The organism is Caulobacter sp. Root655, assembly GCF_001427665.1.
Classification (GTDB): domain Bacteria; phylum Pseudomonadota; class Alphaproteobacteria; order Caulobacterales; family Caulobacteraceae; genus Caulobacter.
Window position 1 is genome coordinate 562693 of sequence record NZ_LMHC01000023.1, and the last position, 56297, is coordinate 618989.

Below are 56297 nucleotides of genomic sequence, written 5' to 3' on the forward strand. Positions count from 1 at the left end.
CCCCATAGGGGGCGGAGCCGAGTCCCTTACTTCGGCTTCCGCGCCGCCTGGACCTCGATCTCGACCAGCATGCCCGGGGCCACCAGCGACGACACCTGGCTGGTGATGCGCGAGGGCTTGTTGGGCTGGGTCGCGGTGCCGAAGAAGGTCTTGTAGGCCTCCATCATGCCGGGGAAATCCATCTTGCCGCCCTTGGCCGGGTCGCCGACCAGCAGGACGCGCATCATCACCACGTCGCCCATGGTCGCGCCCTGGCTCTTCAGCGCTTCCTCGATGCGGCCCAGCACGCCCATCGTCTGGGTCTTGGTGTCGCCGAAGGTGGCGGTCAGGGCCGGATCGCCCTTGTCGACGACCATCGGCGGGGTCATGCCGCTGACATAGATGGTGTCGTAGCCGGCCGGCACGGTCACCACGCTGGCGATCGGCGAGGTGGGCGCGCCGCCACGGACGATCTCGGCGGCGTTTGCAGCGCCGGCTCCAATGGCCAGCATGCTGGTCAGGGCGGCGGCGGCGAGGATCAGGCGCTTCATGGGTCGTCTCCTTGAGGGCTTTTTCTAGTGAGCCTGCAGGTTGCGAGGCTTCTTGGCGGCATTGATCTTGGCGCGAGCGGCGACGACGTCGGCGGTGGTCACCGGCTTGCCCTTGTTGCCCCAGGACGTGCGGACATAGGTCAGCAGCGAGGCCAGGTCGGCGTCGTTGAGGTCGTCCTTGAAGGCCGGCATGCCCGCCCGACCGGCCAGGACGGTGGTCAGCATCGGCGCGGGATCACCCTGCACGAAGGGGTCGCCGGCCAGGGCCGGAAAAGCGCCCTTCACACCCTTGCCGCTGGTCTGGTGGCAAGCGGAGCAATTGTCATTGAACAGCGACTGCGGCGTCGCGGCCTGAACCGACACGGCGAAGGCGGACGCGGCCAACAGGCCGCAGGCGAAGACGATCGAACGGCTCATGGAATCTCCCGAAACACTTCTTCCCCAGGCATAGCCCAGCCTCACGCGGTGCGCACCCGGGCGTGGATCTTGCCGATCTGCTGCCAGGCCGACTCGATGGCCCCGGCCTGCCAGCCGCCCAGATAGCTGAGGTGCTCGCCGGCCAGGTAGACCCGGCCGTCGGGCTCGCACAACACCGGATAGGCCTCCTTGCGCCCCTGCTCGCCCCACTCGGCCCAGCCGCCCAGATTGAACTCGGCCAGGTGCCAGCAGAACGAGAAGGCGGTCTCGAAGTTCTCGGCGTATTCCGGGAACACCTTCTGGCCGGCGGCGACGGCGAAGGCCGCGCGGTCGGCCGGGGTCTTGGCGCTGATCTTGGCCGCCTCGCCACCGAACGCATAGAAGCCCAGCAGCACGCCCTTCTGGCTCTGCCAGCCGGTGGACGGCAGGGTGATGGTGTTGATGCCGGGCATGTCGTTGTAGATGTGGCCGCCGTAGATGTGGTGGTTCTCTTCCCAGAACCGGGTCTTCATCTGCAGGCCGATTTTGTTGACCGGCGCATAGGCCACGCCCGACATCGCCGCCTTGAATGGCTTGGAGAAGTCGGCGTCGATGCCCTTCAGCACGCTGAGCGGGATGGTGCAGACGCAGTAGTCGGCGGTGATGGTGTCCTGCTCGCCGAACTTGTCGGTGTAGGTGACGGTCACGCCCTTGGGGCTCTGCTTGATCTTCTGGACCACGCAGGAATAGCGGATCAGGCTGCCGACGCGCTTCTCGAAGCCCTTGGCGATCTGATCCATGCCGCCGATCGGCTGCAGCATCGTGCGCTGCTGCTCGTAGCCGCTGACCGAGGTCAGCACATGCCAGGCGCCCGAGTGCAGCACGTCGGTCAGGCTGTAGGGGACCGAGGGCTTGCCCGGCCCCGGATCGACCCCCGCCCCCGGATGCACCGCGAAGCCGCGGCCTTCGGTGCCGGTATAGGTCAGGTCGGTGGCCGAAAGCCGGCCCTCGTTGATCATGTAGGCCACGAACAGGTCGCGGTCCTCCGCCGTCAGGGGCGCGTCCAGCTGGCCCTTCGAGGCCGCCTTGGCGATCATCTCGGCGGCGTAGCCGCGGGCGTCGGCGGCGATCTCGCCCTTGCGGATCGGCTTGCCCTTCAGCGGGCCCGAGCCCTTCTCGAAATAGACGTAGGCCGCGTCGTTGTCGTTGACGAAGCTCTCCAACAGCACGCCGAACTGCTTGGTGTAGTGCAGGGTCGAACGGTGGTGATACGGGATCCGCCACGGGCCGTGGTTGATGTAGAGGCCCTCGTCGAAGTCGCAGGTCTGGGCGTTGCCGTTGAGGTCGGTGTGCTGGAAGCCTTTGCGCGCCGTCTGGCAGCGACCGCCGGCGAAGGACCGGGCCTCGATGACCTGCACCTCGTAACCGGCCTTGGTCAGCTCGTAGGCCGCCGTCATGCCGGCCAAGCCCGCGCCCAGCACCACGATCTTGGTCCCCTTGCCGCCACCTTCGAGGGTGGGGGGCGCGGCCATCGCCGAGGAGAAGCCGAAGCCCAGGGCGTCCATGCCCGCCATCGCCAAGGACACGCCGCCGAAAGCCGCCAGGCCTTCGAAAAACCGCCGCCGCGTCAGTACGCCACCCGACGCCGCCGCCGATTGATCACTCATACGACCCCCGAATTATCCGCCGCGATAGCCGCCCATGAACCAAGCGTCCGCGTGCTGATATGTCAGGCCACGGCAGGGGTGGAACAATGCGAAAAACTCGCCAGCCTTATGAGAAGTCCCGGTATGCCGTACCCATGGGCGCCCATGATGCCGCTTGTATGAAGAGCAGGCGAGGTGAAATTTTACGGCGGAAAAGTGCGTTCCCGACGGCGGAAAATGAAATTGACGAAAAACGCAAAAGAGCCGGGCGCGAGGCCCGGCTCTTTCTCAGGCGAAGTCCTTCCGACAGGGATCAGAAGGCGACGGTCACCCGGCCGTAGTAGTAGCCGCCGTTGATGCCGAACGGCGAGTAGGTGGGGTATTGGGCCACGCAACCGCCGCCGGAAGCGACGCAGGCGCTCTGGAAGGCGGCGGACAGCTTGTCCGGATACTCGTTGAACAGATTGTTGGCGCCGATCGTCGCGGTGACGCCAGCCGGCAGCTTGTAGGAGACCTCCAGGTCGGTGATCGCCGCCGTACCGATCTTGGTGTTGAGCAGCGGGCCGGTGCCGGGATCCGACAGCGACGAGGATTCGCCGTGGAAGGTCTCGGTCAGGTTCACGGTCAGTTGGCCGTAGCTGTAGAGCGCGTTCAGGCCGACCTTGAACTTGGGCGAGGCCTTTTCGAGCAGCGAGGCGGCGTTGCCGGCGAACAGCACCTGGCCGTTCGGGAACGGCACGCTGGGCGTCGACAGCGAGGCCGGCGGCGCCTTCACCTTGGTGATCTTGGTGGTGTTGTAGTTGCCGCTCAGGGTCCAGTCGACGCGGCCGTAGGCGCCCAGGTCGGTCGGGTACGAGACCACGACGTCCACGCCCTGGGTGCGGGTGTCCAGCCCGTTGGAGAAGATGTTGATCCCCGTGCTGGTCACCGTCGGGTCCAGGCTGTTGCCGTTGGCGATGATCGCGGCCGTGACCTGCGGCGAGGTCACCACTCCGTTGCGCAGGCCGTAGACCGAGCTGGAGCCGAAGATCCGGTCGCGCAGTTCAATGCGGTAGGCGTCGATCGTCGCGGTCATCTTCGGAATCGGATGCAGCACGGCGCCGATGCTGTAGTTGCGCGACTTTTCCGGCTTCAGCTTGCCGATGCCCAGAAGGGCGGCCGCCGCCGAGTTCGGCGCCAGTTGGACGAAGGCCGAGGTCGGCGAGACGTTGGTGGCCGAATAGTAGGATTCGGCCAGGGTCGGGGCGCGGAAGCCGGTGCTGGCCGTGCCGCGGATGGCGATCATCTCGTTGAAGTCGTAGCGGCTGGTCAGCTTGAAGACGGTGGTGTCGCCAAAGTCGCTGAAGTGCTCGAAGCGCGCCGCGGCGTCGATCTTCCAGGCGATGACCGGCGAGACCGCCAGGTCGGTATAGGCCGCCCAGTTGGTGCGGCTGTGGCCGCCGGCGTCGGTCTTGGAGAAGCCCGGATAGGACTGCGAGCCTTCCTTGTAGGTCGAGGCGGCGTCGCCCTGGCCGATGGCATAGGTGTCACGCCGCTGTTCGAAGCCGAAGGCCACGTCCAGCGGGGTGGCGAGGCCAACCTCGAAGTCCCTGCGCAGGTCGAGGTTGTTGGTCCACTGGGTGGTCAGCCAGCTGCCGGCGTGGAACGAGGTCGGGGTGAAGCCCTTGGTCGTCAGGGTGGAGGTGTCGGCATAGAGGCTGGCGTTGGCCGAGTCCTCGACGCGAACCTCGATGGAGTCCTTGCCGTAGGTGGCGCTGAGGTCGACGTCCCAGCCCAGCACCGCGCCCGAGACGCCCAGAGTCATGGCGTAGTCGTCCTCGATGATCCGCTCGCGGGGGCTGAAGCCCAGCGGGAAGGGCCGGTCGGCCGCGCCCTGCTTGCCCTGGACGCGGCTGTACCGGCGGTAGTTCTCGTAAGCCGAGGCGTCCTTGTGGCCGTAGGTGCCGAACGAATAGACCTCGAAGTCGGCCGGCAGCGTGATGGCGGCGTTGTAGCCCAGATTGCTGAGCCGGTACTCGGCGTCGCCCGAGATCAGGTTGAGGTTCGGGTAGCCCGGGATCTGGCTTTCAACGGCGTTGTTGGCCGCCGAATAGCTGGGGCTGGCCGGGTTGTAGATGCGCTGGTCGGGCAGGCCGCGGTTGCTGAAGCCGTGGTACTTGGTCTCGGCGGTCAGGTTCAGGTAGCTGTTCTCGGTCGGCGCCATGCCGAGGTTGACCGAAAGGCCGGCGGTCTTGCCGCCGCCATCGAAATATTCACCGCCGGTGGCCGAGATCGTGCCGCCCGAGGCGCCCTTCTTGAGAATGACGTTGATGACGCCGGCGATGGCGTCGGTGCCGTACTGGGCGGCCGCGCCGTCGGTCAGCACTTCGATCCGACCGATCGAAGCCATGGGGATGAAGTTGAGGTCGGCCGCGGCCGCGCCTTGATAGGAACCCGAAAGGACGGCCAGGTTGCCGGTGGTGTGACGGCGCTTGCCGTTGATCAGCACCAGGGCGTGGTTGGGGCTGAGGCCCCGCAGGCGGGCCGAAAGGGTCAGGTTGGCGGCGTCGCCGCCGAAGGCCTGGGCGTTGAACGACGGCACCAGATTGGCCAGGCCCAGACGCAGGTCGGTCTGGCCGGTGCGCTGGAGCGTCGTGGAATCGACCACCTGCACGGGCGCGGGGCTGTCGATGACCTTCAGGCCGGTCTGACGGGTGCCGGTGACGATCACCGCTTCCAGTTCGGCGGCCTCGGTCGGTTCGGGAACGTCGGCGGCGAATGCATTCGCGCTGCACGCCAAAGCGATGCTGACGGTTGAAATCCCTGCAAGCAGAACATTCCGTGAGCGATTATTCATTTAGTATCCCCTCGTAGCGCTTCAACGCGCGATTGTTCTCTCCTCCATGGCGTTTCCCGGTAAGCGTGTTCTTGTTATTACACTAGAATACAGACGCAACTCACGGCCACAGCCGCGCACGAACAGTTCGTCAGCCCTGAAATTTCTGCAACCGCTTCGATCGCCGTGAGATCGCAAGGTGGTGATTGGAGCCCCAGGCGCCCCTTTGCACGGCGCCTGCCCGCATTTTTGGGCAGAATGCTGATCACCGACGCGGCGCCGAAACGCCTCGATCCCTCCCGGGTGGGTCCCAAAAATTTGGCCGACCGTCCCAGGGACGACCGGCCAAATGTCTTCGAGGGCAAGAATCCCGGCTGCGGGATTCGACCTAGTTCGCCGGGGCGGCGCCCGCCGGCTGGGTCATGGCCGTGGCCGCCAGCAGCATCCACGAGGTGTGGGGGATCCACTGCTCGATCCACCGCCAGTTCTGCTCGTCCGGACCGGCGGCGAAGGCGATTCCCCGGCCGGAGTCGCTGTCGGGGGCGCCGGTGATCCCGTTGGAGATCCCGCCCACCACCATGTCGCCGGCGCTGTCGGCGTGCGGCGGGTTCTTGGCCCCGAACCCGTAGAGCAGGCTCAGGTCGTAGGGATTGCGCCCCAGGGTCCAGTCGATATTGGCCTGGGCGAAGGTCGCCAGGTCCGGGGCGACGCCGAAGGTCCCGCCGGCTCGCGGATCGGTCGCCCGGCCGCCGATCACCGCGGCGTAGGACAGCGAGGCCAGCCGCGCGCTTTCGCCCTGCCACCAGTAGCCGGTCTCGTTGACGTGCGGCATGAAGAAGCCCTCCTGCCGCCCGCCGACCGGCTTGCCGGCCTTGGACATACGGAAGGTCTGGCGCGGATAGTCGTAGGGGTTGGCGACCTTGGCGTTGAGGGCCAGTTGCGCGGCCAGGCTCTTGGCGATCACCGCCCTGGCCGAAGCGGCGCGGGCGGCGTCGGGCTCGATGTCCAGGTACTCGCCCAGGGCCAGCACAGGGAAGCCGGCGTCGGCCCCGTGGTAGAACGGCCGGTCGCCGTCGTCGCTGCGGAACCAACCCTCGGGCGTCAGGCGGCCCTCCAGGGCCTTGGCGCGCCGGCGGGCGGCGTCCAGATAGGTCGGCCTCCCGGTCGAACGGAAAAGCTCGGTGGCGGCCAGCAGCAGCGTGTAGTCGTCGATGATGTTCTCGTGGCCGTCGTCGACATAGCGACGGTTGTTGGCCTGGAGGTGCGCGAAGGCCCGCTCCGCATCGGCTTCGTACTGCTCGTCCGAGAACACGCCCTTAACGCCGCTGGCCTTGGACAGCCGCGCGGCGCGGGCCAGGGCCGCCACCGCCACCGCCCCGCCTTCGCGGGCGGCGGCCTGGTAGTCCTTGGTGTAGACGCCCTCGACCCCGACATAGCCGGTGACCACCCGCTCGGCGCCGGGCGTCGCCCAGCGGTCGAAGACGGTCATGTAGAAGTAGCCCTCGGGCGACAGCAGCCGGTGCAGGTAGTCGGCGCCCCACAGAGCCTCCTCGATCAGCTGCTGTTCCAGCCCGGCCTTGCGGAACCGCTCGGGGGCCATGTCGTGAGCCTTGGCCAGCGACCAGGCGGTGAACGAGGTCTGCTGGGGATTGAAGAAGTTGGCGTAGGACAGGTGCGACAGGTACTTGCCGTTGTCGCCGCCGGCGTCCTTCCATCCGCCCCAAACGTCGACGACGCGCTTCGTGCCGTAGACGCGGATCTGGTGGTCGGCCGGTTTGGTGTGGCGGCTGAGCTTGAAATATCTTACCAGCGCTGAAGCCGTGGTGACGAACAGCGCGTCGTCGATGACCTTGACGGGCGCCGAGGTCGCCGTGTCACCGCCGATGGCGACCTTCAGCTGATAGGTCCCCTCCGTCTCCACCCCCGAGAAATCGGCCTGGTAATATTGCTTGCCCGCGCCCCATTCGCCGAAGGCCGGCAGCGGCGTCAGGGCGCCGGTCAGGCCGGGCGCGCCGTCCTTGAGCACCGTGAAGGCGCCCGGGGCGCCATCCTTCAAGGCGAGAGCCGGGCCTGAATATTCGACCACCGCCACCTTGGGTCCGTCGCGCTCCAGGGCGACCTGGTTGAGATGGACCTTGAGCTCATCGGCGACAGCGCCACCGGCCAGGGCCGAGCCCGCCATCAGCGCGCCCATCCAGGCCACGAACCGTTTCTTCTTGGCGAGCATAACGCCTCCCCCAAATCCAGAATGACTATTGAACGACGAAGCTTCGACCGGCCCGCTTGCCGTCGGCCGAGCGCGCCCGCACCTCGACCGGGCCAGAAACGGGCGCGTCCGGGACGTAGGGCCGCCAGGCTCCGCCCTCGACGCGGTACTCGATCGGCAGGCCCGGAAACTCGACATTGGCGCGCAGCTTGTCGCCCTCGACCACCGCCCCGACGGTCGGCACGCGATAGGCGACGCCCGCCGCGTCCAGCCGGGCCAGCTCGCGCCCGCCCAGCAGGTTGGCGAAGGCGTTCCAGTCGGCGTCGCGCCGGGCCCGCTGCGCCGCGTCGAAGGCGCCGGTGGCGCGGCTGTAGCCGGCGCCGGGCGCATAGGGCTCTTCCCAGTCGGCGACATGCCAGGCGCGTTCGGCCAAGGCCAGCAGGCGTGGATACAGCATGTAGTCGACCTGGGCGTCGGAGCGGATGGTCTCGCTCCACAGCTGGCCTTGCAGGCCGGCGAATCGGACGCCGGGCTTCAGCGGATGCTCGTCCTTCGAGGCCTGGTCCTTGCCGTGCAGGTCGGTCCACAGCTCGGCGTGGGCCGGCAGGTTCTCGGGCATGAAGTCGAACACCTTGCGCGTGCCGGTGGCGCGCGAGGGCCAGTCGTAGCCGCGCTCCTTGGGATCGGCCGCGTAGGGGCTGTCGAAGTACAGGACCTCGGGGGTCGAGATCACCACCTCCCAGCCCTGGTTGGCCTGGAGGTGTGCGCTGGCCGGCCCCTCCCCGCCCAGCGCGCCCCAGTTGTTGGAGTGCACCTGGCCGGGCATGCGCTCGGCCTTGGCGTGGCTCATGCCGTCGCTCCAGCCTGCCGGGACAACGCCCCTGGCCGCCAGCATGGCCGAGACCCGCTCGATGAAATGACCGCCCAGCTCGGCCGGCGCGATCCCGGTCTTCTTCTCATAGGCCGCGCAGGCCGGTGAGGCGGTCCAGGCGCCAGGCGTCTCGTCGGCGCCGATGTGGTAGCGGGTCAGGGGCTGGCCGGCGGCGGCGTGCAGCCGGGCCATCTCGTCCACCACCTTGCCGAGGAAGGCGTAGCTGCTGTCGAGACAGACATTGATGGTGTTGTCGCTGTAGTGCTGGATGCTGCTGTAGACGCTTTTGTTGGCCGCCTCGCTGAGCAGGTAGCGGCCGGCCTCGGCTTCCGGACGGCCGGTGGCGCGCAGGCGGGCGGCGCGGGCCTCCATCGCCTTGATCGCCGCCCGCGAATGGCCGGGCATGTCGAAGGACGGGATCACCTGGATGTGGCGCGCCTGGGCCGCCCGGACGATCTGGATGTAGTCGGCCCGCGAATAGAAGCCGTTGACCGGCGCGCTCGGATCGGGACCCGAGCCCAGTTGCGGGATCAGGCAGGTCCGTTCGGCCAGGTCGTGGCAGCGGCGCGAACCGACCTGCGTCAGCTCCGGCAACCCCGTGATCTCGACCCGCCAGCCCTCGTCGTCGGCCAGGTGCAGGTGCAGGCGGTTGAGCTTGTAGGCCGCCATCTGGTCGAGGATGGCCAGGACCTCGGCCTTGGAATGGAAGTTGCGGGCCACGTCGACGTGCAGGCCACGGAAGGCGAAGCGCGGCGCGTCGTCGATCGTCAGCGCGGGGACCGAGCGGCGGGCGTCGAGCAGGGCGGTCAGCGAGGCCAGGCCGTTGGCCGCGCCCTCGGCGTCGGACGCCGTCACCTGGATCGCCTGGGCTGTCGTCGTCAGGTGGTAGGCGCCGGGCGACGGCGTCTTGGCGGGCGTCACCGTGATCTTCAGCGGCGCGCCGCCCTTCGCCTGACCCACCCCGGCCTTGGCCAGGCGCGACAGGGCGGCCGCGAGTTCCGTGCGTTGCACGCCGGCGAGCGACACGGCCACGCCGCGTGAGAGGTCCAGACTCGCGCCGTTCGGATCGAGCCTGGTGCTCAACGGGGTCGGCAGGATCGCGCCGCGCGGGATCGGCCGCACGCTGGCCCCGGCGGCGGCGTTGACCTGATAGAGGCGCGGAGCGGTGGCCCATACCGTGACGTCGGCCGCCGCGCCGCCGGCCAGGCGGGCCTCGTCGGTGAACGGCGCGACGAAGGCCAGGCTCTCCAGGCCCGTCTCCGGGTCGATCACCGGCCGGGTGCTGGCGATGGTCCGCGCGGCCAGGCCGTCGGCCGCCACATAGTAGTTGGGCATCGGATAGAGCTCGGACAGCTGATGACCGTCCAGGCGCAGGGCGATGCGGATCGGCTGGCCCGGAGCGAAGCCGGCGAAGGCCGCCGTCGGCGTCAGGCGATAGAGGTCGCCGTTGATGTGGATGAGCGCGAAGAGGTCGCCGCCGGCGTTCTGGATCTTGTCGACGCTGCTGAAATACAGCGACCAGCCAGCCGCCGGGGCCTCGGGCGCCGACAGGGTCAGCTCGGCCAGCATGCAGGATGGGTTGGGCGCGCAGGCCGTGGCGGCGGGCCGGTTGTCGAGCACCTTGTAGCCGACCTTCAGGGTCGCGGCGAACCGGTCGAGTTGCGCCTGGGTCGGCTGGGCCAGGGTCCCGCCCGCGCCCAACAGCATCGCCAAGGCCGCGCTCGCGCCTAGCCAGGTCCGCGTCTGTCGTTTCCTCACGTCGGGCCCTTTCGTCGGTGGCTCCGGCAGATTCTGGAAAAGGTGGGAGGACGGCCCACAAGAACGCCGTCCTCCCGGTTCTGACGATTAAGGGAGGAACGTCAGAAGGTGTAGCCCAGGCGCACGCCCCAGGTGCGCGGCGGGTCGTAGGAACCGCGGATCGCGCCGCGATTGAAGCCGCCGTAGTTCTTGGTGTCCTTGTTGGTCAGGTTCTCGCCGAACAGCTCGACAGAGTACCGGTCCTCGGGGGCCTTGATCTTCAGGCTGGCGTTGATCTTGGCGAAGGCGTGCTGCGAGTTGTCGAAGTGCTTCAGGTCCAGGTTCTGGACGTCCATCCACATGCGGTCCTGCCAGTGGACCTGGACATAGGGCAGCAAGGCGTAGCCGTTCTTCAGCCCGATGGTGTGCTCGTAGGTCACCGACATCGAGTACTTCGGAGCGAAGGGCAGCTGGTTGCCGACGATGGTGTCCTGGCCGGGCGCGCCGCAGTGGGCCACGCCCAGGATCTCGCGCTCGGCGCAGGCGAAGCCGTCGGAGAAGGTTCCGCCGTTCTTGATCTTGGTGTCCAGCCAGGCGCCGTAGCCCGACAGGCGGCCGTTGGCCCAGGGGATGATGTCGAACTCGACCTCGAGGCCCTGGATCCGGGCGCTGTTGAGGTTGTCGGTGGTCCAGGCCAGCACCGGGTCGCCGAAGTGGGGGCTGATCGGGTTGGTGTCGACGCCGACCACCTTCTCGCCGGTGTTCTGCATGTCGGTATAGTCGCTGTAGAAACCGGTGATCGACAGGCGGGCGCGGCCTTCCAGCAGCGTGGCCTTGTAGCCCAGTTCGTAGGTCTTCACCGTCTCGGGATCATAGGTGAGAAGGTTCATGCAACCGTTGTTGCAGAAGTCGAACATCTCATACATGCCGCCCATCTTGTAGCCGGTGGCGACCGAGGCGAACCACATGGTGTTGTCGTCCGGATAGTACTGAGCGCCCAGGCGATAGGTGCCTTGCTTCCACTTCATGGCCACGTTGTTGGGCTCACCGCCCGGCATGACCGTGCCCAGGGGCGCGTCGCCGCCCATGTCGAAGTTCAGGTCCGGCGCCTGATGGCCGCGGATGCTGTCGGGCGTGTGATGACCATTGTACCAGGCGCTGGAGCCCTCCCAGAAGGCGTAGGTCATCCCGCCCTGGTCGGTCTTCCTGTCCCAGCTGTAGCGATAGCCGGCCGTCAGGTTCAACTTCTCGAGCACGCGATAGTCGAACTGGCCGAACAGGGCCTTGGATTCCGTGGTGCGCTTGTTCTGGTCGAACACCCAGGTGTCGGGCAGGCCGTCCGGCTGAAAGCCCAGCACCGGATCGTACGACGCCGCCGTGCTCTGGTCCGACCAGCTTTTGTTGGCCAGCATCTCGATATCATAACGGATCTTCTTGTTTTCCTTGAGGTAGTACGCGCCAAGCACGTACTGGAACTTGGAAGGACCGGTCGACTTCAGCTGCACCTCGTGGGTGGTGGTGCGATAGCGGCTGCCCTTGGTGGCCCAGCTCTCGTCCCAGATCGGGTAGTAGCCGGTCAGCACGGCTTCGGGCGAATGCAGCGACGGATCGCCGATCGACGCCCAGGCCGAGGGCGGATGGGCGCCGCCGTCGATGTCGGCCACCTGGTCGCGCCTCTGGTCCTGGTACGCGGTGCGGTACTCCAGCATCGCCTTGTCGGTCAGCGCGTAGCCGACCTTCAGCTGGTAGTCGTCGACCGTCATGTCCCGCTTGCCGGGCACGTTGATCTTGGCGTAGCGCAGCGGATGGTCGCAGGCCGCCGGAGTTCCGGCCGCCTGCTGGCAGTCGACATAGTCGATGTCGCCCGCGCCCTGGTCCGAGAACCGCGAGACCGTGCCGGTCAGCTCCAGCTTCTCGATCGGCCGCCAGCGGCTGATCAGGCGCACGGCCCATTGATCGGCGTTGTTGTAGTAGTCCTTGGGCTTGACCAGGTGGTTGCGGCGCTGGTCGACGTCGGGAATCCCGTCCTTGTGGATGCCGTAGGCTGGCTCCTCCAGGTCGGTGAAGTCCTGCACCTGGGTGATGTAGCCGTCGTGCTTCTCGACCATGAAGGCCGCGCGCACGGCGAACTTGTCGCTGATCCCCCAGTTGACGCTGCCGCGCAGCTGCTTGGCGTTGTAGTTGCCAAGCTCGCCCTCGACCTTGCCGAAGACGTCGTTGAACACCGGCTTGGCGGGGATGATGTTGATCGCGCCGGCTGGCGAGTTCATGCCGAACAGCGTGCCCTGCGGCCCGCGCAGCACCTCGACACGCTCGACGTCGAACATCAGCGCCAGAGCGCCCTGCGAGCGGGGGGAATAGAAGCCGTCCTGGTGGATGGCGACCGCGCCCTCGCCCACCTCGGTGAAGTCGGTCGAGGTGACGCCGCGAATGGTGGCGGCCGTGCCGCTGTCCTGGCCGGTGCTCAGTTGCACGTTGGGCATGGTGGCCGACAGGTCGCGGGCCGATTTGATCCCCTGGCGGTCCAGGCTGTCCTGGGTGAAGGCCGAGATCGCCAGCGGCGTCTGCATCAGCTTGGTTTCACGCTTCGAAGCGGTGACCACCAGCTCTTCCAGCACCCCGACGTCGGAGGCGGCGGCGGCCTGTTGGGCCATGGCGACGGCGGGCAGAGCCGCGGCGGCCAGGGCCGAGCTCATCAGCAAAGCGGTGCGTCGACCGATGTGGCGACGACGTGCGACTTGAGTCACGGAACTCCCCCTTCTTCTTGTTTTTACAAGCACTTGAACCTCGACGGATCTTCCGTCCGGCTCACCCTTCAAGCGCTCGCAGCCAATCTTTCGTCCGGGATCGACGCGACGCGCCGCCCTTCGACCCTGGAACGATAGGCGCCGGATTTGGGGGGTGTCAATATATACTTCTATTGGATGTTTTTATTATAACGCGCTGATCGAAGCGGTGGCGCCCGAGGATAAAACGCGATCAGAGGGTGTTAGCGCGACCACTTGGGCGGCCACCCAGGAACGTCTCGACCTCCAGCCGGCCCTGGCGTTCCTGCAGCAGCACGTCGAAGCTGGGCGACAGCATCTCGTGGATCGGCAGCACCGCCGCCCCGAGGATCGAGCTGTCCTCCTGGCGCTCGGACAGGGTAATGCGCACGCCTCCGTCCCCTGCCCCGCCGCGCACCGAATGGCGCAGCGGCATGGCCAGGGCCACCAGCCTTTCGACCAGGGCCCGCGGGGCCGAACCGCCGATGACGATGGTCGAGGGGTCGAGCATGTTCTCGATGATGCAGATGGCGTTGCGCAGGTGGCCGGCGGCCTGCCGGCACCAATCCATCAGCCGCTCGTCCTCGGCGGCCAGCAGCGCGAGGATCTGGGCGTTGGTCAGCTCGACGTCGGGGTCGCCGCTGACGAACTCAGACAGCGAGTGCAGCGAGACGTAGCGCTCCAGGCAGCCATGGTTGCCGCAGTAGCAGGCCTTGCCGTGCGGCACGATCGGGATGTGGCCGATCTCGGTGGCGTTGCCGTTGGCGCCCTTGTAGGCGGCCTTGTCCGTGACCAGCGCCCCGCCCAGGCCGACGCCGAAATGCAGGTAGAAGAAGCCCGTCAGGCCCTGCGCCACGCCGAACAGCGACTCGCCCAGCGCCCCGGCCGCGCTGTCGATGTTGTAGAACACGTGCAGGCCAGTGGCCTTTTGCAGGTCCTCGAGGATCGACAGGTCGGTCCAGCCCTCGAAGGCGGTGGGCCCGGTGAAGCTGAGGCCGGGCACGTCGAACGGCCCCGGCAGGGCCACGCCCACGCCCCAGATGCGCTTGGCGTCGGCCGAGCAGGCCTGCAGTTCACGCACCAGCTGGACCATGGTCGCCAGGGTGGCCGCCTGGTCGCGGGCGTCGATCTCGACCTCGCGACGGTGCAGCACCTCGCCCACCAGGTTGACCAGGGCCGCCGAGGCCCGGCGTGGCTCCAGGCTGATGCCGATCGAGTCGCCCCCGCGCGGGTTCAGGGTGAAGGCCATGGGCGGCTGGCCGCGGGCCTTCTCGCCCTTCAGCCGCTTGGAGACGACTAGGCCGATCTCCCCCAGGTCCTGGGTGATGTTGGCCACCGTCTGGGGGCTGAGCGCCACCAGGTCGATGATCTCCTTGCGCGAGACCTCGCCACGACGGCGGATGACGTCCAGCACGATGCGCCGGTTGTAGGGCGCGCTGGACTGCTGGGTGGCGCCGCGGGTGGCCATGCGGGCTTTTAAACTCCAGATCTCGGAGGCGACTCCTGCCACTCGGATGGCATGTTCACAAGGCCCGCGCTCTCTCAGCCAATTTCTTCCATCCATTGGTTTTATTAATTGACACGCGCCGGACGCCCTCGCATCCTTGCCGTCGAACAAGGGGGCCGCCGACACGAAGCGGGCCCAGACATACGATCTGGGGGCGGAGACGTGGCGCGGCGATCCAAGGCGGATCGGCAGGCGCCGCCCCGTTCCTGGACATGGGACGAATGAGCAAACCTCCGATGGATCATCGAAACACCGCCCCGCCCAGTCTGGCGATCATCGGCGACGTCGCCGTCGATCTGGTGCTGGGCCCCGTCGACGGCTGGCCGGCCATCGGCACCGAGACGATCATGCGGCGCAGCGAGCTACGGGCCGGCGGCTCGGGCGGCAACACCGCCCTGGCCATGCGTCACCTGGGCGCGCCATGCCGCCTGCTGTCGCAGGTCGGCGCCGACACCTTCGGCGGCTGGCTGGCGGGCGAGTTCTCCGGCATCGACGCACAACTGGGCGTAGCCCAGGCGGCGACCACGGTGTCGACGGGCGTCATCCACACCTGCGGCGAGCGGACCTTCTTCACCACCAGGGGCCATCTGGAAGAGCAGAGCTGGGCTCAAATTCGCCCCTTGGTGGGAGCCGCCCCCACCCCTGGCTCCATCGCCCTGCTGACCGGCGCCTTCCTGCTGCCGAAGATGCGCGACGCCTATGGCCAGGTGATCGATGACCTGGCCGAACTGGGCTACCAGATCGCCATCGACACCGGCTGGCCGCCCGAGGGCTGGACCCCGGCGATCCGCGCCGCGACCCTGGGCTGGCTCAGCCGCTGCGACCACATCCTGCTCAACGAGATCGAGGTCACCGGCTTGGCCGAGACCGACGACCTGGACACCGCCCTGCGCCGGCTGACCCCGCTGCTGCGGCCCGAGGCGGTGCTGGTCGCCAAGACCGGGGCCAAGGGGGCGGTGGCCCACTACGGCGGCGCCCGGTTCGCCGCCGCCGCGCCCCAGGTCGAGGTGTTCGACACCATCGGGGCCGGCGACTCGTTCAATGCCGGCTACCTGGCGGCGCGCCTTTCAGGCCTGGGAATCCAAGACGCCCTGGCCGGCGGTTGCCGCGCGGCCTCGGCGATCATCAACCACTTCCCGCGCCGCGCCATCGCGCCGGGGCAGTTGGCCGACCTGGTCGCGCCAGCCCACGCCGGGCGGAACTAGAGTTTTGTTTTAACGCATTTTCTTCACGCGAACCGGCATCCACTTCGCTCGAAAATGCCTTGGAAGACGGACGGGGAAACGACGATGAAAAACCGGGCTCTGGTGGTCGGCTACATTCTGGTCGTCTGGTTCGTGATCTCGTTCGTGACCAACATCATCGGCCCGCTGATGCCGCTGATCATCTCCGACTTCCACCTCAGCCTGACCCTGGCCGGCTTCCTGCCGTTCTCGTTCTTCCTGGCCTATGGCGTGGTGTCGATCCCGGCCGGGATGATGATCGAGACCTTCGGGCCCAAGCCCGTGCTGCTGGCGGCCTTCCTGCTGAACCTGGCCGGGGCGCTGGCCTTCTCACGCTTCCCGACCTACGGCGTGGCGGTCGGGGCGCTGTTCGTGATCGGCCTGGGCATGGCGATGCTGCAGGTGGTGATCAATCCGCTGATGCGCGTGGCCGGCGGCGAGCAGCACTTCGCCTTCTATTCGGTGATGGGCCAGTTGGTGTTCGGCCTGGCTTCGTTCGTCAGCCCGCTGGTGTTCGCCGGCCTGATGACCGGCCAGGACGCCAGGGACCTGCTGGCCGCCCTGCCCTTCGCCGCCCGGCCCCAGTGGATCGCGCTCTACTGGCTGTTCGCTGCGATCTTCGGGGCGGTGATCCTGGTCACCCTTTGCATGAAGATCCCCGTGATCGAGCTGAAGGACGACGAGAAGGCCGGGGCTTTCGACGCCTATGTCACCCTGCTCAAGACCCCGCACGTGATCCTGTTCTTCCTGGGCATCGCCGCCTATGTCGGCACGGAACAGAGCCTGGCCAACTGGATGAGCCAGTTCCTGTCGACCTATCACGGCGTTTCGCCAACCGCCGAGGGCGCCCACAGCGTCGGCAATTTCTGGGGCCTGATGTCGGTGGGCTGTCTGGTCGGCCTGGGCGCGCTGAAGCTGTTGGACGCCAAGGCGGTGCTGGTGGCGATCTGCGCCCTGGCCATGATCTGCGTCGGCGCGGCGCTGTTCGGCGATCGTCAGCTGTCGCTGATCGCTTTTCCGACCTGCGGCTTCTTCCTGTCGGCGATGTTCTCGATCGTCTTCTCGCTGGCGCTCAACTCCGTGCCGAAGAACCACGGGGCGCTGTCGGGCATCCTGTGCTCGGGCATCCTGGGAGGGGCCGTCGTGCCGCTGATCGTCGGGGCGTTGGGCGAGCACATCGGCCTGCGCGCGGCGATGCTGGCGGTGCTCGTGACGCTGGGCTTCCTGATGAGCATCGGGTTCTGGGCCCGGCCGCTGGTGCGCAACGAGACGATCGCCTGGCGGAAGAAGGCGGCGGTTTAGTTTTAGAAACCCTCTCCCAGCGGGAGAGGGTTCTACGCCCTCAGCACCCCGGCCCGCCCCCCAGTGGCAGACACCGCCCATCGACGTCCGCCGGCACGGTCACGCCTGTCACCGCGGCGATCGTCGGGGCGATGTCCACGGTCTCGATCGGCAGCACCCGCTCGCGCGCGCCCGCGCCCTTCCACCAGAACAGGATCGGCACCCGCCGGTCGTAGTTCCACGGGCTGCCATGGCTGGCCACGTAGTTGGCGTTGGCGTTGGCCGGGGTCAGGTAGGGCTGGAAGGCCACCAGGATGTCGCCGACCCGCCCGGGATAGGCGCTGCGGCGCATGCGTTCCGCGACGCTGATCTCGTCCGGCGGCGTGCCCTTGGGCGGCGGCGCGGCGGTGGCCAGGGCGCCCGCGTCATAGGCCTCGAACACCTCCGACCGCTTGGCCAGGATCGCCAGGGTCACGGCGGTGATCCGCGCATGGTCGACGGCCGACGGCGCCTTGTCGTCCGAACCGACCACATAAAGCGACTCGATGCCGCCCGCCTGGACCAGAGGATCGTAACCCAGGCCCAATTGCTCGCGGACGGCGGCGTTGAGGTCCTTCAGCCAGACGATCGGCGACACGCGGCCGGCGTCGTAGCCCTGTTCGCGCAGGCGCTCGGGAAAGTCCGAGCCGCCATGGTCGGCGGCCAGCACCACCAGGACCTGGCCCTTCACCTTGGACAGGCCGTCGAGGAAGCTTCCCAGCCGGGCGTCGAGCTGGCCTAGCTGGTCGCACATCTCCGGCCCGCGCGTGCCGAACCGGTGGCCGACGAAGTCGGTGCCCGACAGGCTGACCGTCAACACGTCGACCGCGTCGCCGTCGCCCAGATGGAATGTCTCGCGCAGCGCCTGGGCGGCTTCCAGGGTCACGCGGTCGGTATAGGGGCTGGTCGCCAGGTTCCGGGCCGCGCCGGCCGCATCGGTCGCCTTGGGCAGCGGCAGGGCCGCGCGCCACTGGCGGTCGCCGGTGACATAATCGGCCTCCTTGGCCGCACAGCCCTTGTCGGCGTAGGTCCAGGCGGTCGGCGCTTTCTTGAGGTCCGCCGCCAGCTTGAGGTTCAGCGCCGCCACCGGCGCCAGCCGCGCCTTGGCGTCCTGCCCCGGCTCGACCCAGGTGGTGAAACCAAAGCCCTGCTGCAGCCAGAACACGCCGTCGCCGCGGTGGCCGGCCATGGCGATCGCCCCGCGGTCCTTGCCCGACACCGCGTAGACCTTGCTCTTCGGAGAGGCGGCCTTCAGCCAGTCGCCATAGGTGGTGGCCAGCAGCAGCTTGGGGCTCACCCCCTTGGCGGCGGGGTCGTGGGCCAGGGTCACCGACGGATCGTCCAGGCAATAGGTCTTCTGGCCTGTCGCCAGGTCGTAGAAGTCGTTGGCGACGATGCCGGTCTTGTTGGGATACTTGCCGGTCAGCAGGGTGGAGTGGCCCGGGCAGGTCTCGGTCATGCCGTGCGACTGGTAGCCGCTGGGATAGACCACGCCCTCGCGCGCCATTCGCCCGAGCCCGCCCTTGAAGTTGCCCCGATACTGTTCGAACAGGCTGGCGCTGAATTGGTCGATCGAGATCACGACCACCAGCTTGGGTTGGGGCTTGGCGATGGTCGCGGCTTGGGCGGGACCGGCGAGGGCGAACAGGGCGGCGGCCAGGGCCGAGCCGGCGACGGTTTTGGTGAAGCTGGACATGGCGCGCACCATGCATTGTCACAAAACCGTCGCAAGTCGGAATTGGCCGAGCGCCGATGTTTCCGACCGGATGTCCTGATGGCGCTCAGGCCTCGGTGTGGCTGACGAACTCCACCAGCCGACCGTCGGGATCGTGGGCGAAGCCGGCATAGTAGTAGGGATGGATCTGCGGCAGGACGGCGGGCGCGCGCTCCTGTACGCCGCCGTGGTCGCCGGCCATGGCGTAGGCCCGATCGACCGCGGCCCGGTCGTCGGTCACGAAGGCGTAGTGCACGTCGGCCGAGGGATCGCCCTCGACGATCCAGAAGTCGAGACGACCTCCCGAGCCGAAGCCCTTCTTCGGCCCGTCGACCACCAGGCTGTAGCCGGCGGGCTCCAGGACCTGCCGGTAGAAGCCGACGCAATCGGCCAGGCGACGGGTGCGGATTTCCAGATGATCAAGCAAGGGATTGGAACCTTTCAACGGAGAACACGTCAGCGACGCCGTGAGGTTTAGCCGCGCCAGCCTGCCTTCTGACCGCGAAGAACGACCTTTGAACGCGGAAATTCCGCGTTCTGGCGCGGCATCCGGAGTGCTAGCGTCACGGCATGAAGCTTGATCGTTTCGACCGCCAACTCCTCAACCTCGTCCAGGACGACGCGGGGCAGACTTCCGAGCAGTTGGCCCAGCAGGTCGCCCTGTCCCCCTCGGCCGTGCAGCGCCGCCTGCGCAAGCTGAAGGACGCCGGGGTCATCGTCCGCCACACCGCCATCCTCGAACCGCGCAAGGTGGGACGGCCGACCTTCTTCATCGTCTCGCTGGAGGTCGAGCGCGACCGCCCCGAACTGCTGGCCCAACTTCGGGCCTGGCTGGCGGCGCAGGAGCATGTGCAGCAGGCCTTCTACGTCACCGGCGAAGCCGACTTCATCCTGGTGGTCACCGCGCCCGACACCGAGACCTACGACGCCCTGATGGCCCGCCTGGCGGTGGAGAACCCCAACGTTCGCAAGTTCACCACCAATGTCGCCCTGGGCGTGGTCAAGCGCGGCCTGACGATCCCGGTGCCGCTGGACGAGGCGGACTAGAGTCACGGGAGGGCGGAGCCTGAGGAGGTCGACCATGGGTGGAAAGCAGTCCTTTGCACCAGTGTCGAGACTCCGCCGGCCACATGCGCTCTATTGCTGTTCAAAGCGGAGCGTTTGGAGAGCGGCATGATCCACGGCTTGAGGGCGACCATCGCAGCGGTGGCGCTTTTGCTCGGCGGCCCGCCACTGGCCGCCGCCGCGCAGCAATCCCCCGCCGTCGCGGCCGAGAATCGGGACGGTCAGCGGGACTTTGACTGGGAGGTCGGTGAATGGACGACACGCCTGTCTCGCCTCCAGCGCCCTCTGAGCGGTTCGAGCACCTGGGTCAAGTACGAGGGCGTGACTGTCGTGCGCCCTGTGCTGGGCGGCAGCGCCAATCTGGTCGAACTGAAGGTCGAAGGACCGGCTGGACGGATCGAGGGCCTGTCCTTGCGCCTGTACGACCCGGACGCCCGGCAGTGGAGCCTCAACTTCGCCGGCGGCGGGGTGCTGACCCGGCCGGTGTATGGCAAGTTCAGGGACGGTCGCGGCGTATTCTACGGACAGGACACGCTGGGCGCCCGGGCCATCCTGGTGCGCTTCATCATCTCCGACGTGACCGCCAACTCCGCTCGCTTCGAGCAAGCGTTTTCCGATGACGGCGGGATCAACTGGGAAGTGAATTGGATCGCCGTCGACACCCGCCGCTGAGCGCGCACTTCGCGCGTCGCGATGTCCGCCGAGGGGTCGAAAGCCGATCTTGGACCGCACGTCAGCGCTTCAACCCCGCCGCCAGCGCCTTGGCCGCCTGGGCCGGCGAGACCTTGCCGTCGTCGCGATCGACCGAGAAGTTGGCCGCCCTCATCGCTTCGACCGTGATCGCGCCGTCCAGCCCCGCCAGCGCCTTGCGCAACCGTGCGTCGCCGGCCCGGCCCGGGGCGATCAGCAGCACGGCGTCGTAGGGCGGCAGCGCCCCCTTCGGGTCGCCCAGCACCACCAGGCCGTCGGCGGCGATGCGGCCGTCGCTGGAAAAGGCCGAGATCACGTCGGCCTCGCCCGAACCGAGGGCGCGGTACATGAAGGTCGGCTGGAACTGGCGGCGGGCCTTGAAGCGCAGGCCGTAGGTGCGCTCGACGCTGGCCCATTCGGGGCGCGAGAAGAACTCCAGGTCGCCGCCCATGGTCAGGTCCGGCGCCTTGGCGGCCAGGTCGGCCAGGGTCATGATCCCCAGCGCCTGGGCGCGGTCGCGGCGCATGGCCAGGGCGTAGGCGTTCTCGAAGCCCAGCGGCGCCAGCAGCACGACGCCGTCGCGGCGTTTCAGCTCGGTCCGCAGCCCGTCCAGCACCGCCGCCCTGCCGGGATTGTCGGTCCGCCCCAGGACGTTGGCCCACAGGGTGCCGGAATAGTCGACATAGGCGTCGATTTCGCCGGCGGCCAGGGCGCGGTAGGCGACGGCCGAGCCGAGGTTGATCTTGCGCGTGACCCGCGCGCCCTGCCCCTCCAGCCGGTCGGCCATCAGCTCGGCCAGGATGTACTGCTCGGAGAAGTTCTTGGCTCCGATCACGTAGGAAGACGGGCGCGGCGCCAGATCAGCCGCCAGGGGCGCGACGGCGACGGCCAAGCCGATCGCCAGGCCGGCCAGGCCCGCGCCCCAGACCCGGCGGTCGCGTCGCTCGGCCCCGCGCTCGACCAGGCCCAGAAGCTGGTCGACCACCAGGGCCAGGCCCGCCGAGGCGACGCAGCCGGTCAATACCATCGCCCAGTTCTCGGTCTGCAGGCCGGAGAAGATGTAGTCGCCCAGCGAGGTCTGGCCGACGGGCGTGGAGAGCGTGGCCGCTCCGATGGTCCAAACCGCCGCCGTGCGCACGCCGGCCATGATCACCGGCAGGGCCAGGGGCAGCTCCACCCGCCACAGCCGCTGGCGATCGGTCATGCCGACGCCGCGCGCCGCCTCGACCACCGCCGGCTCGACGCCGGTCAGGCCGGCCACGGTGTTGCGCAGGATCGGCAGCATCGAATACAGCGTCAGGGCCAGCAGCGACGGCAGGAAGCCCAGGGCCGAGAAGCCGTGGCCGAACGCGGCCTTGGCCAGGTTCGAGAGCAGCAGCAGCAACGGATAGAACAGGGCCAGCAGGGCCAGGCTGGGGATGGTCTGCACCAGCCCGGCCAGGGCCAGGGCCGGCCAGCGCAGGCGCGGGCTGCGGGCGGCCAGCACGCCCAGCGGCAGGGCTACAGCCAAGCCCAGGACCAGGGCCGAGGCCGACAGCACCACGTGCCAGGCCAGGCGTTCAGGCAGCAGGGACAACAGGCCGCTATTCACCGGCGATCTCCCGCATCCGGGCGGCCTGGCGGCGCGGGGCCTGCATCAGGGCCTCGACCGCCGGGTCGGCATGGCCGGCCAGCAGGGCGCGCGGGGTGTTGTCGGCGATCACCCTGCCCCCGGCCATCACCACGATGCGGTCGGCCAGCAGCACGGCCTCGGCGATGTCGTGGGTGACCATCACCGTGGTCAGGGACAGCTGGTCGTGCAGGCGGCGGACGTCGTCGGCCAGGGCGACGCGGGTCACCGAGTCCAGCGCCCCGAACGGCTCGTCCATCAGCAGGATCGACGGCCGCGCCGCCAGGGCCCGGGCCACGCCCACCCGCTGGCGCTGGCCGCCGGACAGGTTGGCGGGACGCCGCGTCGCCAATTCGCGGGGCAGGGCCACCAGGTCGAGCAGTTCCGCGGTGCGCGCCGTGATCTTGGCCGCGTCCCAGCCCAGCAGGGTCGGGACCACGCCGATGTTCTCGCCCACCGTCAGGTGCGGAAACAGGCCGACCTCCTGGAACACGTAGCCGATGCGGCGGCGCAGGGTCGGGCCGTCCAGGTCGGCGGTCGGCGCGCCGTCGATCCGCACCTGGCCGCCGGTGGGCGTGACCAGGCCGTTGAGGGTCTTGAGCAGGGTGGTCTTGCCGGCCCCCGAGCCGCCGACCAGGGCGACGAACTGGCCGCGCGGGATCACAAGATCGGTGGGCTGGAGGACGGCCACACCGTCATAGGCCTTGCTGACCTGGTCCAGGACGATGGCGTCGGTCATGCGGCTCCAGATCGGCGTGGGCGAGACAAGCGGCGTCCCAGGGACGTGCTGTCGCAGGGGCGTCCTGTCACAGTCAGCCAGAACGCGCGGCGTGGGAAGCCTATTGCGACAGCTGATTCCCCGCGCGCGGTTCGCCGCGACGAGGCCGGCTCCCGGAGACCGATCATGACCGCCACCCTCGCCGCCCGCCCGTTCGAAGCCCGCGTCACCCCCGCCGACAAGCGCGCCCGCGCCTTGATCAGCCGCCTGCGCTGGGCCGTCTTCGCGATGGCGCTGCTGAACGCCGTGGTCTGGGGCGGCATGATCGCGGCCCTGCGCGGCGTGGTCGACCTGCACGAGCTGGTGGACCAGGCCTGGGCTTGGGGCGCGGCCTGGCTGGCGGCGCTGCCCCACGTGAGCATCACGATTTCGCACTGAGCCGCCTTTCCTCGCGGCAAGGCTTCGCCGCCTCACGCGGCGCGCCGCTGAGGTTCGGGGAGGGACGCGGAGCGCCGGGCTGGGCCCGGAGTTTGATTTGGAAATACCGTTTCGACACAGACCGACGCTCCGCGCGGTGCGTTTTCCAGGAGCGCTCGACGGTCGGCGTTGTTGGCGCCTCGCCGATTGAAGCCCCCGGCGGGAGAACGGAGCCAACGAAGCCCCGTCCGGTCCGCGTGCGTCACCGCACGCCTGCCGCCCTCGTCGGCCCATGCATCCCACGCCGTATCTGTGTTCCATGCCCGGCCGGCACCAGAGGGATACAGGTCGCGGTTCCGTCCGAGGACGACACCGCCACCGACGAGCGCTACCCGCTCGACCGCCCCCCAAGGCCACGAAGGTCGCTGGCCACGCGCCCTCCCCATGCCTTGAGGTGGGTTGACTATGCGGCGGCTTCTGGAGGGGAGGACAGACGGGTTTTCGGCGTTGAATTCGTTGGGGAATGACGGCGGTTGCGGTGGGGACAACTTTCTCCGCTCACCTTTCTAGCGTCATCCCGGGCCTTGCCTCAGCGTCCTGTCCCTCCCCCTTGTGGGGAGGGTGGCGGCGAAGCCGACGGGTGGGGGCCGGTGCAGGGCGCCTATTCCCCGCGCTCAATGCGGCGGCTCCCCCACCCGACCCCTTCGGGGCCATCCTCCCCGCAAGGGGGAGGGACGAGGCGTGTTGCTGGCGGCGCGGCGGAAGAGCCTTGCCAACCGCGCGTCCTGAGCGCGAAATGACCGTATCGGGGGAAACTAAAGGCTACGTGGAGATAGCCATGGCCGCCAGCTTGGACGCCCCGAGCACCGCTTCACCCGCCGCGAAGCCGCGCAAGCGCGGTCGCGCCAAGCGCAGCAGCCTGCGCTGGGCCGTGGTCGTGATGGTGTTGCTGAACGTTCTGGTGTGGGGCGGCATGATCGCCCTGACGCGCGGCCTGATCGCCTTGGGCGGTCAGCCCGGTTTGCGCCTGTTTCCCTGACGGGCCGAAGAAACCGAAAGCAACGATCCGCTCTTCCCGTGTCCCTCTTCCCAGGGCCGGCTCCCAGGTCCCGCGACCTCCCGTGTATCCCTGAGATTTTGCCGATAGCGAGTTCTACAATCTGCTCCATATTTTGATGGAGATATGAACCATATCTGACGCACTCGCCGTCTTGGACCGACTATCCAATGCCCGTTCGCTCGAAGAGGTGGAGCAGGCCCGCCGCGATCTTCTCGCTGAGGCGTATGAACAGCGCCGCTTGATGAAGACCAATGAGTTCGAACGCAGCGCGGAGATTGGCGACACCTAGCAGGGCGGATTGGAAAGAGGGACACGCGCTCTTTTCCCACTGCTTGAGCCCCTTCGCCCACCCCCTAGATCGGCATCCGCATGATTTCCTGATAGGCCGAGATCACCTGGTCGCGGACGGCCATCACCGTGTCGAGGCTGGCCTCGGCCGACGAGATGGCGGTGACGACGTCGATCAGTTCGGCCTTGCCGGCCGCCTGCTGGCCGATCTTCATTTCGGCCGCCTTGGTCTGGTGCAGGGTGTCGGTCATGGCCGACTTCAGCATCTCGCCGAAATCCATGCCCTTCTTGACCTCGCCGACCCCGCCCAGCGACGGCGTGGCCATCGAACCCTGGGCGGCGTAGGCCTTGGCGGCCGCGAGCGCGGTGATCATCGGCTAGCCCTTACTTGCGCAGGATGTCGAGGGTGCGCGATTCCATGGCGCGCGACGTCTCGATGACATTGAGATTGGCTTCGTAGGCGCGTTGCGCCTCCTTCATGTCCAGCGCCTCGACCAGGGTGTCGACGTTGGGCAGCTTCATGTAGCCCTGGGCGTCGGCCGCCGGATTGCCGGGCTCGTAGACGGTGCGGAAGTCCTTGCGGTCGGGATCGACGCGAGCCATCGACACGCCCTCGGCGCCGGCCACCGTCATCGGGCGGAACACCGGCACCTGGCGGCGATAGGGGTCGCCGCCCGGCGTGCGGGCCGTGGAATTGGCGTTGGCGATGTTCTCGGCGATCACCCGCATCCGGCCCTGCTGGGCCTTCAGGGCGCTGGCGGCGACTTGCATGGTCGCCATCGACTGGGAGCGGATCTCAGGCATCTTAAGTCTCCTTAGCCGCCCGGACGGCGCGTGGCCGTCTTCAGCATCTGCATCGATTTCTGGTAGAAGCCGACCGCCGCGTCGTAGTTCATCCGCGCGTCGGTCATCTTCAGCATCTGGTCCTCGAGCGTCACCGAATTGCCGTCGAGGGTGGTCTCGGTGTCGGCGCCCTCCGGCGAGCGCCAGACGCTGGCCGGCCTGGACGGCGCCATGTGGGCGGCGCTGGTGGCGATCATCTGGACGCCCGAGGTCGCCGTTCCCACCGGTCCGCCGCGATAGGGCTGGCCCGTGGTCTGCGACGCCAGCGACGCCTGGAAGGTGTAGGCCTTCAGGTCGCGCGGCCGGTAATCCGGCGTATCGCCGTTGGCGACGTTCTGCGCGATGACCTTCTGCCGTTCGGACAGATAGCCCATGCGGCTCTTGAGCATCGCGAAGAGAGGAATGTCATCGGGACCCATGCCGTCATGGTGAAGAAACAGGGTTAATCCAGCCTTAAGAACCTTGGGGCACACCAGGGGTGCGGCTCCGCGTCGCGCCCTTTTGCACCGTCAGGCGACATGAACTTCGACTTCGTTGAACTGATCCGCGCCGTCGCCGCCCTGGCCATCACCCTGGGGCTGGTCGGGCTGGCCGGCGTGGCCCTGCGCAAGTTCGGCCCCGACGCCATGTCGCGCCTGTCGATCCTGCGCAAGGAACGGCGGATGCAGGTGGTCGAGACCCTGGCCCTGGACCCCACGCGGCGCCTGGTGCTGTTCACCCTCGACGGCGAGGAGCGCCTGCTGGTGCTGGGCGACGGCAAGCTGCTGGAATGGGGCCCCAAGCCGGTGGCGACGGCGCCGGTCTCGATCGCCAAGATCTCTTCCTCGACGGGGCCCGTGGTCTGATGCGCGGTTTCCTCAAGCTGATCACCGGCGCCGACCCCAAGGACCTGCGCCAGGCGGCGATCATCGCGGTGCTGGCCGGCCTGGTCACGGTGCTGGGCCCGGCGGCCGCCGTCGCCCAATCGGCGATCAATGTCGACCTGGGCACCGGCGCGGGCCTGTCCGAGCGCGTGGTGCAGATGGTCGGCCTGCTGACCGTGCTGAGCCTGGCGCCGTCGATCGTCATCATGACCACCTCGTTCGTGCGGATCGTCGTGGTGCTGGGCCTGCTGCGCACCGCCATCGGCGTGCAGCAGAGCCCGCCCAACCCGGTGATCATCAGCCTGGCCCTGTTCCTGACCGCCATCGTCATGGGTCCGACCTTCGAGAAGTCCTACGACGAGGGCGTCAAGCCGCTGCTCGACAAGCAGATGGAGATGCCCGAGGCGTTCGACGCCGCCGCCCAGCCTGTGAAGGTCTTCATGCTGCGGCAGGTGGACCAGGACGACCTGGCGCTGTTCATCCGCCTGTCGAAGATCGAGAAGCCCAAGACCGCCGCCGACACGCCACTCAAGGTGGTCACCCCGGCCTTCATGATCTCGGAACTGAAGCGCGCCTTCGAGATCGGCTTCCTGCTGTTCATCCCGTTCCTGGTCATCGACCTGGTGGTCGCCAGCGTGCTGATGAGCATGGGCATGATGATGCTGCCGCCCGCCAGCGTCAGCCTGCCGTTCAAGCTGATCTTCTTCGTGCTAGTGGACGGCTGGCGACTCGTCGCCGGCAGCCTGGTCGAGAGCTTCCAGCGCGGCGCCGGCGGCTAGAAAACAAGAAGAAGCAGAAGAACAACGATGGGCGTTTTCGTACTGGGGTCGATCAATCTGGACGCCGTGGCGCGGGTCGACGACCTGCCGCGGCCGGGCGAGACGGTGGCCGGCATTTCGCTGGAGCTGTTCCCGGGCGGCAAGGGCGCCAACCAGGCGGTGGCCGCCGCCCGGATGGGCGTGGCGACCCGGCTGATGGGCGCGGTCGGCAAGGAAGACAGCGGCCCCAGCCTGAAGGCCAAGCTGGCCGGCTACGGCGTGCAGGTCTCCGACGTCATGGAGCTGCCGTCGATCCCCACCGGCCAGGCCCACGTCTGGGTGTCCAACAGCGGCGAGAACATGATCGTCGTCACCGGCGGCGCCAACGCCACGCTCACCCCCTCGCATGTGGCCGCCACGGCGCTGGAGGGCCAGCGCGTGCTGCTGTGCCAGCTGGAAACCCCGGCCCCCGCCATCGAGGCCCTGTTCCGGGCCGGCGTGGCCAAGGGCGCCCTGCGCATCCTCAACGCGGCCCCCGCCCTGCCCCAGGGCGCGGCGCTGTTCCCGCTGACCGACATCCTGATCCTCAACCAGACCGAACTGGCCACCTACGCCCGGCTGGGCCACGAGCCGTCGCGCCTGGAAGAGGTCTCGCGGGTCGCCCGCAAGCTGATGAGCCGCCCCGACCAGACGGTGATCGTCACCCTCGGTTCGGCCGGCGTGGCCACCGTGCGCCGCGACGAGGCCTTCCTGGTCGAGGGCCGCAAGGTCAAGGCCGTCGACACCACCGGGGCCGGCGACTGCTTCTGCGGAGCCCTGGCCGCCTGCCTGGCGGGCAACATGGACCTGCGCGAGGCCGTCGAGCAGGCCAACGCCGCCGCCGCCCTGTCGGTGCAGAAGGCCGGCGCCGCCCCGTCGATGCCCAGCCGTCGCGAGGTGGAGGCGTTCCTGAAGGGGTGAGGCCTCGCCGCGCACGATCATGAAGTAAGGTTCATTTGCACGGCGGCGCTTTAGCCTGCCCTCTCTCGCCAACATCGCGGGAGCTTGGAACACATGGTCGGCAGAATCTTCGCCGCGGGCGTCGCCGTCCTCACCGCGGCCTTCGCCGTCGCCGCGCCGCTCACCGTCCAGGCCGCTCCGGACGCTCGCGCCCAACGGACCGACGCCATCGTCCGCCGGGCCATCGCCGATAGCCGCATTCCCGGCCTGCAGATCGCGGTGGTCAAGGACGGCAAGGTGGTGCTGGAACGCGCCTACGGCGTCGCCAACCTGCAGACGCCCGCTCCCGTGACGGACCAGACCATCTTCTCGATCAATTCGATCACCAAGGCCTTCACCGGCGTGGCGGCGATGCGGGAGGTCGAGGCCGGCCGCCTGGACCTGTCCAAGCCGGTCTCGGCCTATCTCGACGACCTGCCGCAAGCCTGGCGCGAGGTCACGATCCGCCAGCTTCTCAGCCACACCTCGGGCCTGCCCAACATCATCAACAACGCGACGGGCAAGATGAAGGGCGCGACCGAAGCCGAGGCGTGGGCCTGGGCCGCCGCCCAGCCGATGGCCTTCGAGCCTGGCGAACGGTTCAGTTACAACCAGACCAACTACGGCCTGATCCAACAGGTGATCAACAAACTGGAAGGCCGACCGCGGGACGCCACCGTGGCCGATCCGCAGTTTCAATTGGTCGGCATGACCCGCACGGTGTTTGGCGACAGCCGCGACGTCATTCCTGGCAAGGCCGCCGGCTACGCCTATCGCTATCCGGACCCCGCCGCCCCGGGGGTTCTCAAGCCGGTCCAGGAAGAGTTCGAGCCGCTGCACCGCGCGGCCTCGGGCCTCAACAGCACCGCCGACGACATGGCGCGCTGGATGATCGCCATCATGGACGGCCGCCTGCTCAAGCCCGCGGCGCGTCAGACGATGTGGACGCCCGTCGCTTTCAACAACGGCCAGGCCGGCCAGTGGGGCATGGGCTGGGTGGTCATGCCGCGCCCCGACCACCCAGCGGTCGGCATGACGGGCGGCAGTCGCGCCGCCATGCGGCTCTATCCCCAGGATGGCGTCGGCGTGGTCATTCTGACCAACCTCTCGGGCGCGACGCCCGAAGACCTGATCGACGAGATCGCCGCCCTCTACATTCCCAGCATGAAACTGACCGGCGTCTCCGGCCTGCGGGCCGCGCTGCGGGCCCGGGGCTTCGAGAACGCGCCGGCCGTCCTGGCCGAGCTTCGCCGCCAGGATCCGGGCTTCAAGCCCGCCGAACTGGAACTGAACGACTGGGGCTATCGCCTGCTCACCACCGGCAAGTCCAAGGAAGGGCTGGCGGTGCTGAAGATCGGCGCCGAGCTCTACCCCGACAGCGGTAACGCCTTCGACAGCCTGGCCGAGGCCTATCAAGTGAATGGCGACCGCGCCGAGGCGATCCGCAACTACCGGCGCTCGCTGGAACTAGACCCGAAGAACACCAACGCGGCGGGTCGCCTCAAGGCGCTGGAAACGCCGGCCTGATGGCTCAAGCCGCGCGGATGCCGCTATGCTGGCCGGCGTCCTGCGAGCCGACCACCGCGTCGTAGCCGAGGATCATGTCGACGTCGCGGCCGTTGCTGGCCAGCGGCAGGCGCAGCCACAGGATCGACATGTGCGGCGAGCCCTTCCAGGCCAGGCTGTGCACGCCGACGCCGGGACGGCGCTCGTTGACGACCTTGTCCAGTTGCTCGCGCCAGTATTCGACGGCGGCGCTGTTGTAGACGTCGTTCAGGGCCTTGCCGGTGATCTCCCGGCCATAGACCGAGTAGAGACCGGTGCCGGCCAACCGCAGGCGGTAGTCCACAGCCCCGTCGAGGTCACGCTTGACGTCGATCAGGCTGACGGTGGGCAGCATGCGCTTGATGCTGGTGGGATGCAGGTCAACGCGCGCGGGGAGGCTAGCCCCCCGACGGAGGGACGCCCAGTAGGCGAACATCTCCTGGTGAGCACGGGCCGCCGTAGCGGATGCGCTCAGCTGCGCGTTCATCTTCAGATTCCTTAACAAGCCGTTGGAATCACGACGATTCACTATGTCTTAAGGACCGAATCGCCGCCAGCGAAAATCGCGGCCTACAGCAAAGATTCCCTCGAAGAGTCAATCCGCAAGCGAAACGCCCGGCTCCCGCGAGGGATGCCGGGCGTGGCTGGAATTTGCGCGGAAACGGCGCAAGCGCTTGTTTGAATTAACGTTAATGAACGCTCAGACTCAGCTTGAGCGTATCCTAGCGCCCTTTGCGGACCGGTTTGCGGCCGCCCTGCCCCAGGCCCATCTGCTTGGCCAGATCCGACCGCGCCTTGGCGTAATTGGGCGCCACCATGGGATAGTCCTTCGAAAGGTCCCACTTGGCCCGATACTGTTCGGGGCTCAAATCGTACTGGGTCCGCAGGTGCCGCTTCAGCGACTTGAACTTCCGGCCGTCCTCGAGACAGACCAGATAGTCCGGCGTGATCGAACGCCGGACCGACACCGCCGGCTCCTTGCTGACCGCCGACGCCTCGGCCTCGCCCCCGACGCTGGCCAGCGCCCCGTGCACGCAGCGGATCAGCCCCGGCACGTCCGATGCGGCGATGTGGTTGCCCCCGACATAGGCGGCGACCAGGCTGGCCGTGATCTCGATGAGTTCGGACTGTTCGTCCATGTGTATCCGTGCTCCCCCGACTCCCTTGGTCCTGATGGATCCAATTGAGTTTTGGATAGCAGATTATGACCTTCCGGCAACATAGACGCGAGGTCATCCTGGGTAGATGTCGGCAGGTCGACAGACCTTGATCGCCACCTGTACATCCTTCAGTTGAACTAAACTCTTGGTTTCTGGACGACAGTATTCGTCGAATGCGTTCGACGGTCGTGGCGAACTAGCGCCCGAAATCTCGCGAGAGCGCCAGCATGGCCGCGCGCTGCGGCACCGAATACTCGTCGACGGCGCCTTCGTCGCCCTCGCGGATGGCCTTAAGCAGGGCCGGGGTCATGGCCGACGACAGCGACCAGTTCCAATAGCGCAGCACGGTCTGGGCGCGGTCCACGGCCACCGTGTCGAACGCCGCCAGCACGCGTTCGAGGCCCGGCGCCGGCGCGCCGGCCGAGTCGGTCTCCGGCCGCCGCAACCCGCGCCACAAGGCCCGTACGGCGCCGCGCGGCAGGCCGGTGGCCTTGCACAGGATGGCCAGCGGCTCGCCGCCGGGGTCGGTGAAGATCTTGGCGCCGGTCATTGGCTTGAGGCCCGACAGGTAGGAGATCTCCTCGGCGATCTCGCGGGTCATGCCGTTCTGGGCGGCGGAGACGGCGGCCTCCAGGCTGTCGTAGGGGCTCTTGGCGATCGCCGCGCGATTTCGCTGACGCCGTTCAATGAATTGCAAGGCCTTGCGCGACAACGGGTCCTGCCAGCCTTCCGCCGACGCCAGCGGGAAGACGTCGCCGACCGCATCCTGCAGGATTTCGCGCGACACGGCGAAGCGTTGCAAAATCGTCCGGCGCGCGTCGGCGTCCGACCACCAGAACATCACGTAGGCGTGGCTGGGCCGCAGTTCCGGACGCTTGAGCAGCAGGGCGATCAGGTTCGGGTTGTCGCGGGTCGCCGCGACGATGTTCTCCAGCCCCTGGTGACTGAAGCGCACCAGCTCGTTCTTCAGCAGGATCTCGGTGACGGCCGTTTCGTCCATGTCGACCAGGGCATCGGCCACCACCTCGCTGACCCCGCGCCGCTGGGCGATCAGCCGGCGATGGTCGTGGCCGGCGTTGTAAAGGCAGTTGATCAGGTCGGCGTCGCTGAGGTTGGGCGAGTTCTCGAGCAGGGCGCGGGCCACCGGCAGTTCGTCGCGCAGCAGCAGGCGGACCAGCACGCCGGGCATCTCGGTCAGGTTGGCCAGGCGCCGGGCCACCTTCTCGCGTTCGCCCACGACGGCGTCGCGCAGCATCTCGACCAGCAGGTCGGCGGTCACCGAGCGCTCGAAGGCGTTGATGCGGCTGGCCGGCAGGCACAGCACGTCGGCCAGCCGCTTGAGCAAGGCGGCGCGCGAGCGGTGCGCGACGACCGGCTCGGGCTGGGGGCTGTCGAAGGGCGTGGCGTGATCGTTCATGGTCGTCCTGACGGAAAACCGCCGTGCTCAAATCTAGACCAGAACGCCCTTAACGTCGGATGAGCGGCCGGCACGATCGCCTCCTGGCCTGGACGCTGCGGGCGGGGCGGCCTGGCTCCGCCACGCCTAGAATTCCCGCCACTCGCCGGGTCGCGAACGCGGCTCGATCTTAAGCGCGTTGGCGCCCTGCACATAGCGTTCGCGAAAAGCTTCCCGGCGCGGCGCGGCGGGGGCCTCGCGACGCTCGCGATCCTGGCGCGGGCGGTATTCATGGACCTCGGCGCCCACCTGGAAGCGGCCGATCAGGCGCTCCAGCTCGGCGGCCTCCGAGGCCAGGGCGTGGCTGGCGGCGGTCGATTGCTCGACCATGGCGGCATTCTGCTGGGTGACCTGGTCCATCTGGTTGACCGCGACATTGACCTCGGCCAGGCCGACGGCCTGCTCCTTGGACGAGGCGGCGATCTCGCCGACCAGGTCGTTGATCTCGTCCACCTGGGCCAGGATCTGGTCGAGGGTCTGGCCGGTCTCGCCGACCAGCTTGACGCCCTTGCCGACCTGTTCGCTGGAGGCGCGGATCAGGCTCTTGATCTCCTTGGCCGCCTCGGCCGAGCGCTGGGCCAGGGCCCGCACTTCCTGCGCCACCACCGCGAAGCCGCGACCGGCGTCGCCGGCCCGGGCGGCCTCCACCCCGGCGTTCAGCGCCAGCAGGTTGGTCTGGAAAGCGATCTCGTCGATCACCCCGATGATCTGGGTGATCGACTGCGACGACTTTTCGATGCCGCCCATGGCCTCGACGGCCTCGCGCACTACCTTGCCGCTGCGCTCGGCGTTGGCCTTGGTGCTCTGGGTGACGCCGCGCGCCTTCTCGGCGCTGTCGGAACTGCGACGAACGGTGGCGGTGATCTGGTCGAGGGCGGCGGCGGTCTGCTCCAGGCCCGCGGCCTGGCGTTCCGTACGCCGCGACAGGTCGTCGGCGGCGGTCGAGATTTCGCCGCAGCCGCCGCGGATGCTGCGGGCGGCGCCCAGGATGCCGGCCATGGTCTGCTGCAGGCTTTCCACGGCGGCGTTGAAATCGCGCGGCGCCTTGCGGGCCTCGCCGTCGAAGCCGTCCTCGCGCATCCGCCAGATCAGGTCGCCGTCGGCCAGCTTCTCCATGCCCTCGCCGAGGGTCGCCACGGCGGCGGCCTGGCTTCGGGCGAAGGCCGCGACCTCGTCGGCCCGGCGCTGGCGCTCGGCCTCGGCGACGGCGCGTTCGGCCTCCCGCTCGGCGCGGTGGCGCTCGTTCCTGGCCAGGTCGTGGCGGAAACCGTCCAGGGCGCGGGCCACCGCCCCGATCTCGTGATCGTCAGCCCCGCCGACCGGTTGCTCGTAGCGTCCGGCGCCCAGCCCTTCCACCGATCGCGTCAAGCCGGCCATGGCCCGCCGCGACGCCGCGCTCCAGGCCAGGATCAGCAGGGCCAAGGTCCCGACCAGCGTCGCCAGTCCGGCCACGACGAACGGCGAGGCCAGGCCGGCGCCCGCGGCGAGCGCCCAGCCGATCTGACCCAGCCCCGCCAACAACCCCGTCACGACGATCAGCTTCCAGCCCAAGGACAGCCGATTGAACCCGTTCATCCCGAATCTCCGCCCCATCGAGGGGATGGTCCAGCAATGGCGGCTGATTCCTAATGGCGCATTAACCATGATGTCGCTGCGACGTTCTGGCCGCGCTTGACGGGCGTCGGTGGCCGCACGACGCTGGTCGCCACCGGGGCCAAAGGCCGGGGGGATGGCGATGCATCGGATCTCGGACGCCATGGCCGCCTTGCGAGCGGCGGCCACCGACCACGACCTGGCCAATCTCGCGCGGTTCGGCATCGACGCGCCCAACGCCTTGGGCGTGTCGATGGCCAACCTGCAGAAGATCGCCAAGCGCCTGGGCCGCGATCACGACCTGGCCGCCGCGCTCTGGGAAACCGGCCAGTACGAAGCCCGGATGCTGGCCAGCCTGGTCGATGATCCGGCCCAGGTGACGCCCGGGCAGATGGACGCGTGGCGGGCCGGGTTCGACAACTGGGCGATCGTCGACACCGTCTGTTTCAAGCTGTTCGACCAGTCACCGCACGCCTTCGCCAAGGTGACCGAGTGGGCTGCTTTGAACGACGAGTTCGGCCGGCGCGCGGCCTTCGCCCTGCTGGCCTGCCTGGCGCTACACCGAAAGGGCGGCGACGACCAGCCGTTCCTCGACGGCCTGATCCTGATCGAGGGCGCGGCCGGCGACGACCGCAACTTCGTCAAGAAGGGCGTGAACTGGGCGCTGCGGGCGATCGGCGGTCGCAAGAGCCCGGCGCTCAAGGCCGCCGCCCTGGAAACCGCCCGCCGCCTGGCCGCCTCGCCCGACGCCGCGCCGCGCTGGGTGGGCAAGGACGCGCTGCGGGCCCTGACCAAGGCCGCGAAGGGCTGAAACACGGAAATCTGGCGAACCCTGTCGGATTTGGACCGCCCCGAACGTCCTTTGTCCAACCGCCGTGAAGGAGAGACCCGATGAGTGACCTGGCTTTGGGCACGAAGCCCCCTCGCCGTCTTGGCCGCGGCGTCATCGCGGTCGTCGCCGGCTTCGCGACGGTCGTCGTGCTGTCGATCGCCACCGACGCCGTGCTGCACGCGCTGAAGGTCTATCCGCCGCCCGAGCAGGGCCTGCACGATCCGCTGCTGAACCTGCTGGCCCTGGCCTATCGCAGCGTTTTCACGGTAGCGGGCGGCTGGGTCACCGCCCGGCTCGCGCCGAGCACGCCGCGGCGCCACGCCTTCATCCTGGGCGTCCTGGGCCTGGTCGCGGGCACGGCCGGGGTGATCGCCAGCTGGAACCTGAACCTCGGCCCGCACTGGTATCCGATCGCCCTGGCGGTCAGCGGCCTGCCTCTGTGCTGGCTGGGCGGCGTGCTGGCGACCAAGGGGCGAGCGGCATGAGACTGCCTCGAAGCGGCTGGTCGATCGCCCTGGAGGCGGTGCGGGAGCGTCGCGGACACCCGCCCGCGCCCGTGTCGTCGCCGATCGGCGCCTCGGCGCGCCACGAGGGCGGCTCCCCTCCCCGGCGCGGCGGCGATCCCGGCCCCGGACGGACTAGCGGCTGATCCCGACCGCCCGCGCCCGCCGCAGCAACAGGCGGTCCCAGTCGCCGCCCTCCGTCGCCCAGACCTGGTCGTTCAGCTTCTTGAAGACCAACACGCCGTGGCGGGTGGCGTCGGCCATCACAATCTCGCCGCCGGGGCCGATCCGCCAGGCGTAGAGGTCGTCCCAGTGCGGGACCGCGCCCTTGCAGCGCTTGGACGCGACCAGCTGGTAGCCGCCGATCACGCCCGCCGCGTTGAACCGCACGGTGCAGGTCGATGCGCCCTCGCCGTCCTTGCCGACCACCCACGACCCGACGAAGGCCTTGGGCCCCTTCGGCATCGCGTCGCTGGGCGGGGTCTTGGTCTTGCGCGTCTTGGCCATCTGGCCGGTCAGGTCGGCGGCCCCGGCATAGGGCGATGGCTTGGCCGCCCCGACCACGGTCGGGTCGTCCCGGGCGTGGGCCAAGACAGGAATGACCGTCGCCAGGACGGCCAGCAGCGCGATCCTATGCATGGATTTCCCTCCGTTCGACCGGAGCGGATCACGACGGGCGGCGTGCGTCCAGCGTGCGCGGTTCAGACCCGCTCGACCAACACCCCGGGCCGGCTGGCGTCCAGCCCGAAGGTCACCGGCAGGTGACGCACGTGCGGGGTCTGCAGGTTCAGCGCCTTGGCCCCGCGCGCCACGGCCAGCTTGCCCAGGGCCGTGGGGCCAAAACCGTTCTGGACCTTGGGCCGCGCGCCCAGCCGCCGGCGCAGTACACCGTTGGCGTAGATGACGTTGGCCCGCATCAGGGCCGGCGGGGTCATGAACTCGATCGAGATCGAGACGTTGAGCATCGGGCCGTTCTCGATCCGGTGCGGGGCGTTCTGCTTCCAGGTGACCATGGTCCCCGGCGTCAGGTCGTAGGCCTGGGCGCCGTCATCCCAGGCGGGCTCGAAGGCGAACTGCTCGGCCGTCTCGCGCAGCACGATCTTCTCCAGCGCCAGTTCGCCGACATAGGGGTCGGCGACCGGATAGACCCAGACCTTCTTGCGGCCGCGCACCTGCCACAGCGACACCAGCGGCACGTCCAGATGGTAGAACACCTGGGCGTTGGCCGAGCTGATCAGCATGCCCAGGTCGCGCTTGAAGGTGCGCAGGCCGGGCACGTGGGCCTCCTTATCGGCGAAGATCTCGTCGCAGAGGGCGGCGTATTCCGGGACGAAGTCGTTGGTGCGGCGCAGGTTCAGCCAGATGCGGCCGGCCTTGGCGGCCTCCAGGAGCTGGTCGCCGGAAAGGTTTCCCGCCGCGCCCTTGCGCCAGGTGGTCCAGGCCTTGGGGTCCTCGCCCATGGTGAAGACGCCCAGCTGGTCGCGCGGATACTGGTCGAGCAGCCGCGCCAGGCCCTCGTCGTCGAACATCGGCCGCTCGTGCAGGCCATGCTGGAAGGTCAGGTTCTCGGCGCCGAAGGCCTTGGCCTTGTCGGCGGTCCAATCGCTGATGATGCTCACGCGGTCCTCCCGTAGAACTGGATCTTGAAGGGACCCCACCAGAGGGTCTTGCCCAGGCCGCGGGCGGCGCGGTCCAGCCACTCGGCCCGGTCGCCGGCCCGGGTCAGCCACTTGAAGCCGGCCACGACGCCGAACACGGCGGCCTGCGCGACGCCGACCGCCATCCAGCGGGCGACGCCCAGGCGGTCGGGCGGGCTGGCGGCGGCGCAATGGGCCGAGGGGCCCTGGCCGTAGGCGAAGGCGCGGCGGATCGTGTAGTCCAGGGTCAGGCGGTCGGGCACGGGGTCTTCCCAGACCCAGGCCGCGGGCTCCCAGGCGAAGCGCGCGCCGCCGGCCCGCATGTGACCGAACAGCATGTCGTCCTCGCCGCCGATATGGTTGCGCTCGACCGCGAAGGGCGCGACCGGGTCGGGCAGTGCGGCGCGGCGCAGCAGGCTGTCGCCGCAGCCGTAGTAATGGTCGATGACACCCGCCTCGGCTTGGCCCTCGCGCGAGAAGAACCGCTCCAGGTAATCGCGATGCGCGGCGACGCCGGCCGGCGCCCGGGCGCGGACCGGACCGAAGACCACGTCGGCGTCGTAGCGGACCTGGGCGGCCAGCAGCGCCGCCAGCCAGCCGGCCGGAGCCTCCTCGTCGTCGTCCAGGAAGGCGATCAGTTCACCGCCGGCCCTGGCCATGCCGGCGTTGCGGGCGTTGGCCACGCCGGGGCGCGGTTCGTGGACATAGTGGACGGCAAACGGAGCCTCGCTGGCCAGGGCGGCGGCCGTGGCCTGCGCCGAGGGCGTCTGATCATTGTCGACGATCACCAGCTCCAGTTCGGCGACATCGACGCCGATCTGGGCGAACACCGAGCGGGCCGCGACGGCCAGGCCGTCGAGGCGTCGCTGGGTGGGAATCATGACCGTGACGCGCATCCGAGCTCCATCCTTTTTTCGGAGTCTTACCCGGCTCGTCTTTGCGCTTGGTTAGCAACGGCGTGGACCAGGCCCCGCACGCGCCCGCCCATGGTGAGTTCGACGCTGGCGATGGCTTCCATGCGCCGCCGCAGCTTTCCAACCGGACCCGCGCCGCTTCCGCCGGCCAGGGTCCAGACCCCGTCCAGCGAGCTGGCGACGCGTCCGGCCATGCCCGAGGCCGTCGCCACGCCGTCGCCAATCTGGATCTGGCTCAGCGCATAGGCGCCCTTGTAGTGGTCGTGACCCGGGCCAAGATCGTAGCGCTCCAGGCCCAAGCCCGGCATGGCGGCGATGGCCCGCATGAAGAAGATCTGCCCCGGCGACCAATCGGCGTAGGCCGGGTTGGTCGAGGCGATCCACGGGTGGTAGACGCCGTTCAACCGCACGCCGAAGTGGCCGCTGACCAGCTGACCGCCGGCATAGAGGGTGATCATCAGGCCCTGGAATGGCCCTTCCTGCTTGTGGAACAGGTCCAGCAGCAGGTCGCGCGTCCAGTCAGGCCGCAGGAAATCGTGGACGCCGGTGCGCTCCAGCTGTTCACGCTTCCAGGTGATCAGCTGGTCAAACGCTTCGCGCGAGCGATCGGGGCCGACCAGTTCGATGGTCCCCATCTCGCGCTCGAGCTTGTTGTCCAGCCGGCGCCAGTTCTTGATCTTCTTGGGGCTGGCCGCCCGGACGGCCTCCAGATAGGTCTCGGCGTCGGTGTTGGCCAGGCCGATGACGTGGGCCGTCTTCAGTTCGGCCTGGCCGAACACGCCATGGGGGTCGATCAGGCCGGTGTAGCGGAACGAGGTCAGATTGGCCGCCCGCAGCACCTCGGCCCCGTTCAGGTCGGCGTCCGGCCTGGAGACCAGACCGTGATAGTCCGACAACGGCGAGCCGATCGGCCGGGCCAGATGACCGGGACGGCGGTGATGCGGCAGGAAGCCCAGGACCTCGCCCCGACGGCGGATCACCGCCACGCGCGTGTCGTCGCGCACCGCGCCGACCGCGCGGGCGAAGTCCGGTCCCATCAGCGGGCTGCTGAAGGCCGGTTCGGCCGCCGCCATGTCGCGCCAAATCCGCCGCTCGACGGCGGACAGTTCGCGCGGGTGAAGGGTTTCAATGTCCAGCATCGCCATGTGTCCTAATCCGACCCGGTTAGGGGAATGATGGGACTGGGACTGCAACCGGCGGGCCAAACGTGTCCCGTTGCGGGAACGGCCTAGGCGAAGGTCGCCTTGAGGATGAATTCGAGGCCCTGCCGGTCGACCGCGTCGAAGGCGGCGGGCCTGTCGGAATCGACGTCGAACACCGCCAGCAGCGTGCCGGCGGCGTCGAACACCGGCACGACGATCTCGCTGGCCGAACGGCTGTCGCAGGCGATGTGCCCCGGGAAGGCGTGGACGTCCTCGACCAGCTGGGTCTGGCCGGTCTCCGCCGCCGTTCCGCAGACGCCGCGGCCGTAGGCGATGCGCAGGCAGCCCAGCGTGCCCTGGTAGGGCCCGACCACCAGTTCGCGGTCCTTGGTCGGATCCACCACGTAGAAGCCGGTCCAGAAATAGTGGTCGAAGCTGCTGGCCAGCATCGAGGCCACGGTCGCCATCCGGGCGGTGAGGTTGCCCTCTCCGTCCAGCACCGAGGCGATCTCCTGCGCCACTTCGGCGTAGCGGGCGGCCTTGTCGGCGGTCAGGGTCTTGTCGTTGAAAGCTTCAGCCATGGCGGGGATATAGCGCGTCCTGCGGCGGATGCGAGGGGGGCGAGCGAAGCAGGCCGCGGAGGTTCAACACGCGCGCGCCCTCTCTCTATGAGAGAGGGTGTCTTTACTCAAACGGATGCTCGCCCCATGCCGGCCAGATATCCGGCAAGTCGCTGGACACCTTGTCCGGATACGCCGGAACGCGCTTTTCGAGGAACGAGCTGACGCCTTCCTTGGCGTCGCCGGCCGCGCCGCGCGACTGGATGGCCCGGCTGTCGGCCTTGTGGGCCTCCATCGGGTGGTCGGCGCCGGCCATCCGCCACAGCAGCTGGCGGGTCAGGGCCACCGAAACCGGGGCGGTGTTGTCAGCGATCTCGCGGGCCAGGGCGCGGGCGGCGGGCAGCAGATCTTCGGGCGCGTGCAGCGAACGGACCAGGCCGCGCTCATGCGCCTCCTGGGCGCCGAACACCCGGCCGGTGTAGCACCACTCCAGCGCCGTCTGCAGGCCGACCAGCCGCGGCAGGAACCAGGACGAGCAGGCCTCGGGCGTGATGCCGCGCCGCGCGAACACGAAACCGAACTTGGCCTCGGTCGAGGCCAGGCGAATGTCCATCGGCAGTTGCATGGTCACGCCGACCCCCACCGCCGCGCCGTTGATGGCCCCGATGATCGGCTTGAGGCTGTCGTACATCCGCAGGGTCACGCGGCCGCCGCCGTCGCGATAGATGTCGCCGACCTTGCCCTCCTCGCGTTCCAGCGCCTGGGGGTTGGTGCGGTCGAAGGTGGCGCCGCCGGCCGACAGGTCCGCTCCCGCGCAGAACGCCCGCCCCGCGCCGGTGATGATCACCGCCTTCACCGCGTCGTCGCCGTCGGTGATGTCGAAGACGCCGATCAGCTCCTTCATCATCCTGGCGGTGAAGGCGTTGAGCTTTTCGGGCCGGTTGAGGGTGATGGTCGCGATCCCGTCCTCGACGGCATAGAGCAGGGTCTCGAACGTGGGCGCGGTCATGGGGTTTCCTCCGGATCTGACCACACTCAAACACGCGTATGAAAAGTGGGCAACCGTCGTGCGTCCTTCGAGGCCCGCTCCGCGGGCGCCTCAGGATGAGGAAGTCCATGGCTCTGAATTCCTCATCCTGAGGTGCGTAGCGCAGCGAAGCCTCGAAGGACGCAACGTCGTCTCCATCCTTCCCTCACGACACCCTTGGACATCGGCCAAGACCCTGCGCATTGTAGGTGAACACCGATCATGCGGAAAACACGCGGACGGACAAGGGAGAGAACGATGACGTCGATCATCGAGGCCGACTACATCGTGGTGGGCGCCGGCTCGGCCGGGTGCGTGCTGGCGGCGCGGTTGTCGGAGAACGGCCGGCACAGGGTGCTGCTGCTGGAGGCCGGCGGCGACGATCGCCCCACCAGGAACCCCTCGCAGTTCCTGTCCAACCTGATGATCCACATCCCGGTCGGCTATGCGACGACCCTGAAGGACCCCAAGGTCAACTGGCTGTACGCCACCGAACCCGACCCCGGCACCGGCGGCCGCCAGCACGTCTGGCCGCGCGGCAAGGTGCTGGGCGGCTCGTCCTCGATCAACGCCATGCTCTATGTGCGCGGCCAGCGGGCCGACTACGACGGCTGGCGGCAGATGGGCAATTCCGGCTGGGGCTGGGACGACGTCCTGCCGTTCTTCCGCAAGTCCGAGAACCAGGAGCGCGGGGCCTGCGACCTGCACGCCACGGGCGGCCCGCTCAACGTCGCCGACATGCGCGACGGCCACGCCATTTCCGAGTTGCTGATCGAGGCCTGCCACGAGGCCGGCATTCCGCGCACCGTCGACCTGAACGGCGAGGAGCAGGAGGGCGCGACCTGGTACCAGGTCACCCAGAAGAATGGCGCCCGCTGCTCGGCGGCGGTGGCCTATCTGCATCCGGCCATGAACCGCTCCAACCTGCGGGTCGAGACCAATGCCCTGGCCAGCCGGGTGCTGTTCGAGGGCAAGTGCGCCGTGGGCGTCGAATTCACCCAGAACGGCGTCACCCGCACCGCCAGGGCTCGAGCCGAGGTGATCCTGGCCGGCGGGGCGGTCAATTCGCCCCAGTTGCTGCAGCTGTCGGGCGTCGGTCCCGGCGCGCTGCTGGCCGAACACGGCGTCGCCGTGGTCCACGACCTGCCGGGCGTCGGCGAGAACCTGCAGGACCACTACGTCACCGGGGCCCGCTTCCGCCTCAAGGCCGGGACCCTCTCGGTCAACGAGCAGAGCAAGGGCGCGCGGCTGGCCGGCGAGGCGCTGAAGTACCTGTTCACCCGCAAGGGCCTGCTGACCCTGTCGGCGGCCCATGTGGCGGCCTTCTGCAAGTCGCGGCCCGACCTGGCCAGCCCCGACCTGCAGTTCCACATCCTGCCGGCCACCATGGACCTGGAAAAGCTGTTCAACGAACAGAAGATGGAGCTGGAGAGCGCGCCGGGCCTGACCATCGCCCCCTGCCAGCTGCGGCCCGAGAGCCGCGGGCACATCCGCATCAAGTCGGCCGACCCCACCGCCCATCCGGCGATCTTCGCCAATTACCTGGCCGATCCGCTGGACCAGGAGGTGACGGTGGCCGGCCTGCGCTGGGCCCGCAAGATCGCCGCCCAGCCGGCCATCGCCCCGCTGATCGACCACGAGATGAACCCCGGCCCGGACTTCGCGACCGACGAAATGCTGCTGGCCTACGCCCGCGCCTCGGGCTCGACGATCTATCACCCGGTCGGCACCTGCCAGATGGGCTCGGGCCCGATGGCGGTGGTCGACGACCGGCTGCGGGTGCGCGGCGTCACCGGCCTGCGGGTCATCGACGCCTCGATCATGCCACGCCTGGTCTCGGGTAACACCAACGCCCCGACCATCATGATCGGCGAGAAGGGCGCGGCGATGATCCTGCAGGACGCCGCCGCGACGGTGGCCGCCTGATGCACCCGCCCCCTTCGTTGTCATCCCGGGCCCTCGGGTCGCGCGAAGCGCGCGCCCAAGGATAAACTCCGCGAAGCGAAGACCCGGGACCCAGGGGCCGTGCGCACCGCCCCTGGGTCCCGGATAGCCTCTACGAGGCTTCCGGGATGACAACCTGAGTTCACAATCACCGAGGCGCCCCGAATGCACCCTTCGATCCACGCCCAGACCCAGCCCGACAAGCCCGCCTATGTCATGGCCGGTTCCGGCGAGACGGTGACCTACGGCCAGCTCGACGCCCGCTCCAACCAGGGGGCGCAGCTGTTCCGGTCGCTGGGCCTGCAACCAGGCGACGTCATCGCGCTGCTGATGGACAACAGCCCGCGGTTTTTCGAAATCACCTGGGCGGCGCAGCGCAGCGGGCTCTACTACACCTGCGTCTCGACCAAGCTGACACCGGGCGAGGTCGAGTACATCGTCAAGGACTGCGGGGCGAAGGCCTTCATCACCAGCCCGGGCCTCGACGCAATCGCCGAGGCCGTGGCCTCGTTGATCCCCGGCGTGCGGCTGTTCCGGACCGGCGGCGGGCGCGGCGCGTTCGAGGACTTCGAGGCGGCGCGCGACGCCCTGCCGGCGACGCCGATCGCCGACGAGACGGCCGGCAGCGACATGCTCTATTCGTCGGGCACCACCGGCCGTCCCAAGGGGGTCAAGCCAGCGCTGAGCGGCGGGCCGATCGACGCGCCCAACGCCCTGCAAACCATGGCCCAGGGGCTGTTCGGCTTCAGCGGCGACAGCGTCTACCTGTCGCCCGCCCCGCTCTACCACGCCGCCCCGCTGCGCTGGTGCATGACCGTGCACAGGCTGGGCGGCACGGTGGTGGTGATGGAGAAGTTCGATCCGGAGACGGCGCTGGCCTTGATCGAGACGCACAAGATCACCTGCGGCCAGTTCGTGCCGACCCACTTCGTGCGGATGCTGAAACTGCCGGAGGCCGTGCGCGCCCAGTACGACGTCTCGTCGATCCGCTCGGCGGTCCACGCCGCCGCCCCCTGCCCGGTTCCGGTCAAGGAGCAGATGATCGCCTGGTGGGGGCCGGTGATCTTCGAATATTACGCCGGCACCGAGGGCAACGGCTTCTGCTGGATCAACTCGGAGAACTGGCTCGCCCACAGGGGCTCGGTGGGCCAGGCCGTGCTGGGGACCTTGCGAATCTGCGACGAGGACGGCGAACAGGTCCCGCCGCGCACCGAGGGCGCGGTCTATTTCGAAGGCGGCCCGGCCGTGAACTACCACAACGCCCCGGAAAAGACCGCCGAGAGCTACAACCAGCATGGCTGGACCACCCTGGGCGACGTTGGCTGGGTCGACGAGGACGGCTACCTCTACCTGACCGACCGCAAGAGCTTCATGATCATCTCCGGCGGGGTGAACATCTATCCGCAGGAGATCGAGAACCTGCTGATCACCCACCCCAAGGTCGCCGACGCCGCCGTGGTCGGCGCGCCGCACGAGGAGATGGGCGAACAGGTGGTGGCGGTGATCCAGCCGCTGGACTGGGCCAGCGACCAGACGGCCCTGGCCGAGGAACTGATGGCCTTCGCCCGCGCCCACCTCAGCCATGTGAAGTCACCGAAGCGGATCGACTTCATGGCCGAACTGCCCCGGCACGCGACGGGGAAGCTCTACAAGCGGCTGATCCGCGACGCGTATTGGAGCAAGGGCGACAGCCGGATCGTCTAGCTGAGCGCCCCCCCCTTGCGGGTGCATGGACTGGGGACATCCGTGATGGCTTGGGGATGTCTTCGGGCTGATCGCTTGCCCGCGGCGCCGCCGCGTGCGACCAATCAAACAAACGTTTAGAGCGCTTGGGAGAAAGCACCATGAAGGAAGTCGCCTACGCCGACATCGCCAGCCTGGTCGGGCAGGAGATCGGGGTTTCGGACTGGGTCGAGATCAGCCAGGAGCGGGTCAACCAGTTCGCCGAGGCCACCGGCGACCACCAGTGGATCCATGTCGATGTCGAGCGCGCCACCCGCGAGATCGGCGGCCCGATCGCCCACGGATTCCTCACCCTGTCGCTGATCCCGATGCTGGGCGCCGGCATCCTGCACGTGAGCGGCGTGACGCGCGGCATCAATTATGGCTGCGACAAGGTGCGGTTCACCGGCATGGTCCGGGTCGGCAAGAAGGTGCGCATGCGCCAGAAGCTGCTCAGCGTCGAGCCCAAGGCCGGCGGCCTGCAGATGAAGAACGAGTGCACCATCGAGATCGAGGGCGAGGAGCGCCCCGCCTGCGTCGCCGAGACCATCTCGATCATCTACGGCTGAGCCCGAAACGCGCCGGCATTACCTGGCGCGTAATCGACCGGGGGCCGGTCAGGGGGAATGTTCGGGGCGCTCGAGCACATCGAGCGTCACCGAAAGGACCCCAGCCATGACCGCCCCCGCCACCGTCGCCGACCGCTATATCGCCCTCTGGAACGAAACCGACGCCAACCGCCGCCGCGACCTGCTGGCCCGCGATTGGTCGGCGGACGCGACCTATGTCGACCCGCTGATGCAGGCCCAGGGCCGCGACGGCGTCGATGGCCTGGTGGCCGGCGCCCAGTCGCGGTTTCCCGGCTTCCGCTTCGCGCTGGACGGCCCCGCCGACGGCCATGGCCAGCACGTCCGCTTCTCGTGGACCCTGGGCCCGGCCGGCGTCGAGGGCGACGCGGCCCCGGTGCGCGGCACCGACTTCGTCGAGATCGACCCCGACGGCCGCCTGAACCGGGTTACTGGCTTCCTCGACCGCGTGCCGGCCTAGACAGACAGCCGAACGGCCGCGGATCGCTCCGCGGCCGTTCGATCGCTCCTGGCGCATTGCTACCGCGCGACCGCCACGGCGGTGGCCGACACCGCCACGGCGGCCTGGGTCGCCGCCTGGGTCGAGGGCTCGACCGGCTTGGCGGGCTTGGCCTGGACAACCGGCGGACCGGCCAGCTTGTCGAACAGCGCCACCGTCTCGCGGATGTACTTGGCGTGGGTGACGATGCCGATCTCCAGCCGCTCGCCCGACAGTTCGACCTGCTGGGTCAGCATGCCGGCCACGAACTGCACCTCCTGGCTCTCGGTCGAGCCGGGCCGGCGGCGGGCGCCCTGGGCCATGAACACCGGCCCGCCCGAATTGCCGGGGAACACCGAGAAGTCCATCAGGAAGGTCGGGAACACGCTGGCCGGGGCCAGCGGATACGACGCCACCCGGCCCGAACGCAGGATCGGAAAGCCGGCCGGGTTGGCCGACAGTCCGCGCGGGAAGCCCAGGGCCATCATCTCGTCGCCGGGACCCAGGCCGTACTTGTTGAAGGTGTCGTCCTGGGCCAGCCAGGCCAGGGGGATCGCCGCCTTAGCGAACTCAGCCGGAGCCTCGACCACGATGGCGGCGACGTCACGGGTCGGATGCTTGACCCACAGCGGATGGTCGCCGTCGCGGATCTTCAGCGTGAGGGGGTCATAGCGCCAGACACCATCGGCGCTCTGGATGCGGTAGCCGATCTTGGCCGAGGCCGAGGGCATCTTGTCGAAGACGTGGGCGGCGGTGACCAGGATGGTGCGCGGGCGGCCGTCGGGCGTCGGGTCCTCGATCAGGAACCCCGTGCCGACCGTGCGCGACCCGTCGCCGAGCGATTGCTCGAGCTGCACGGTCGCTTGGATCAGATCGACCGACAGGTCCCAAGCCATCTACGCCCTCACGCCCCCGGATCACCTTACGCCCGGGGCCAGTTTGACCAGCGTCGTCAACACGCACAAGTTGGCGTTCTGACGCATCGCGGGGGAAATCTGACCATGAACCGGCGCAAAATGATGACGAGCGCGGCAGCGGTGCTTACGTCAGCGTCGGCGATCCATCCCGGGACCGCCCAATCCGAGAGTCGCATGCCTGAGTCATCCAAGCCTTCGTCGTCCAAGCCCGTCCCTCCCCTCGCCCGCAAGGTCCCCAAACGCACCGAGCAACTGGGCCGGGTCCGCGTCGACGACTACGCCTGGATGAAGGACGACAACTGGCAGAAGGTCCTGCGCGACCCGACCCTGATCAAGACCGAGGTCAAGGAGCACCTGACCGCCGAGAACGCCTACCAGAAGGCCATGCTCGCCCCGACCGAACCGCTGCAGAAGGCGATGTTCGAGGAGATGAAGGGCCGCATCAAGGAGGACGACTCCTCGGTGCCGGCCCCCGATGGGCCATTCGAATACTATTCGCGCTTCAACATCGGTGGCCAGCACCCGATCTTCGCCCGCCGGCCCAAGGGCGCTTTGGACGGGAAGACGGACGGCGAGGAGATCCTGCTCGACGCCGACGCCCTGGCCAAGGGCAAGGCCTACAGCCAGGTCAGCGCCGCCGACCACAGCCCCGACCACGGGCTGTTCGCCTATGCCGAGGACGCCCAGGGCTCCGAAGTCCACCACATCTATGTGAAGGATCTGGCGACCGGCCAGATCCTGCCCGAACCGGTCGAGAGCAGCACCGGCGACTTCGCCTGGTCGCCCGATTCGCGATGGCTGTTCTGGACCCACCGCGACGACAACGGCCGTTCCGACAAGATCTACCGCCGCCCGGCCCGCGGCGGCCTCAAGGACGACGTGCTGGTCTATGACGAGCCCGACGACGGCTTCTTCGTCAGCGTCGGCGTGACCGGCTCGGACGCCTTCATCACCATCAGCGCCGGCGACCACGAGACGTCGGAGACCCTGCTCATCCCCGCTTCCGACCCGACGGCGACGCCCAAGGTGGTCGAGCCGCGCACGGTCGGCCTGCGCTATTCGCTGGAACACTGGGACGACCGCTTCGTGATCCTGACCAACGCCGACCAGGCCATCGACTTCAAGCTGGTCGAGGCCCCGGTCGAGACGCCGGGCCGCGCGCACTGGAAGGACTTCGTGGCCCACAAGCCAGGGACCTTCATCACCGGCCTGAGCGCCTACAAGAATCACCTGGTGCGCCTGGAGCGGGTCAACGCCAACACCCGCATCGTCATCACCGAACGGACGAACAAGACCGAAAAGCCGATCGTCATCGACGAGGAGGCCTATGTCCTCGGCGTCGAAGGCGGCTACGAGTTCGACACGCCGGTGATGCGCTATGTCTACCAGTCGCCGACCACGCCCCGGCAGTGGTTCGACTACGACATGGTCACGGGCGAGAAGACTCTGCGCAAGACCCAGGAAATCCCCTCCGGCCACGATCCGGCCGCCTATGTCACTCGGCGGCTCTACGCCAAGGCTCCCGACGGGGCTGAAGTTCCGATCACCGTGCTGATGAAGAAAGGCGTGGCGCTGGACGGCACGGCGCCGCTGCTGCTGTACGGCTACGGCAGCTACGGCATGTCGATGGACCCGTCGTTTTCGATCCGCAACCTCAGCCTGGTCGATCGCGGCTGGATCTGGGCCACCGCGCACGTCCGCGGCGGTTCGGAGAAGGGCTATGGCTGGTTCCTGGACGGCCGCAAGTTCACCAAGAAGAATACCTTCACCGACTTCATCGCCTGCGCCGAGCACCTGCACGCGGCGGGCTACGGGGCCAAGGGCCGCACCGTGGCCTATGGCGGCTCGGCCGGCGGCATGCTGATGGGGGCGATCACCAACCTGCGTCCCGACCTGTGGTCCGGGATCATCGGGGCGGTGCCGTTCGTCGACGTGCTCAACACCATGAGCGACACCTCCCTGCCCCTGACCCCGCCGGAATGGCCCGAATGGGGCAATCCGCTGGAGGACAAGGAGGCCTACGACTACATCGCCAGCTACAGCCCTTACGACAACGTCGCCGCCAAGCCCTACCCGGCCGTGCTGGCCACCGGCGGCCTCTCGGACCCGCGCGTCACCTACTGGGAGCCCGAGAAGTGGACCGCGAAACTGCGCGAACACACGACCAGCGGTGATCCGATTTTGCTCAAGATCAACATGGAAGCCGGCCACGGCGGCGCCTCGGGTCGTTTCGACTTCCTCAAGGAGATCGCCCTGGACTACGCCTTCGCCGTCTGGGCGGTGGACAAGGGTTGGAAGGCTTGAGCTTGATGTCGCGTGAACCGATCCTCCCCCTCTGGGGGAGGTGGCCCGAAGGGCCGGAGGGGGGTGTGTCCCCGCCGGCGCAACCTCCCCCCACCGTCGGCTTCGCCGACACCTCCCCCACGGGGGGAGGACTTCGAGCATGACCGTGACCGTCCGCCCCTCCACCGACGCCGACCTGCCGGCCATCACCGCGATCTATGGCTGGAACGTCCTCAACGGCCTGGGCACCTTCGAGGAGGTCCCGCCGGACATCGCCGAGATGACTCGCCGTCGCGCGGGCTTCCTCGACAAGGGCATGCCCTATCTGGTCGCCGAGCAGGACGGCGCCGTCCTCGGCTATGCCTATGCCGGCCCGTTCCGCCTGCGCGCCGCCTATCGCTACACCGTCGAGGACAGCGTCTATGTCGGCCCGGACGCCGTCGGCAAGGGCGTTGGCAAGGCTCTGCTCTCGGCGTTGATCGCCGCCTGCGAGGCCCTGGGCCTGCGCCAGATGTGCGCGGTGATCGGCGACAGCGGCAACGCCGCCTCCATCGGCCTGCACGCGTCGCTGGGCTTCGAGCAGCGCGGCCTGTTCCCGGCCATGGGCTACAAGTTCGACCGCTGGGTCGACCTGGTCTGGATGCAGCGCCCGCTCAACGGCGGCGGCACGCGCGAACCGGACACCCCGGGCATGACGCTGAGCGGCGTCTGAGGTCTTTGGGTTTCGCGGAACGAAAAAACCCCCGCCGTCGCCGGCGGGGGTTTTGCGTTTCTCGACCGTGAAGGGGTCGGATCAGCCCTTGCGGCCGCGCGGGGCCTTGGCCTTGCGGCCGCCCTGGCCCAGGCCCAGGGCCTTGGCCATGGCCGAGCGCGCTTCGCTGTAGGCCGGCGCGGTGGTCGGGTAATCGTTGGGCAGGCCCCACTTGGCCTTGTACTCGGCGACGGTCATGCCGTGCGTGGTCAGGTGACGCTTCAGGGTCTTGTACGGCTTGCCGTCCTCGAAGCTGATCAGCGCGTCCGGCGTAATGCTGCGACGGATTTGGGCCGGGGTAGCCTTCGTAACAGTCTCGACCGGAACGGCTTCAGGGGAACCAATACCGGCCAAAGCATCGTGGGTCGCCCGAATCAGCGCCGGCAAATCGGAGACCGACGTGCTGTTATTGGCCACGTAGTTGGCGACGATCTCGGCGGTGAGCTCGATCAGGGTAGCCTTGTCTTCCACGAGTGTCTCTCCGATGTGTCTTTGACTTGGAAATACACCCGCCTCGCCGAAATACAAGTACTCAATCGTGGTAATCGCGCCGGTAAGGGTCACAATCCAAACGAATCTTGAGAACAGCAACGAGAAAATCGATGCCGATCTAAACCAGGGAAAACCCCGAAAGTGTGGTTTCCCCTTACCTGATAGCCAGTTCGAGACCGATGTTGTTCGAGCAAAGGTTTCAGCGCCGCAACGATTCGACGCGGCGGCAGACGAGGAAGATCAGCGCCGCCGATCGCAAAGCCACGGGGCTCGCGACTCGGCTAGTTGATTCAACAGGACTTGCGATGCATGGCGATTTTGTGGACGTCGCGCCCTGGACGCTGACCCCTGTCGGGAAGCCGCGAGGCGGCGGCGCCCGAGGGCGGCGCGGGGCCGCCGGAGGCGGCGACTTTTGCAGGAAGGAGAGAAGTGGCTGGGGAACTAGGACTCGAACCTAGAACGACGGTACCAAAAACCGCTGTGTTACCATTACACCATTCCCCAGCAGGAACGGCGAAACCCCGTGGGGCCCGGCGAGGCGGTGGAGATAGCCCAGGAGTCGGACGGATGCAACGCTGCTTTGAACTTCTTTTTCGAGGTCGTTTTTTGTCGCTTGCGAGACCGCCGAGCCGCATCTATAAGCCGCCCTCCAAGTCGGAGTGTGGCTCAGTCTGGTAGAGCACTGCGTTCGGGACGCAGGGGTCGCAGGTTCAAATCCTGCCACTCCGACCATTATTTTCCCGAGAATTCCCAAAAACATGGCTTCCCGCCCCCTCTGGGCGAACCGGGGGCGAAGCACCTTGGCGTCCAAACGCCGGGTTGCGCGCTGTTCATTTGACCGCAACGCCAGTGTCGCTACTAGCTTGCTCGGCAATTGGCAGCAGGACGTCCGATGAAGCAGTTTCTCATGACCGTGGCCGGCGTCTTCGTCGGCTTGGTGTTGTTCCTTGTCGGCGTCCCCTTCCTGCTGATCGTCATGGCGGCCAGCGCCACGCGTCCCGCCCCGGTTCCCGCCCATACCGTGCTGCAGCTCGACCTGCGCGGCGGTCTGTCCGATCAGGAGTCCCAGAGCCCGTTCGCGGCGTTCGGCGGCGGCGGCGGCCAGTCGGTGATGTCGATCATCCAGACGCTGCGCCGGGCCGAGACCGACGACAAGGTCGAGGCGGTGCTGGTGCGCCTGCCGGAGGGCGGCATCGCCCCGGCCTCGGCCGACGAGCTGCGCCTGGCCTTCAAGCACTTCCGCGCGGTCGGCAAGAAGCCGATCATCGCCCACAGCCAGGGCCTCTATCCCTCGGGGCTGGTCACCTCGACCTACATGCTCGGCGCGGCCGCCAGCGAGTTCTGGATGCAGCCCGACAGTTCCCTGCAGGCGGTCGGCGCGGCCAGCGAGGAGATGTTCTTCAAGCGCTTCTTCGACAAGTACGGCGTCAAGGCCGAGTACGAGCAGCGCTACGAGTACAAGAACGCCGTCAATCCCTACCTCCATAGCGACTACACGCCGGCCCACCGCGAATCGACGCTGTCGTGGATGGGATCGGTCTACAACTCGGCCCTGACGACGGCCGCCCAGGATCGCAAGGTCGATCCGGCGGCGCTGATCAAGACCATCGAGGCGGGCCCCTACAGCGCCGAGGAGGCCCAGGCCAAGGGCCTGATCGACAAGGTCGGCCAGGTGAAGGACGTCCAGGACGCCATGCTCGGCCGGGCCGGCAAGGGCGCCAAGTTGCTGGACTTCGACGACTACGCCTCCCGCGCCAAACGCGCCCCGCCCAAGACGGGGCCGACCATCGCCGTGGTCAGCGCCGAGGGGGCGATCATGACCGGCAGCGGCGAGGGCGGCTCGCCGTTCGGCGGCGACAGCACGATCTATTCCGACCATGTGGCCAAGGCGCTGTACGACGCGATCGACGACAAGGACGTCAAGGCGATCGTGTTCCGGGTTTCCTCGCCCGGCGGCTCCGACACCGCGTCCGAGCAGATCCTGGCCGCCGTGAAGGCCGCCAGGAAGGCCGGAAAGCCCATCGTCGTCAGCATGGGCACCTATGCGGCGTCCGGCGGCTACTGGATCTCGTCGGGCGCCTCGGCGATCGTCGCCGAGCCCACCACCCTGACCGGCTCGATCGGCGTGTTCGGCGGCAAGTTCGCCCTGGGCGACGCCCTGGCGCGGTTCGGCGTCGACACCCGCCAGGTGCACGTGGGCGGCGACTATGCCGGCGCGTTCGGTACGGGCGAAGGCTTCACGCCCGACCAGCGCGCCAAGTTCTCGGCCTGGATGGACCGCATCTACGCCGGCTTCATCAACCGCGTCGCCGAAGGCCGCAAGCTGCCGCCAGAACGGGTGCGCGAGATCGCCAAGGGCCGGGTCTGGACCGGCGTCCAGGCCAAGCAGCTGGGCCTGGTCGACGAACTGGGCGGCTTCTATGAGGCCGTCGACAAGGCCAAGGGCCTGGCCGGGATCAAGGGCGAGGTGAAGCTCAAGAAGTTCGGCGGCTCCAACTCGCCGTTCGAGGCCCTGGAGAAGGCGCTGGGGGTCAGCTCGGCCTCGCTGCGCACCATGGCCGCCTCGGCCTGGCTGCTGGGCGACCCGCGCTCGCAGTCGATCATGGACGAGATGGCCAAGGCCCGGCTGCGGAGCCAGGGCGCCTCGGTGCTGGCCGACACGCCGGTGCGGTAGGGGACAATTCCTCCCCCTGTGGGGGAGGCGATCGCGCAGCGATCGGTGGGGAGAGGTTTGGGGTTGTCGATCCTGGATTTGGCCATCGGCCGACTACTCCCCCCTCCGTCGGCTTCGCCGACACCTCCCCCACAGGGGGAGGCTTTGGGGCACACGACTTCGCTGTCTCACGCGGATCACTGCTGAGTGGGTGGGGAGGGTCGCGAAGGCTGTCACCCAAGACCTCGGCAGACCTCGGCGAGCGCTTCCCGCTCGACCACCCCCGAAAGCCGCATCGGTCGCCGTACGTGCGCCCTCCCCGCCGGCGTCCATGCTCTCACGGACCCTCTCCCRYKGGGAGAGGGTTCAGGAAAAAGCAACCCAAGGGTCGCGCCCAAAGAAAAACGGCGGGCTCGTGAGAGCCCGCCGCCATTCCGAGTTCCAAGCGATGGTTTGCTTAGAACGCCCAGTCGAAGCCGAGGCGAACCGAGCGAGGCGCTTGGTAGGCCGTGACCTTTTGGTAGTCCGGGTTGACGGCGCCGCCGGTCTTCTCGCCGAACTCGTCCTTCTCGATGCCCGCATCCAGGTTGAACACGTTGAAGATGTCGGCGCGGAGCACCAGGCCACCGCCTTCCTTGTCCATGTAGGGCACCGAAGGGATGAACTTCGACGGCACGGAGTAGCGCACCGAGAGGTCGAAGCGGGTGACCCACTCGCCCTCGAACACCGAACCGCGGTTGGCGACCTTGCCACCGCAGAAGCGGGCCGCGGCGCCGTACGAGGCGTTGGCCGTCTCGTAGTCGGTCTCGAGCGTGCCGTCGTTGGGATCGAAGTTTTCAGGCGCGTTGCCGATGCAGCCGTACTTGCGCGGCGAGATCACCGACAGGTTACCGCCGACCAGCAGGTCGTCGGTCACCGCGTACGAGCCGAACAGCTTCAGCTGGTGACCACGGTGGTTCGGCAGCAGGCCGTAGGTGCCCGGGATGAAGGCCAGGTGGTCGAAGTCGACAGTGATGCCGGCGTCGGTCTGACCGTTGTCCGAACGCGAAGCCCCTTCGAAGTTACCCTTCGATTCGGAGATCGTGTACGAGCCTTGCAGGCCCCACTTGCCGTCGAAGGCGCGCTCGAAGCTCATTTCCAGGCCGAGATATTCGCGCTTGGCCTTCGGGAACCCGATCTGCTGGCTGGTGACCGTGATCGTGCGGATCTGGGTTTCGCCCGGAAGCGGGTCGCTGAGGACCATCTTCACGTCGCTGCCCGGGTTGACGATCAGGTACTGGTGCTCGCCGTTCCACACGTCCGCGCAGCCGGTGCCGCCGGCGTTGTGCAGCGCATAGCCGTTCGCGCTACACCAGTTCTGCACACCGACGTCCAGCAGGGTGTCTTCGCTGATCCGACCGAGGTTGCGGTAGGTCAGGTTGACGCCAGCGGTCCACAGCTCGTTGAAGCGGTGCTGGTAGCCCAGGATGTACTCGTCCTGGTAGGTCGACTTCAGGTTCTTCGCGGCGACGGCGTCCGGGTTGGGCGAGATGCCGTTGTTACGGACCTGACAGGCGACCGTTCCGGTCGGAGCGTTGCTGCCCACGGTGGCCGGGCAGGGAACCAGGCTGCCGCCGGTGACTTGGGCGCCGAGGCCCGCCACGGGGAAGCCGGTGACCGGATCCAGCGCGCCGAAGGTGGTCGCGCCACCGGCCGGACGCCAGAACTCGGAGATGTCGATGGCCGGGCTCGCCGCGCGGAACGCGGTGTTGGTGGCCACCGGCAGGTAGGTCCGGCCGTAGGAGCCGAACACCTTGTCGTTGCGGTCGCCGAACAGGTCGTAGGCGAAGCCGCCGCGCAGGCCGATCTCGTTGTCAAACGACGAGAACACCTGGCCGTTGGGATCGGCCACCGCGAATTGATCCTTGCGGACGCCGAGGTTCAGGGTCAGGCGATCGTTGAGGTCCCAGGCGTCCTGGATGTAGTACGCCTTGTTCTTGCCGGCGAAACCACCACCGGTCTGGAACTTGCGGCCTTCGATATATTGCTGGCCAGGCAAGACCGCGCCGCCCAGAGCACCCGAAGCGCCGGCCGTGCGATAGGTGTAGTTCCGGCCGCCGTTCCGCACCGTGAACTGGGTCAGGTTGGTGTTTTCTTGGTCGTAGCCGAAGCGAATGTGGTGATCGCCGATCAGCTTGAAGTAGAGGTCGGCGTCAGCGCGATAGAATTCGCGCTCGGCGATCGACGGGAAGGTGCCGGCGGCGGTCTTCTGAACCGAACGGTCCACGGTCGGCGTCACGCGGGTGTCTTGCACCCGGGCGAAGCTGGACAGGTTGCCGACGGCGGCGTTGTCGACTTCGCTGCGGCCGTAGGCGGCCGAAAGCGTCAGCCAGTCGGTGAACGTGCCGGTGTAACGCGCCACGTAGTTTTCGCCGCCCTGGAACAGGGTTTCGGCGCTGGCACGCGTCGACAAGGGCTGGTTGGTGATCGGGTCGATGCCGAAAATGTCGCGCTTGCGCTTACGGCTGGTGTCGAAATAGGTGAGCTCGAGGTGCTGGCGGTCGGTGATGTAGCCGTCCAGCTTGAAGGCGTAGAAGGGGTCGGCCGTACGGTCCTCGACATATTGGCCGCCGGTGGTGGCCGTCGTGGATTCCAGGTTCTGGAAGCTGGCCAGACCGTAGAAGAACAGGTGGTCCTTGATGATCGGGCCGCCGGCTTCGACGATCAGGCTCTTGTCCGTACGGTTCACCAGGTCGTTCCGGGTGATCGTGGTGTTCGGAGACTTTTCGCGCATGCTGTTCGGCTCGTAGTTGCCGTGCAGGGCGAAGGTGAAGTCGTTCGAGCCCGACTTGGTCACCGCGTTGACCACGGCGCCGGTGCCACGGCCGAATTCGGCGGGATAGCCGCCGGTCTTCACTTCAACCGACTTGTAGAACTCGAAGGGCACCAGGGTGGCGCCGATGCCGTTCACGAAGTTGGTGATGTTCAGGCCGTTGACGAAGAAGACGTTCTCGCCGATCGACGCGCCGCCGACGGCGGCTTGCGACTGGCCTTGGCTGACGAAGGTGCCGACGGTGTCGCCCGGCACGGCCGAGGGAGCCAGCAGGGTCAGCGCGGTCACGTTGCGCGCGATCGGGACCTGCTTGGTCAGGGTTTCGACGTCGACGACCAGGCCCGTGGTGGTGCCCGAGAAGTCCAGCTGCGGGTTGGCGGTGCCGGTGACGACGACTTCCGAAACCGAAGCGCCTTCTTCGGCGATGGTGAAGCCGTAGTTCGAAGCCGAACCGATGCCGACGCGGACGTTACCGTCGCTGGCGGGCTGGAAGCCGGCCTTGCTGATGGCGACCGAGTAGCCGCCCGACGGGATCAGGGCGGCGCGGAACTGACCGTCCGAATTGGTGGTCAGGTCGCGCTCGAAGCCTTGAGCCAGCGACTTGACCTTCACCGTGGCGCCGGCGACCGGAGCGCCGTTGGTGTCGGTGACGGTGCCGATGAGCGTGCCGCTCGAATAGTCTTGAGCGCTGGCCAGGGTCGGGACGGCCGTGACGATCGCCGTCACGGCGAGCGGCGCGGCGACGGTGGCCAGTCCGGCCAGCAGCGTCGACGCAAAAAGGCGCGCGCGAACGCCGCCCTTGGTGGAATTCATCTTCATAATATCCCCTCTAGCATGGCGGAGCATCCGACCGACCGCGAGCCCCGCAAGGGAACATTGCGCTCGATGTGTATGGATTTTCGCCCCAACTCCACCACGAGAACTTAGGTGTCCCGGAAAACATTTCCCCGGTTGCGGCGACGTTAGGAGCCGCGCCGCTCACCGGTCAATTGCCATTACCGATCCGTAATCACATCGCTACGCCCTGTCGCATTATCGCAACACGATCGCCGCATTTTTGACGAACGCCGCTCAGATTCTCCACAAACAGGCCGGCAAACCGGGTCGGGCGCCCCGTAGTCCCTTGGTTAGCAAGGCAAATTCGACCCCGGCGGCGCGTTGAGAACACATTTCGGAACGCCCATGCCGGAGACGGCAAAAATGCCTCACGGCGCGTTGACATTCACAAAATATGCCCGTCAAAAACCAGTGTTCTCGGGTCATATATGCG

General features: G+C 68.0%; 48 protein-coding genes, 2 tRNA genes and 2 pseudogenes. 22 read left to right on the plus strand and 30 right to left on the minus strand.

The window, feature by feature from the left end; translation table 11 throughout:
* Window positions 1-26: 26 nt before the first annotated feature.
* The 8 genes from ASD79_RS17595 to ASD79_RS17630 form a co-directional block, all read right to left on the minus strand.
* Window positions 27-530 (minus strand): RidA family protein, encoded by a 504-nt coding sequence (locus ASD79_RS17595; RefSeq protein ID WP_056723916.1) that lies wholly within the window; start codon window positions 528-530, stop codon window positions 27-29.
* A gap of 24 nt (window positions 531-554) precedes the next feature.
* Entirely contained in the window at window positions 555-947 is a 393-nt protein-coding gene (locus ASD79_RS17600; RefSeq protein ID WP_056723919.1) for a cytochrome c, read from the minus strand.
* 41 nt (window positions 948-988) lie between these two features.
* Window positions 989-2593 (minus strand): flavin monoamine oxidase family protein, encoded by a 1605-nt coding sequence (locus ASD79_RS17605; RefSeq protein ID WP_056723921.1) that lies wholly within the window; start codon window positions 2591-2593, stop codon window positions 989-991.
* 292 nt (window positions 2594-2885) lie between these two features.
* A complete protein-coding gene (locus tag ASD79_RS17610; RefSeq protein ID WP_235524498.1) occupies window positions 2886-5351 on the minus strand; it encodes a TonB-dependent siderophore receptor in 2466 nt (821 codons plus the stop codon).
* A gap of 424 nt (window positions 5352-5775) precedes the next feature.
* On the minus strand, window positions 5776-7614 hold the full coding sequence (locus ASD79_RS17615) for a glycoside hydrolase family 9 protein (protein WP_056723925.1): 1839 nt from the start codon (window positions 7612-7614) through the stop codon (window positions 5776-5778).
* 25 nt (window positions 7615-7639) lie between these two features.
* Window positions 7640-10171, minus strand: coding sequence for a family 20 glycosylhydrolase (locus ASD79_RS17620; protein WP_235524504.1), 2532 nt, complete (start codon window positions 10169-10171; stop codon window positions 7640-7642).
* 152 nt (window positions 10172-10323) lie between these two features.
* On the minus strand, window positions 10324-12948 hold the full coding sequence (locus ASD79_RS17625) for a TonB-dependent receptor (protein ID WP_235524499.1): 2625 nt from the start codon (window positions 12946-12948) through the stop codon (window positions 10324-10326).
* 232 nt (window positions 12949-13180) lie between these two features.
* Window positions 13181-14434 carry an ROK family protein gene (locus tag ASD79_RS17630; RefSeq protein ID WP_056723929.1) on the minus strand — a complete coding sequence of 418 codons (1254 nt, stop codon included), beginning with the start codon at window positions 14432-14434 and terminating at the stop codon, window positions 13181-13183.
* 260 nt (window positions 14435-14694) lie between these two features.
* Here ASD79_RS17630 and ASD79_RS17635 point away from each other — a divergent pair, with 260 nt between their 5' ends.
* Window positions 14695-15678, plus strand: coding sequence for a carbohydrate kinase family protein (locus ASD79_RS17635; protein ID WP_162252378.1), 984 nt, complete (start codon window positions 14695-14697; stop codon window positions 15676-15678).
* An 84-nt stretch (window positions 15679-15762) separates the two neighbouring features.
* Window positions 15763-16998, plus strand: a complete 1236-nt coding sequence (locus ASD79_RS17640) for an MFS transporter (RefSeq protein WP_056723934.1) — start codon at window positions 15763-15765, stop codon at window positions 16996-16998.
* A 40-nt stretch (window positions 16999-17038) separates the two neighbouring features.
* On the opposite strand, the gene ASD79_RS17645 is transcribed toward ASD79_RS17640, so the two are convergent.
* Together ASD79_RS17645 and ASD79_RS17650 are read right to left on the minus strand one after the other, a co-directional pair.
* Window positions 17039-18712 carry an alkaline phosphatase family protein gene (locus ASD79_RS17645; RefSeq protein ID WP_235524500.1) on the minus strand — a complete coding sequence of 558 codons (1674 nt, stop codon included), beginning with the start codon at window positions 18710-18712 and terminating at the stop codon, window positions 17039-17041.
* A gap of 85 nt (window positions 18713-18797) precedes the next feature.
* Entirely contained in the window at window positions 18798-19157 is a 360-nt protein-coding gene (locus tag ASD79_RS17650) for a VOC family protein (protein ID WP_235524501.1), read from the minus strand.
* A 143-nt stretch (window positions 19158-19300) separates the two neighbouring features.
* Between ASD79_RS17650 and ASD79_RS17655 the strand changes: the two genes are divergently transcribed.
* Together ASD79_RS17655 and ASD79_RS17660 are read left to right on the plus strand one after the other, a co-directional pair.
* A complete protein-coding gene (locus ASD79_RS17655; RefSeq protein ID WP_056723941.1) occupies window positions 19301-19777 on the plus strand; it encodes an Lrp/AsnC family transcriptional regulator in 477 nt (158 codons plus the stop codon).
* A 126-nt stretch (window positions 19778-19903) separates the two neighbouring features.
* Window positions 19904-20467 (plus strand): hypothetical protein, encoded by a 564-nt coding sequence (locus ASD79_RS17660; RefSeq protein ID WP_056724134.1) that lies wholly within the window; start codon window positions 19904-19906, stop codon window positions 20465-20467.
* 61 nt (window positions 20468-20528) lie between these two features.
* Here the strand turns inward: ASD79_RS17660 and ASD79_RS17665 are convergent, their stop codons facing one another.
* Window positions 20529-22076, minus strand: a complete 1548-nt coding sequence (locus ASD79_RS17665; RefSeq protein WP_056723943.1) for a glycine betaine ABC transporter substrate-binding protein — start codon at window positions 22074-22076, stop codon at window positions 20529-20531.
* Window positions 22069-22833 (minus strand): ABC transporter ATP-binding protein, encoded by a 765-nt coding sequence (locus tag ASD79_RS17670; RefSeq protein WP_056723945.1) that lies wholly within the window; start codon window positions 22831-22833, stop codon window positions 22069-22071. The genes ASD79_RS17665 and ASD79_RS17670 overlap by 8 nt, the downstream gene beginning before the upstream one ends.
* 165 nt (window positions 22834-22998) lie before the next feature.
* Between ASD79_RS17670 and ASD79_RS17675 the strand changes: the two genes are divergently transcribed.
* The 3 genes from ASD79_RS17675 (at window position 22999) to ASD79_RS24035 (ending at window position 24578) form a co-directional block, all read left to right on the plus strand.
* Window positions 22999-23250 (plus strand): hypothetical protein, encoded by a 252-nt coding sequence (locus ASD79_RS17675; protein ID WP_056723947.1) that lies wholly within the window; start codon window positions 22999-23001, stop codon window positions 23248-23250.
* Between the two features lie 817 nt (window positions 23251-24067).
* Complete coding sequence (locus ASD79_RS17680) at window positions 24068-24268, plus strand: hypothetical protein (protein ID WP_056723949.1); 201 nt, start codon at window positions 24068-24070, stop codon at window positions 24266-24268.
* A 172-nt stretch (window positions 24269-24440) separates the two neighbouring features.
* A complete protein-coding gene (locus tag ASD79_RS24035; RefSeq protein ID WP_156400556.1) occupies window positions 24441-24578 on the plus strand; it encodes a hypothetical protein in 138 nt (45 codons plus the stop codon).
* Between the two features lie 64 nt (window positions 24579-24642).
* On the opposite strand, the gene fliE is transcribed toward ASD79_RS24035, so the two are convergent.
* The 3 genes from fliE to flgB are packed head-to-tail and all read right to left on the minus strand — an operon-like array spanning window position 24643 to window position 25839.
* Entirely contained in the window at window positions 24643-24951 is a 309-nt protein-coding gene (fliE, locus tag ASD79_RS17685) for a flagellar hook-basal body complex protein FliE (protein WP_056723951.1), read from the minus strand.
* Between the two features lie 10 nt (window positions 24952-24961).
* Window positions 24962-25381: a flagellar basal body rod protein FlgC gene (flgC, locus tag ASD79_RS17690; RefSeq protein ID WP_007672720.1), complete on the minus strand. Its 420-nt coding sequence runs from the start codon at window positions 25379-25381 to the stop codon at window positions 24962-24964.
* A gap of 11 nt (window positions 25382-25392) precedes the next feature.
* Window positions 25393-25839, minus strand: coding sequence for a flagellar basal body rod protein FlgB (gene flgB / locus ASD79_RS17695; protein WP_056723953.1), 447 nt, complete (start codon window positions 25837-25839; stop codon window positions 25393-25395).
* Between the two features lie 99 nt (window positions 25840-25938).
* On the opposite strand from flgB, the gene ASD79_RS17700 reads away from it, so the two are divergent.
* From ASD79_RS17700 to ASD79_RS17715, 4 genes are all read left to right on the plus strand, one after another.
* On the plus strand, window positions 25939-26265 hold the full coding sequence (locus ASD79_RS17700; protein WP_056723955.1) for a flagellar biosynthetic protein FliO: 327 nt from the start codon (window positions 25939-25941) through the stop codon (window positions 26263-26265).
* Window positions 26265-27062: a flagellar type III secretion system pore protein FliP gene (gene fliP / locus ASD79_RS17705; RefSeq protein WP_156400557.1), complete on the plus strand. Its 798-nt coding sequence runs from the start codon at window positions 26265-26267 to the stop codon at window positions 27060-27062. The genes ASD79_RS17700 and fliP overlap by 1 nt, the downstream gene beginning before the upstream one ends.
* Before the next feature lie 27 nt (window positions 27063-27089).
* Window positions 27090-28001 carry a ribokinase gene (locus ASD79_RS17710; protein ID WP_056723958.1) on the plus strand — a complete coding sequence of 304 codons (912 nt, stop codon included), beginning with the start codon at window positions 27090-27092 and terminating at the stop codon, window positions 27999-28001.
* Window positions 28002-28094: 93 nt separating this feature from the next.
* Window positions 28095-29546, plus strand: coding sequence for a serine hydrolase domain-containing protein (locus tag ASD79_RS17715; RefSeq protein WP_082585001.1), 1452 nt, complete (start codon window positions 28095-28097; stop codon window positions 29544-29546).
* Window positions 29547-29550: 4 nt separating this feature from the next.
* On the opposite strand, the gene ASD79_RS17720 is transcribed toward ASD79_RS17715, so the two are convergent.
* From ASD79_RS17720 to ASD79_RS17735, 4 genes and pseudogenes are all read right to left on the minus strand, one after another.
* Window positions 29551-30057, minus strand: a complete 507-nt coding sequence (locus ASD79_RS17720) for a PAS domain-containing protein (RefSeq protein WP_156400567.1) — start codon at window positions 30055-30057, stop codon at window positions 29551-29553.
* A gap of 229 nt (window positions 30058-30286) precedes the next feature.
* Window positions 30287-30703, minus strand: coding sequence for a MucR family transcriptional regulator (locus ASD79_RS17725; protein WP_056723961.1), 417 nt, complete (start codon window positions 30701-30703; stop codon window positions 30287-30289).
* Window positions 30704-30920: 217 nt separating this feature from the next.
* Window positions 30921-32141: a DUF2336 domain-containing protein gene (locus ASD79_RS17730; protein WP_056723963.1), complete on the minus strand. Its 1221-nt coding sequence runs from the start codon at window positions 32139-32141 to the stop codon at window positions 30921-30923.
* Window positions 32142-32267: 126 nt separating this feature from the next.
* Window positions 32268-33557, minus strand: a pseudogene (locus ASD79_RS17735) (methyl-accepting chemotaxis protein); the annotation flags it as partial.
* Between the two features lie 358 nt (window positions 33558-33915).
* Between ASD79_RS17735 and ASD79_RS17740 the strand changes: the two are divergent.
* The 3 genes from ASD79_RS17740 (at window position 33916) to ASD79_RS24040 (ending at window position 35254) form a co-directional block, all read left to right on the plus strand.
* Window positions 33916-34584 (plus strand): DNA alkylation repair protein, encoded by a 669-nt coding sequence (locus ASD79_RS17740; RefSeq protein WP_235524502.1) that lies wholly within the window; start codon window positions 33916-33918, stop codon window positions 34582-34584.
* Between the two features lie 80 nt (window positions 34585-34664).
* The gene (locus ASD79_RS17745) at window positions 34665-35090 is read left to right on the plus strand and encodes a hypothetical protein (RefSeq protein ID WP_056723968.1); all 426 of its coding nucleotides are present in this window, start codon (window positions 34665-34667) and stop codon (window positions 35088-35090) included.
* The gene (locus ASD79_RS24040) at window positions 35087-35254 is read left to right on the plus strand and encodes a hypothetical protein (RefSeq protein WP_156400558.1); all 168 of its coding nucleotides are present in this window, start codon (window positions 35087-35089) and stop codon (window positions 35252-35254) included. Before ASD79_RS17745 ends, ASD79_RS24040 begins: the two co-directional genes overlap by 4 nt.
* Here ASD79_RS24040 and ASD79_RS17750 read toward each other — a convergent pair.
* The 7 genes and pseudogenes from ASD79_RS17750 to ASD79_RS25190 form a co-directional block, all read right to left on the minus strand.
* Entirely contained in the window at window positions 35244-35747 is a 504-nt protein-coding gene (locus tag ASD79_RS17750; protein WP_056723970.1) for an AprI/Inh family metalloprotease inhibitor, read from the minus strand. The two genes, ASD79_RS24040 and ASD79_RS17750, sit on opposite strands and share 11 nt — an antisense overlap.
* Window positions 35748-35809: 62 nt before the next feature.
* Window positions 35810-36838, minus strand: coding sequence for a hypothetical protein (locus ASD79_RS17755; RefSeq protein ID WP_162252379.1), 1029 nt, complete (start codon window positions 36836-36838; stop codon window positions 35810-35812).
* Complete coding sequence (locus tag ASD79_RS17760; protein ID WP_056723974.1) at window positions 36724-37641, minus strand: glycosyltransferase; 918 nt, start codon at window positions 37639-37641, stop codon at window positions 36724-36726. The genes ASD79_RS17755 and ASD79_RS17760 overlap by 115 nt, the downstream gene beginning before the upstream one ends.
* 26 nt (window positions 37642-37667) lie before the next feature.
* Complete coding sequence (locus ASD79_RS17765; RefSeq protein WP_056723976.1) at window positions 37668-38798, minus strand: GNAT family N-acetyltransferase; 1131 nt, start codon at window positions 38796-38798, stop codon at window positions 37668-37670.
* An 89-nt stretch (window positions 38799-38887) separates the two neighbouring features.
* The gene (locus ASD79_RS17770; RefSeq protein ID WP_056723978.1) at window positions 38888-39382 is read right to left on the minus strand and encodes a GAF domain-containing protein; all 495 of its coding nucleotides are present in this window, start codon (window positions 39380-39382) and stop codon (window positions 38888-38890) included.
* Between the two features lie 103 nt (window positions 39383-39485).
* Window positions 39486-40370 (minus strand): crotonase/enoyl-CoA hydratase family protein, encoded by an 885-nt coding sequence (locus ASD79_RS17775; RefSeq protein ID WP_056723980.1) that lies wholly within the window; start codon window positions 40368-40370, stop codon window positions 39486-39488.
* A gap of 26 nt (window positions 40371-40396) precedes the next feature.
* A pseudogene (locus ASD79_RS25190) lies at window positions 40397-40515 on the minus strand (hypothetical protein).
* Between the two features lie 131 nt (window positions 40516-40646).
* Here ASD79_RS25190 and ASD79_RS17780 point away from each other — a divergent pair.
* The 4 genes from ASD79_RS17780 (at window position 40647) to ASD79_RS17795 (ending at window position 45101) form a co-directional block, all read left to right on the plus strand.
* A complete protein-coding gene (locus ASD79_RS17780; RefSeq protein WP_056723982.1) occupies window positions 40647-42314 on the plus strand; it encodes a GMC family oxidoreductase in 1668 nt (555 codons plus the stop codon).
* 183 nt (window positions 42315-42497) lie between these two features.
* Window positions 42498-44036 carry an acyl-CoA synthetase gene (locus ASD79_RS17785; RefSeq protein WP_056723984.1) on the plus strand — a complete coding sequence of 513 codons (1539 nt, stop codon included), beginning with the start codon at window positions 42498-42500 and terminating at the stop codon, window positions 44034-44036.
* A gap of 140 nt (window positions 44037-44176) precedes the next feature.
* On the plus strand, window positions 44177-44623 hold the full coding sequence (locus tag ASD79_RS17790) for a MaoC family dehydratase (RefSeq protein ID WP_056723986.1): 447 nt from the start codon (window positions 44177-44179) through the stop codon (window positions 44621-44623).
* 106 nt (window positions 44624-44729) lie between these two features.
* A complete protein-coding gene (locus ASD79_RS17795) occupies window positions 44730-45101 on the plus strand; it encodes a nuclear transport factor 2 family protein (RefSeq protein WP_056723988.1) in 372 nt (123 codons plus the stop codon).
* Window positions 45102-45160: 59 nt separating this feature from the next.
* Here the strand turns inward: ASD79_RS17795 and ASD79_RS17800 are convergent, their stop codons facing one another.
* Entirely contained in the window at window positions 45161-46015 is an 855-nt protein-coding gene (locus ASD79_RS17800; RefSeq protein ID WP_056723990.1) for a serine protease, read from the minus strand.
* 105 nt (window positions 46016-46120) lie between these two features.
* Between ASD79_RS17800 and ASD79_RS17805 the strand changes: the two genes are divergently transcribed.
* Together ASD79_RS17805 and ASD79_RS17810 are read left to right on the plus strand one after the other, a co-directional pair.
* Window positions 46121-48340: a S9 family peptidase gene (locus ASD79_RS17805; protein WP_056723992.1), complete on the plus strand. Its 2220-nt coding sequence runs from the start codon at window positions 46121-46123 to the stop codon at window positions 48338-48340.
* Between the two features lie 139 nt (window positions 48341-48479).
* The gene (locus tag ASD79_RS17810; protein ID WP_056723994.1) at window positions 48480-49031 is read left to right on the plus strand and encodes a GNAT family N-acetyltransferase; all 552 of its coding nucleotides are present in this window, start codon (window positions 48480-48482) and stop codon (window positions 49029-49031) included.
* A gap of 81 nt (window positions 49032-49112) precedes the next feature.
* Here ASD79_RS17810 and ASD79_RS17815 read toward each other — a convergent pair whose 3' ends face one another.
* Both ASD79_RS17815 and ASD79_RS17820 read right to left on the minus strand, forming a co-directional pair.
* Window positions 49113-49541, minus strand: a complete 429-nt coding sequence (locus ASD79_RS17815; protein WP_007671186.1) for a MucR family transcriptional regulator — start codon at window positions 49539-49541, stop codon at window positions 49113-49115.
* A gap of 451 nt (window positions 49542-49992) precedes the next feature.
* Window positions 49993-50066: transfer RNA gene (locus tag ASD79_RS17820), tRNA-Gln, on the minus strand.
* A 151-nt stretch (window positions 50067-50217) separates the two neighbouring features.
* On the opposite strand from ASD79_RS17820, the gene ASD79_RS17825 reads away from it, so the two are divergent.
* Together ASD79_RS17825 and sppA are read left to right on the plus strand one after the other, a co-directional pair.
* Window positions 50218-50294: transfer RNA gene (locus ASD79_RS17825), tRNA-Pro, on the plus strand.
* 160 nt (window positions 50295-50454) lie between these two features.
* On the plus strand, window positions 50455-52236 hold the full coding sequence (gene sppA, locus ASD79_RS17830) for a signal peptide peptidase SppA (RefSeq protein WP_056723997.1): 1782 nt from the start codon (window positions 50455-50457) through the stop codon (window positions 52234-52236).
* Window positions 52237-52672: 436 nt separating this feature from the next.
* On the opposite strand, the gene ASD79_RS17835 is transcribed toward sppA, so the two are convergent.
* Window positions 52673-55840, minus strand: coding sequence for a TonB-dependent receptor (locus ASD79_RS17835; RefSeq protein ID WP_056724142.1), 3168 nt, complete (start codon window positions 55838-55840; stop codon window positions 52673-52675).
* Window positions 55841-56297: the final 457 nt, after the last annotated feature.

Bases quoted from the DNA above. Each gene is read 5' to 3' on its own strand.
- ASD79_RS17595 (WP_056723916.1), bottom strand. From the start codon at position 530: ATGAAGCGCCTGATCCTCGCCGCCGCCGCCCTGACCAGCATGCTGGCC.
- ASD79_RS17600 (WP_056723919.1), bottom strand. From the start codon at position 947: ATGAGCCGTTCGATCGTCTTCGCCTGCGGCCTGTTGGCCGCGTCCGCC.
- ASD79_RS17605 (WP_056723921.1), bottom strand. From the start codon at position 2,593: ATGAGTGATCAATCGGCGGCGGCGTCGGGTGGCGTACTGACGCGGCGG.
- ASD79_RS17615 (WP_056723925.1), bottom strand. From the start codon at position 7,614: ATGCTCGCCAAGAAGAAACGGTTCGTGGCCTGGATGGGCGCGCTGATG.
- ASD79_RS17620 (WP_235524504.1), bottom strand. From the start codon at position 10,171: ATGCTGTTGGGCGCGGGCGGGACCCTGGCCCAGCCGACCCAGGCGCAA.
- ASD79_RS17630 (WP_056723929.1), bottom strand. From the start codon at position 14,434: ATGGCCACCCGCGGCGCCACCCAGCAGTCCAGCGCGCCCTACAACCGG.
- ASD79_RS17635 (WP_162252378.1), top strand. From the start codon at position 14,695: ATGAGCAAACCTCCGATGGATCATCGAAACACCGCCCCGCCCAGTCTG.
- ASD79_RS17640 (WP_056723934.1), top strand. From the start codon at position 15,763: ATGAAAAACCGGGCTCTGGTGGTCGGCTACATTCTGGTCGTCTGGTTC.
- ASD79_RS17645 (WP_235524500.1), bottom strand. From the start codon at position 18,712: ATGTCCAGCTTCACCAAAACCGTCGCCGGCTCGGCCCTGGCCGCCGCC.
- ASD79_RS17655 (WP_056723941.1), top strand. From the start codon at position 19,301: ATGAAGCTTGATCGTTTCGACCGCCAACTCCTCAACCTCGTCCAGGAC.
- ASD79_RS17660 (WP_056724134.1), top strand. From the start codon at position 19,904: ATGATCCACGGCTTGAGGGCGACCATCGCAGCGGTGGCGCTTTTGCTC.
- ASD79_RS17670 (WP_056723945.1), bottom strand. From the start codon at position 22,833: ATGACCGACGCCATCGTCCTGGACCAGGTCAGCAAGGCCTATGACGGT.
- ASD79_RS17675 (WP_056723947.1), top strand. From the start codon at position 22,999: ATGACCGCCACCCTCGCCGCCCGCCCGTTCGAAGCCCGCGTCACCCCC.
- ASD79_RS17680 (WP_056723949.1), top strand. From the start codon at position 24,068: ATGGCCGCCAGCTTGGACGCCCCGAGCACCGCTTCACCCGCCGCGAAG.
- fliE (WP_056723951.1), bottom strand. From the start codon at position 24,951: ATGATCACCGCGCTCGCGGCCGCCAAGGCCTACGCCGCCCAGGGTTCG.
- flgC (WP_007672720.1), bottom strand. From the start codon at position 25,381: ATGCCTGAGATCCGCTCCCAGTCGATGGCGACCATGCAAGTCGCCGCC.
- flgB (WP_056723953.1), bottom strand. From the start codon at position 25,839: ATGGGTCCCGATGACATTCCTCTCTTCGCGATGCTCAAGAGCCGCATG.
- ASD79_RS17700 (WP_056723955.1), top strand. From the start codon at position 25,939: ATGAACTTCGACTTCGTTGAACTGATCCGCGCCGTCGCCGCCCTGGCC.
- fliP (WP_156400557.1), top strand. From the start codon at position 26,265: ATGCGCGGTTTCCTCAAGCTGATCACCGGCGCCGACCCCAAGGACCTG.
- ASD79_RS17710 (WP_056723958.1), top strand. From the start codon at position 27,090: ATGGGCGTTTTCGTACTGGGGTCGATCAATCTGGACGCCGTGGCGCGG.
- ASD79_RS17715 (WP_082585001.1), top strand. From the start codon at position 28,095: ATGGTCGGCAGAATCTTCGCCGCGGGCGTCGCCGTCCTCACCGCGGCC.
- ASD79_RS17725 (WP_056723961.1), bottom strand. From the start codon at position 30,703: ATGGACGAACAGTCCGAACTCATCGAGATCACGGCCAGCCTGGTCGCC.
- ASD79_RS17730 (WP_056723963.1), bottom strand. From the start codon at position 32,141: ATGAACGATCACGCCACGCCCTTCGACAGCCCCCAGCCCGAGCCGGTC.
- ASD79_RS17740 (WP_235524502.1), top strand. From the start codon at position 33,916: ATGCATCGGATCTCGGACGCCATGGCCGCCTTGCGAGCGGCGGCCACC.
- ASD79_RS17745 (WP_056723968.1), top strand. From the start codon at position 34,665: ATGAGTGACCTGGCTTTGGGCACGAAGCCCCCTCGCCGTCTTGGCCGC.
- ASD79_RS24040 (WP_156400558.1), top strand. From the start codon at position 35,087: ATGAGACTGCCTCGAAGCGGCTGGTCGATCGCCCTGGAGGCGGTGCGG.
- ASD79_RS17750 (WP_056723970.1), bottom strand. From the start codon at position 35,747: ATGCATAGGATCGCGCTGCTGGCCGTCCTGGCGACGGTCATTCCTGTC.
- ASD79_RS17760 (WP_056723974.1), bottom strand. From the start codon at position 37,641: ATGCGCGTCACGGTCATGATTCCCACCCAGCGACGCCTCGACGGCCTG.
- ASD79_RS17765 (WP_056723976.1), bottom strand. From the start codon at position 38,798: ATGCTGGACATTGAAACCCTTCACCCGCGCGAACTGTCCGCCGTCGAG.
- ASD79_RS17770 (WP_056723978.1), bottom strand. From the start codon at position 39,382: ATGGCTGAAGCTTTCAACGACAAGACCCTGACCGCCGACAAGGCCGCC.
- ASD79_RS17775 (WP_056723980.1), bottom strand. From the start codon at position 40,370: ATGACCGCGCCCACGTTCGAGACCCTGCTCTATGCCGTCGAGGACGGG.
- ASD79_RS17780 (WP_056723982.1), top strand. From the start codon at position 40,647: ATGACGTCGATCATCGAGGCCGACTACATCGTGGTGGGCGCCGGCTCG.
- ASD79_RS17785 (WP_056723984.1), top strand. From the start codon at position 42,498: ATGCACCCTTCGATCCACGCCCAGACCCAGCCCGACAAGCCCGCCTAT.
- ASD79_RS17790 (WP_056723986.1), top strand. From the start codon at position 44,177: ATGAAGGAAGTCGCCTACGCCGACATCGCCAGCCTGGTCGGGCAGGAG.
- ASD79_RS17795 (WP_056723988.1), top strand. From the start codon at position 44,730: ATGACCGCCCCCGCCACCGTCGCCGACCGCTATATCGCCCTCTGGAAC.
- ASD79_RS17800 (WP_056723990.1), bottom strand. From the start codon at position 46,015: ATGGCTTGGGACCTGTCGGTCGATCTGATCCAAGCGACCGTGCAGCTC.
- ASD79_RS17805 (WP_056723992.1), top strand. From the start codon at position 46,121: ATGAACCGGCGCAAAATGATGACGAGCGCGGCAGCGGTGCTTACGTCA.
- ASD79_RS17810 (WP_056723994.1), top strand. From the start codon at position 48,480: ATGACCGTGACCGTCCGCCCCTCCACCGACGCCGACCTGCCGGCCATC.
- sppA (WP_056723997.1), top strand. From the start codon at position 50,455: ATGAAGCAGTTTCTCATGACCGTGGCCGGCGTCTTCGTCGGCTTGGTG.
- ASD79_RS17835 (WP_056724142.1), bottom strand. From the start codon at position 55,840: ATGAATTCCACCAAGGGCGGCGTTCGCGCGCGCCTTTTTGCGTCGACG.